The following is a 57,671-nucleotide window of genomic DNA, read 5'->3' on the forward strand; positions in this document are numbered from 1 at the left end:
TTTGTTTGTCACTCCGTTCTTGTCTTTTCCAAACGATACCAGGCTTACGCCAGACTTGTTTATTGTAGCACAGCTGTTTGGAAATCGTCCACGACGCGCTACATCGCAATGCTTATGGCAAAAACGATAACATTTCCCTTCTGTAATCTTGCCCTCAATGGCACATCCTACAATAGAGTCAAAATCCGGATTTCAGCATGAAAGCAGAAAGGGGAAAATCATGTCACATTTTACTAACGAACAGCTACAATTTCTACGTTCCCAACTGATGTCCGATAAGCGCGATATTGAACATAGACTTTCGGAAAACGAGCATTATGGCCTTGGAGATTCCCTTAAACTACAGACAGGTGAATTATCACCAATTGATAATCATCCTGGAGACATAGCTACGGAGGTGTATGAACGCGAGAAAGATATTTCCCTACTGGAACATGATGAATTCCAATTGGAACGAATCGATTCTGCACTGCACTCCATCGAAGAAGGACATTACGGTACATGTGCGGTCTGCCAGCAACCCATCCCTTATGAACGCATGGAAGCTGTCCCCTACACCAAATACTGCAAAAAACATCAACCAGAAACCGTTGTCTCTGAGAACCGCCCTGTAGAGGAAGAATTCCTTGCCCCGGCATTTGGTCGAACCAGTCTGGACGAGCATGATGATCAAAATGGCTTCGATGGTGAAGACACCTGGCAGATTGTTGAAAGCTGGGGCACATCGAACTCACCAGCCATGGCTGAAGGACGCGATATCGACAGCTATGATGTTATGGCGATTGAAGCCACCGATGAAGTGGAAGGCTGCGTTGAAGCGTACGAAAGCTTTGTTGCCACGGACATCTATGGTCATGACGTCTCCATCGTGCGCAATCGGCAATATCGCCAGTACCTGGAGAACCGTGAGGGCGAGGGTCTGTTAGAACCGGATATGGAGACGGATGACACGTATTAATTGCATTTTGATATCATTTGCTTTTTTCGCTTAATCGCTTAGTATGTGTTCATATCAAGTTGGCGCTGGACAATGCGCACAATATCAGCGATGTAATCTCCAACAATGGGAAGATTGAGCGCCCCAAGTAGCTGCAAAACGTAAATGATCGTTGCTGCGAAAAAGGTAAACCCAATCGCAATCCCCACACCTCGTGCGGCTCCAGACAACAGGTTAAGTCCAATCAATTTCCATGGTCTGTTCAGCAATTCTGTGTATTGCGCTATTCGTGAACGTTCCAGTTCATTCGCCAGACGGTTCGTCAGGGTATGTAACTCTTCAATTTTGTCATGGGAATTGAAATTATCTGATGTTGATTGTTGTGAAGTGGATGCGGTTTGCTTGTCATGTTCGCTCATGTTTTGGTCAGTTCCTTTGATCAATATAGATTGACTGCACTATAGAATCATTGCCTTATTACCTAAAAAACAAACGAGCCCAGAACCAGGGAATATGTCCCTGCCTCTGCGGCTCGTTTGTTTATACTCTATATTCTGTCCTAATTGAATGGGACATGCTCCGAATTACGCTTCGATGTAAATACCGATCGATTTGCCTCCGGCTTCAACGCGTTCCATGGACTCATTCGAGCCAAATGTAACTTCGGTTACGAGAACATTTTCACGCAACACATCATCAAACGCCTGAATAGCTTCCTGAAGGGATGCATCCACATCCAGTGTCAAACGTACTCTTTTCTCAATCGGCAGGTCCAGACGTTTCCGGGTATCCTGCACAGCACGAACCACTTCACGGACCCAACCTTCCTGTTCCAAGGCTACCGTGATTTCGGTATTCAGCGCAACCGTCAGACCGTAACCTGATGCTGAAGCAAAACCTGATTTGGCCTGTTTATCAACCAATAATTCTTCACTCGTTACTTGCAGCTCTTCGCCTTCCGGTGAAACGATGTTCAGTACACCTTCCGAAACCACTTTACGCGTCTCATCGGCTGACATTCCCTTGAAGAAGTTTTGCAGGAACCCTACGTTTTTACCGTATTTCTTACCTGCAACTTTCAGGTTCAGCTTCAATGTAAAGTCAACGAATTCCGCATCATTATGCTCCGTACGGATTCCTTTTACATTGATCTCTTCTTTGATGATCTCTTCATAACTTGTCAGGTCAAAGCCTTTATCCAGGGAAACGATCAATTCAGACAGCGGCTGACGTGTCTTGATGCCTGTTTCGTTACGAACGTTACGGGCAAGTTCAACCACGCGGCGAGCCGTCTCCATATCCTGTTCCAGTCCTGCATCAATCAGCGCTTCGTTAGCTACCGGATAGTCTTCCATGTGCACACTCTCACCTGTTGCAAGGTTCAAATAGATGTCTTCTGCCAGCATCGGTGTGAACGGAGCAACCAACTTCGCGGTAGTCACCAGTACCTCAGTCAATGTACGGTAAGCGTCCAGTTTATCCTCTGTCAGCCCACTTCCCCAGAACCGGTCACGGGAACGACGGATGTACCAGTTACTCAACTCATCAACAAATGCTTCAATCGCTTTGGAGGAGTTCAGATAATCGTTAACCAGCAATGCTTTTTCTACAACCAGGATCAGACTGTTCAGTCTCGACAGAATCCAGCGATCCAGCTTGTGTGCGGACAGTTGGAACGGGTGCTCCTGTGGATCAAATCCATCAATGGTAGCATAAAGCGTCAGGAATGCATGGGTGTTGACCAGCGTATCCACCATTTTGGATTTTGCTTCGCCTACGATACCTTTGGAGAAACGTTTGCTGTTCCACGGTGCACTGTCAGACAACAAAGCCCAGCGGAATGCATCTGTACCGTATTCTTCAATTACTTCCCAAGGATCGATAACGTTACCTTTGGATTTGGACATCTTCTGTCCGTTCTCGTCAAGAACGTGTCCTGTAGCCATAACCGCTTTGTAAGGCGCTTTGCCTGTCAAAAGGGTGGAAACCGCCAGCAAGCTGTAGAACCAGCCACGTGTCTGGTCAATCCCTTCACAGATCATATCCGCAGGGTACTGCTGTTCGAATACTTCTTTATTTTCAAATGGATAGTGCTGCTGGGCAAACGGCATGGAGCCGCTGTCGAACCAGACATCGATCACTTCCGGTGTACGTTTCATCTCATATTTGCCACAAGAGCTCATGACTTTAACGTCATCCACATATGGTTTATGCAATTCAAGATTCTCTGGCACATCACCTACCGCACGAGCACGCAATTCTGCAATGCTGTGTGGAGCAAATTGTTCGCCAGTCTCCTCGCACACCCAGATGTTCAGCGGAGTTCCCCAATAACGATCACGGCTGATGTTCCAATCCACCAGATCTTCAAGGAATTTCCCAAAGCGACCTTCACGAACGTGACCTGGGTACCAATCCACTTCACTGTTGTTGGCAATCAATTGGTCCTTGATGGCTGTTGTTTGGATAAACCAGCTGTCCATCGCATAGTACAGAAGCGGTGTATCACAACGCCAGCAGAATGGATAGCTGTGCTCATATTTTTCTTTGCTGAACAACCGTCCATGCTCAGACAGATATCGCACGATATCAATATCACAATCCTTCACGAAACGTCCCGCAAAGTCAGTAACCTCAGCGACAAATTTGCCTTCCAAGTCCACCATGTTCACAAAGCTGATCCCATTCTCACGGCATACACGATAGTCATCTTCACCATGGGCAGGAGCCATGTGTACGATACCCGTACCACTTGCATCCGTTACAAAGCCTGCACCCAGAATGATGTTGGCTTTCTCAGCCTGTACGTAGTTGAACGGAGGATCATACGTTTTGCCAACCAGATTGGCACCTTTCAGTGCACCGATGATCTCATACTCACCCTTGGTATCTTTCATCACTTTTTCAACCAGATTGGTTGCCATGATGTACACTTCATCACCTTGACGAACACGGGAGTAGTCCATATCCGGATTCACGGCAAGTGCAACGTGTGAAGGCAGTGTCCAAGGTGTTGTCGTCCAAGCCAGTACAAATTCTCCGCTGTCATTCAGTTTGAATTTCGCTGTAGCACTCAGATCTTTGACGTCTTTGTACCCTTGTGCAACTTCATGGGAACTCAGTGTTGTCTGACAAGAAGGACAATACGGGCTCACACGGTGACCACGATACAACAGGCCTTTCTCATGGATTGTCGCCAGGATGTTCCATACACTCTCGATGTAGTTGTTATCAAGGGTGATATACGGGTTATTCATATCCGTCCAATATCCGATACCTTCTGTCAGATCACGCCATTGTTGCTCGTATTCGAATACGCTCGCTTTACATTCGTTAATGAATTTCTCCACGCCGTAATCTTCGATTTCCCACTTGTGGGAGATACCAAGCTTTTTCTGTACACCCAGTTCTACAGGCAGACCATGTGTATCCCAACCCGCTTTACGAACGACACGGTAACCTTTCATCGTGTTATACCGTCCAACAAAATCCTTGATTACCCGTCCCAGTACGTGACCGATATGCGGTTTTCCGTTCGCTGTAGGCGGCCCTTCATAAAATACGAAGTTTGGTTTTCCCTCCCGGTTTTCGATGGACCTTTTGAATGTATTCTCCGTTTTCCATTTATCTAACACGCGTAATTCTCTGGCACGTGCCTTCTCTTTGACGTCAACTCGTTGCATGATGATTATCTTCCCTTTCTTTGGTTGGATTGTGGACCGTCCACAAAAAGCGTTTCAATCCCCCTAAATCCCCCTTGCCAAGGGGGACCCCATAGGCGCTCCGCCCTCTGGACACCCGGGATGGGTTGTCGTTGGCGGATCGGTGGCGGTTATGGGCGAGGGTTAATGTGCGTAGTGGCGGCCATTTTGGGGCTGTTCCCTGCGTGAACGCCGCATGGCCTTACTGCGAGGCGGGTGTTGCCGGGTGCTTCGCTCTCCCGGCGGGCGGCTCTCTCCTTGAGGTCCCTTCGGGCCTCATGGACGTTCGCCTTTTTTGGACACAAAAAAGCCCCGTCCCTGGAAAGGGACGAGGCTATACTCGCGTTACCACCCTAATTCTGTTCATCACAAACCACATCCAGGCAAGCCTGGGTATGCTCTGTCATCAACAGCGCTTATGCCCCGCTAAACTACTGCAGGGTGCCGTTATAACGTACGGCTTACGGTTCGGCTTACACACGGCAATCATAATCACCGCTTCAGCGTCACTTCTCCGGGGAGATATTCGGCTATAACTCATCCATTGGTTTGCACCAACCACCAACTCTCTGAGGGATGAGATCATAACGTACTGAACCCGTCATGGAATCACTATTCATTATGAATATAGTTATAGCCTCTTTGCAGACAAAAGTCAACCAGGCGACAGACTAATAAATTTCTTTCATCTCCCGCTCACGGTCACGCACTTCCTGCTCCCGGCTCTCCAGCACTTCCCAACCATCCTGAGTCAACAGTTCAAGCTGCGCTTCAACAAGCGTGCGGAAACGGGCACGATAAATCGAGGCCTGCTTTTTCAGTTCTTCCACTTCCAAAGCAATTTTGCGAGATTTGCCCAACGATTCGTTCACGATCCGGTCTGCATTTTTCTCTGCTTCCTTCACGATCAACTGCGCTTCTTTCTTCGCATTACCCTTCACATCATCAGCAGCTTCCTGCGCAATGATAATCGTTTTGCTAAGCGTCTCTTCAATTGTAGAAAAATGATCCAGTTTCTCCTGAACGGACAGCAACTGATTGCTCAGCTCTTTGTTCTCGCGAATGACGCCTTCGTAATCTTTGATGACTTGATCCAGGAATTCATTGACTTCATCCTCGTCATACCCGCGCAAACGTCGGGAAAATTCCTTGTTGTGTATGTCCAGCGGCGTTAATGGCATGCTGTCCACCTCCTGTTAAAGTTCCTTCCCGTCCAGAGAAGGTTTGCAGCATATGGGTACCACCCAAGGGGCCGTATCGTTGATGCCTAACCTTGGCAACGTATACGGAATGCAGGATCAGAATTGCATCCTCCAACGTTCATGCAAAGCTTTGACTTAATGTTTATCGGATACACCGCGTATTTTCTACACCTTTATGATAAACATTTCGACAAGAAAGCGGATTTTCCTGCAACAGACTCAGGCAAATTTGCCGATTTTCACTCGGCAGCGCCCTTTTTTGGTCATCCCATCCTGTTCCATAACCTTGAAACGGCCAAATCCCTGAATGGATACGACATCACCCGCTTTTAGCGATTTGGAGGGATCTTCCTCAACCTTCCAGTTCACACGGCAGCGACCAGCTTTGATTGGCACCAGCACTTTACTGCGACTAAGCCGATACACATCTGCGCAGATTCCATCCAAACGAAGCGAAGCGACCGTAATGTCCATCGTCTCCAGTTTACTCTCTGACCATCGCATCTGATCCAAAGGAAGTAACTCTGTGAACACATGTAACCGATGCACCTGATTCAGTTGAAGCGATAAAAAAGCGCCGGTTTCCGCCGCCACCACTGTATGGCAACCGTCCTCCAGCACTTGGATATCTCCGATCTTTCCACGTTTCATCCCAAGCCCGAGCAGGGAACCCATATAGTCCCCATGCTCCAGCTCCGAGATTTTCTGATCATCAGACGTGATGCTGAGCACCTGCATTCCCATATCCTCATCATCCAGATACATATAATCAGGTGCAACCAGCGCACGCTTGCGTTCAGCAGCCTCGTAACCACCATCCAGACGAATCTGAACGTCGTTACGGCGATTGGCAAGAGTCTGTAATATAAAAACCTGTCTTGGATCAAGAAAGTCAGTTAGCTTCATGTCATGATACTTACCCGCCTGCTCAACCCAATCCGAAGCCTTATCTACAAAATCTCGCTCATCATGGCTAAAATGTTCGTAAATTTCACCGCTCATCTATGTCACCCTACCCTAATAGTCCGTGTTCAAAAAGACCGGTTTTCAGTACCGAGAAGATGGGATAAAGCTAGAGATGGAGTAGCGGAGCGTAGAAAAAACTACGTGAGCAACTACAATGTTTCCGAAGGAAACATACTTCGTAAGCCTCCCGCTTATTTCGGCTGAATTCCATATTCGATGCTGACGATGCCACTAGGCACCCTTCGTAATCAAAAGCGGACTTTTTGAACAACCTCTAATATGCAAAATACCGGAGTATGGAGATTAGCCCATTAAGCGCAAGTTGCAGAACGATCAGCGCCACAATCGGGGAAATATCCAGCACACCGAACAAAGGCGGTATAAATCGGCGAAACGGACTTAGATATGGTTCCACTAATTTGCCCAGCCATTCACCGATAAAGCTTTCCCGTGCGTTGGGAAGCCATGACATCAATATGTAGACGATGACCATGTAAAAGTAAATTTGATATGCAAAACCCAAAATATTAACTAACGACTCCAAAAACGGCTCACCTCATTCTGTTATAATCTTGCTCGCTGTCAGCCAGTATTTCCGTAATTGATCCCTGAATTTCAACCGTATCTGGCGTACAGAGAAAAATGTTTCCGCCGATTTTGGAAATACCGCCACCCAATGCATATACCGTGCCACTCAAAAAATCAATAACACGCAGCGCTTGGTCCTGGCGAATTCGTTGCAGATTCACCACAACGGTACGATGCGAACGCAGATGGTCGGCAATTTCCTGAGCCTCGTCATAAGAACGCGGTTCATACAGGACAACTTTAACATTTTTCTGGGAATGAATGCTCACCACATTATTCCCCCTTTGGTTTCTACGTTTATCGAGACTGGAGGTTTCAGCTTCCTGATGTTCAGCCTCATTTTCCTCCTGCGCAGCCATTCGTTCACGTTCCACAATCTCTTCCTCTTCCTGAAGTCCGAGGAAATTCATAAATTTATTCATTACGCCCATCGTGAACCCTCCTCTTTTCCTACGAGAATCGATCCTAGCCGTACCCAGGTTGCACCTTCTTCAATGGCCACTTCAAAATCATTGGACATCCCCATCGACAGCTCAGTCAATGGCTCTGCTGTAAGGGCTTGTCCATTTAATTGATCTCTCAGCTCACGCAATCCACGAAATACGGGACGCGTCAGCTCCGGATCTTCCTCATGAGGTGCCATAGTCATCAGGCCAACGACCTTGAGATTGTTGAACGAACGAATATCACGCAAAAAAGAACTTGCCTGTTCAGGCTGTAATCCATACTTGCTCTCTTCACCCGAAATATTCACCTGCAAAAACGTTTCCACTTGGATGCCAAGTGAAGCAGCTTTTTTATCCAACTCCTTCGCCAATGACAAACGATCCAGTGAATGGATGTAACGAAACTTGCCAATCACGTCTTTCACCTTGTTTGTCTGCAAATGACCGATAAAATGCCAGGTACCCTGCTGACCAAAAGCTTCCCATTTGGCCTGTGCATCCTGCCACCGATTTTCTCCAATATGCTCAAGACCATGATCCAGCACCGATCCCGTTGTTTCAAGTGAGACATATTTCGTGACCGCAATCACATTCACATCATCACGATGACGGTTACTGCGCCGACATGCATCCTCGATCTTCTGATTTACCTGTTGTATACGCTCCTCCAATGACACAGAGGGTCACCTCTCTTCCAGCCCAATCCAGCTCGCCATCCGCCCTGTAACACCATTTTCCTTCCGATAGGAGAAAAATAGTTCGGGATGACAACTTGTACACCATGTTGTACATTCGATATGATCCGGCATTATTCCTGCTTTCATCATAATGTGTCGATTACATTCTTTCAAGTTTAACATCGTTTTACCGTTATTCACGGCTCGATATGCTTGTTTAGAAGCAGAATCCTCGTATTTATCATTAACCGGGGAATCATCAAACCAAACCCGTACATGCTGCATGACCGCCTCATCCACTTCATAACAGCAATCCCCAATCGACGGACCGATTGCAGCTCGAATGTCCTGCCTACGGCTGCCATACTCCCGTTCCATCGTCTCCACCATGGATACAGCGATACCCGCGACTGTGCCTTTCCAGCCGGCATGAGCAAGACCTACCGCCTGCTGCACAGGGTCATAGAAATAAAGCGGAACACAGTCTGCGTAGAAAGAAGTCAACAGCACACCAGGCACATTCGTGACCAATCCATCCGTATCCTGCAACGCAGATTCACGATCAAGTAATCCTCTGCTCCGATCTTCAGCGGTAATTACTGCCACATGTTTGCCATGCACCTGCTCTCCACAGGTCCATGCTTCTGCTGCAAAACCAAGCTTCTCGGTTACAAGCCTGCGGTTGTTAAGTACAACTTCAGGATCATCCCCCACATGATAAGCACAATTAAGCGTAGCATACGGAACTTTTCCAACTCCACCATGTCTCGTCGTAAACCCGACTGACAGCTGTTCAAATTGCTGTGTCCAGGGCTCAACATATAATAATAACGGATCAGGACCGAAATCTGAATTTGGGTTCTTGGTCCGTTCAAGTAATTCTTTATCCAATACAAAGGGTTCCATTATCTCACCTCACCACTTCCAGTGTACCAAATGAGCCACATTCTGTCTCATTTATATCGTTCGACGCTGATTACGTTCTGACCGTTCAATGCGTTCCACTCGCTCTGTGCGGTTATGCTGCTGTTCATCATACAGGCGCGCTTCGCGATCACGCTCGTCATACGTATTTTCCTTCACCTCATCCATCTTCACCAGTATCACATCTGAACCAATCTTCACAATGTTTCTCCAGGGAATCACCAGATCCGTTCCCCCGCCAAAAAGACCCATAAAACGGCTGTACCCTGGCACAACAATCGCTTCAATTCGTCCCTGCTTCAGATCCAGCTCCAAATCACTGATCTGACCGAGGCGTTTACCATCCGTAATGTTAATGACATCCTTTGTCTGAAAGTCTGAGATTTTCATGCCTCGTGCCGCTACTTCGCTCGTATTTACTTTCATTCATTCCCGCCCCCTGTTATTCCTCTTCTGCCCGTTCTTCACGCTTCTATACAATATATGTTTCAGGGGCGAAAAATGTCCTGTTTTTCATCGAATGTGGAAACGGTCCAAAACAAAAAGACGACCAACGGTATACACTGCCCCGATTGATCGTCCTTCTGCCTTTGCATCGTGTTATGACTTTACATGTTTTTGCATCTGCTGTATCGCTGATTTCTCCAGACGTGATACCTGAGCCTGGGAAATGCCAATTTCATCAGCCACTTCCATCTGGGTTTTCCCTTCGAAAAACCGCATCGACAGAATCATTTTTTCCCGCTGACCAAGACGATGCATCGCTTCACGAAGTGCAATTTCCTCGATCCATGACACATCTTTGTTTCTGTCATCGCTGATCTGATCCATAACATAGATCGGATCTCCACCATCATGATAAATCGGTTCGAAGAGCGAGACCGGGTCCTGAATGGCGTCCAATGCAAAAACAACATCTTCCTTCGGCACATTCAGTACTTCCGCAATTTCAAATATCGTCGGTTCCCGGGAATTTTTATTCGTCAGGCTGTCACGGACCTGAAGTGCTTTGTAAGCAATGTCCCTCAAGGAGCGAGATACCCGAATTGGGTTATTATCACGCAGGTATCGACGGATTTCACCGATAATCATCGGCACCGCGTAGGTTGAAAATTTGACATTCTGGGATAAATCAAAATTATCAATGGCTTTCATCAGGCCGATGCAACCAACCTGGAACAGATCATCGACAAACTCCCCCCGATTGTTAAAACGCTGAATGACACTGAGTACCAGACGCAGGTTGCCATTCACTAATTTCTCTCTTGCTGAGCGATCATGGTGTTGCTGAAGGGAATGAAACAATTCCCTCATTTCAGTGTTGGTGAGGACAGGCAATTTTGCGGTGTCCACGCCACAAATCTCGACTTTGTTTCGGGTCATCGTGATTTACCTCCCAAGGAGAAACATTAATGTACATTATCTCCGGGGCAGGCTTTTTTATTCGTACTTGGAACCCTTGCCAGTAATACCCATTCTGACCAAAGATGTATTTCAGACCATTTTATTGAACTCCTTGCGGAGTCTTTTAATGATTCTTTTTTCGAGTCGAGAGATGTAGGATTGGGAGATTCCGAGAAGATCGGCTACATCTTTTTGTGTCTTTTCTTCCCCATCCGTCAGGCCAAAACGAAGCTCCATAATCATTCGCTCGCGCTCCGTTAATTTTTCCAGTGCCTTGTGCAAAAGTTTCCGGTCTACCTGCTCTTCAATATTCCGATAGATTGTATCGTTTTCAGTACCCAATACATCGGATAATAATAGTTCATTTCCATCCCAATCAATGTTGAGCGGTTCATCAAAAGAAACTTCAGTTCGGATCTTACTATTACGTCTCAGGTACATTAAAATTTCATTTTCGATACAACGTGAAGCATAGGTTGCCAGTTTGATTTTCTTTTCCGGGTCAAATGTATTAACTGCCTTGATCAATCCGATCGCTCCAATGGAGACCAAATCCTCAATATTGATTCCTGTGTTTTCAAATTTTCGTGCAATGTACACCACCAGACGCAGGTTGCGCTCAATAAGCATCGCGCGAATGGCCGAGTCTCCCGAGGATAATTTTTGCAGCAAAAATTCTTCCTCTTCCCTTGTCAAAGGCGGCGGAAGTGCCTCACTTCCCCCAATATAATAGATCTCTTCACTTTTGAGTCCCAACAAAAATAACAGACGGTAATATTGCAGCTGCGCCACCAGTTTCCATTTCACAAGCATGTACGTTCCTCCTATACCACATTCAGCGGCTTTTCTGTTGCTCCCGCAGAGAGAGCCGTAGACTGCGCAGAAGCAGCGTCTTGCACAAGTTCAGGATGAATCACGGCCTGGTATTTCCCATCCGACGACAAAACACCTCCATCCAGCCCAATAAGTACCCTTGTCGTCTCATAACATGTTTCCTCCATCGTCACCTTCACCCGGTCCGGCTTCATTGCCAGCATAAACGCAGTCCCTTTGTTAATGCCCCGATAAGGCACCAGCCGCAGTCGATCCTGCCACTGAAAACTTTCCTGATCAAGCTCCAGAATAAGGTTGTCCGGCGCCTCGTCCTTGAGTCTAACCTTCCATGAAGCGGGTAACATGTCTTGCCATAACGAAACCTCCATCACCATGACCGGCATGCGCGATAAGGGATCTGTAAGTTGATTGCCCGTATCCAGAAGGCCTGTACAAGAAATGACTACCTCATCGATGCAGACCTCAACTTTACCCAAATAGGTCGTCATGCGATCCGTTTTCCGTTTTGAGCTCTGCACAGCTTTGAATAAAAACAGGACAGCAAAAAATACGATAAACGTGAACCAGAAAGCAATTTTCAGATCAAATGACATACCGCCAGAAGCCGTGAACCAAATGCCGTTAAACAACTCACCGGAGCTCTGAAGCATGTAATGCACACCCAGAATACCTCCGGCAGCGACAAAATTAATCACATAGAAGGTACCGAGCGTCCTCGCAAAAGCCTGCAGACCTTTAAAACCAAAAGCAATCGTAAGCATGACCAGCGAGAACCCGAACTTGATCAGAAAGGTGAACATAAAATCAAACTCCGGTACAAACATCATGACCACGTATAATGCACCCACAATGGCTGACAGCAACCATCGCCACCAAACCAGCTTTGTCTTGCGCATCCAGGCGGTCATTCCGATGAGTGCACCGTCAATACACAGGTTTGTCAAAAAAATCAGATCCACATAAACAACCAAAGTCTTCACCTGCCTGCGCGCAACATATCGAAATACCGGTACCCGATATCCTGATATTCATGAGCATATTCACAAGTATACGGAGCCCCCTGTTCAAAGTCTGTCTAATCATGGGGGTGTGGTTCCAACTTTTTTTGTCGGAATTGCTCAGGCCCTTTGTTCAGAATTTGTTCATTACTGTATGCTATGATATCTAAATAAACAGAAAAAACCCGGTCGCTCCATAAGGAGTACCGGGTTTCCAATAAATTGATTTGCGTATTAATCGTTGTTATTATTGCGTGAACGATTGCGTAAAAATGTCGGAATGTCCAGCTGATCATTGCTCGGCTGATTTCCGAAAGGACGCAGGTTCGGCGAACGCGTATCTGTCGTCTCCGCTGTTGCTGGAGCTGGCTTACGTCCTGGTGGTGGTGGAGCAGGTTTATCTTCAAAACCAGTTGCGATAACTGTAACCTTAATCTCCTCTTTCAGGTCTTCGTCAATGATGGCACCAAAGATCATATTCACTTCCGGGTCGGAAGCAGAAGTTACGATCTCTGCCGCTTCGTTCACTTCATACAGGGACAGATTAACGCCACCCGTAATATTCATGATTACGCCGCGAGCACCTTCAATAGAAGTTTCCAGCAAAGGACTCATAATGGCTTTCCGTGCTGCTTCTGCGGCACGATTCTCACCAGTTGATTCACCAATCCCCATAAGGGCTGAACCACGTTCGTGCATAATCGTTTTGACGTCAGCAAAGTCAAGGTTGATCAGACCCGGTACAGCGATCAAATCAGAGATACCTTGTACAGCTTGACGAAGTACGTTATCCGCTTGACGGAATGCTTCAAGCATAGGAGTCTTTTTGTCTACGATTTCGAGCAAACGATCATTAGGAATCACGATCAGTGTGTCGACTTTTTCCTTGAGAGCTTCAATACCTTGCTCTGCATGGCTGGAACGCTTGCGTCCTTCAAATGTAAATGGACGAGTTACAACACCAACGGTAAGTGCACCACACTCTTTAGCGATTTCGGCAATAACCGGAGCCGCACCTGTACCTGTACCACCGCCCATACCGGCTGTAACAAATACCATGTCTGCACCTTTCAACGTGTTCATGATCAGATCGCGGGACTCTTCCGCTGCTTTTTTACCTACATCCGGGTTGGCACCAGCACCAAGACCACGAGTCAATTTATCACCGATTTGCAATTTATGCTCGGATTTCGCCAGGTGTAACGCCTGAGCATCCGTATTCACCGTAATAAATTCAACACCTTGTACACCATTTTCAATCATACGGTTGACTGCATTGCTTCCGCCGCCGCCTACACCGATGACTTTAATTTGAGCCAAGCTCTCCATCTCGAAATCAAATTCCAACATATTATTCCATCTCCCCCTCAATGTGCATGGATGGCCCGTCCAATTTTTGATTTGAACCGAATCAATTTCATATATCGACGAACGAAAGCGTTTATTTTAGTACCGGCGCATTCAGACGGCTTCAAGAATGTATGAAATGGATCCAACCTGTTATATAAATTCGCTGAACATATTCTTCAGCCGCTCGAACAGACCGGGTTTTTGCTCCGATTCCTGTGCCGAATTTGGCTTCGGACGGTTGGTCGGTTTCTTGTTGTTATTATTGTTGTTGTTGTTATTTCCACCGCCGTTATTGATCGAGGGACGAATGCGCAAACTGCGAATTACACTGTGCAATATGCCGACTCCACTTGTAAACCCGGGGTCACGCACACCAATATAATCCGGAACTGCAACTCGTACCGAAGCAGCAAGCTCATGCTGAGCGACCTGCAGAACCCCCGGCATAGAGACCGTACCTCCCGTTAGTATATAACCTCCAGGAAGCTCGTTGTAACCAAGACGCTTCACTTCTTGGGATATCATCTGGAATATTTCTTGAACCCTAGGTTCAATAATTGCTGCCAGATCCTCCTGTGAAAACTCCTTGTCTACATTACTGCCAATTCGGGTGACTTTGAACATCACATCCGCAGCAGCATCATCCAACCAGGCGCAACCATATTTCAGTTTCACTTTCTCTGCCTGATCCGTTAACGTGCGTAAGCCATAGGCGATATCATTTGTTACGAATTCCCCACCTATAGGCAACGTTGATGTTGCAACAAGACTGTCTTCTTCAAAAATGGCGATGGTTGTTGCACCTGCTCCAATATCAACAAGCACTGAACCCATCGTTTTTTCATCTTTGGACAAAGCCAGTTGACCCGCTCCAAGCGACATGAGAACCAGATCGCTTACTTTCAGACCCGCTTTTTCCACGCAGCGCAAAAGATTATGTATCGCGGTTTTTGCACCCGTTATGATCGTTGCTTCAACTTCCAAACGAACACCAATCATACCACGGGGGTCCTGTATGCCCTCCAAGCCATCCACAACATATTGCTTGGCGACAACATCAATAATTTCCCGTTCCGGCGGAACTGCAATGACTTCGGCTGCTTTCAACACCCGTTCCATGTCTTCTTCTCCGATTTCACGATCCTCGTTAGACACAGCCACGACGCCGTGACTGCTCATCAGTCCGATATGATTTCCCGAGATTCCAACATACACTTCGGATATTTGAATACCTACCATACGTTCTGCATGATCCACTGCGTTGCGAATCGACTGCACCGTCTGATCGATATCTACGATTACACCTTTGCGAATTCCCTCCGAGTCGGCAGATCCAACTCCTATAATATTAAAGGTTCCATTATTCATTTCCCCAATAATAGCGCGAATTTTGGATGTACCGATGTCCAAACTAACAATGATGTCATTGTTGCTCAAGTCTGTGGCACCTCCTGACTCCAATAGTAAATTACGTTCGAATTTAAACACTCTTAAAACATATTCAACACACTTCAGGCTTTCCCTCTTTTTTCTACAATGTTTTTGGGTGTCAAAATCTGGTTGCCAGACATAAAACATTGAAGAAAAAAGAAGGAGGCAACTCATGTGCCATAAGTTCAAGTGTATCATTTTTTCTTCATCTCAGAAAGAACAAGTTTCATTGCTCTGACGGGGTCAAACCCCGACCTGCCTAGGCTTTCATATTCAGTCCAGCCTCCTAATGGCAAAGATCAGGGGCTTGCTCCTGGTTCAGCATCATCTTCCGGGTCATCCGGGATGAAAGGGACATAGGTATCTGCCTCAAGCATAGTGATTTTCCCAGGCCGTTCGGTCTCAATCACCTGATTCAGATACTCCACTTTATCCGATAAAAGAGAGACGGTTGTAATCACTTCAAACTGCGATTTGGTATACATCCGAATCTGATCCGGAAATGAAGGCGTTGGATTCGGAATAATTTCCGAAATATCCGTCGTCAATTCATTCGGAATTTTAGCCAGTGTCTGGCTCAGTTTGGCTTTGAGTGGATCATCAGCCTTCCATTGGGTCAATATGGGCTTCTCCACAGCAACACCAATTGTTGCCGGAACCGTCAAGCTTGTCCCACTAGCTAATATCGCTTTGAGCGTACCGTCAGAACCAAGCTCATAAGCAACCGTGGCATATTCCTGAACCTTGATATGGATAATCCCAGGAAATTGCTTGTCCACTGTAACGGTGGAAATCGCCTTGATGGTCTTGAGTCGCTCAATAACCTCGGCTGTACTTGTCCCAAAAAATTGTTCGCCTTCTTTCAGTCCGCTTTTCTCCAGCAGTTCTGAAGTTGCTGTATATACATTACCCGTAATTTCAATTGCCGAAATCCGACTCATGGAAGAACGAAAGAATAATACAGCCAGCAATACAATAAATAATAATAAGAGAATAATTACAATTTTGCGGCTTGTGTTTCCTTTTGGCCGATTCTTCTTCAGAACCGGAATTTGACTTTTAGGCATAAGTAGCGCTCCACAAAGCCTCAGGTCCCCTCCCTTCAAGAAGGGGACGCCAAGGACGTTAATTGGCAAAATCCAACTGTTTCGAAACGGGCGACTGTCGCTCAACCGATGCTCCAAGACTTTGGAATAACTTCTCGATCTGATCGTAGCCCCGGTCAATATGATGCACTTGCTCCACAACCGTTTTGCCTTGAGCAGCCAGACCAGCAATTACCAGGGCTGCACCTGCACGAAGATCGGTTGCTTCTACTGTAGCCCCGTACAGACGGGGAACACCACGGATAAATGCTGCGTTCAGATCGACTGAAATATCAGCCCCCATCACATTCAGTTCATCCACATGTTTGAACCGGCCCTCGAATACCGTTTCCTTCATCACACTGAATCCGTCTGCCAAACTGAGCAGCACCATGATTTGCGATTGCAAATCTGTCGGAAACGAAGGATACGGAGAAGTCACAATACGGTCTACTGATTTTGGACGGCTCATACAGCTCACCGTCATTATATCATTGCAGACTGTGATTTGAACACCAGTGCGCTTCAATACATGTATAAGTGAAGTAAGATGAGCAGGATTGCAGTGTGTAAGCGTAACATTGCCTCGTGTTGCTGCTGCTGCAATCATTACGGTTCCGGCCACGATTCGATCCGGTATAATCTCATACGAACAAGGTTTCAGTTTCTCAACGCCATTGATCGTGATTGTATCCGTTCCTGCACCAATAATGCTTGCACCCATAGCATTCAAAAAGTGTTGCAGGTCCTGGATTTCAGGTTCTCTTGCGGCGTTGCAGATGGTTGTCGTCCCTTTAGCCATAACGGCTGCCATCATGATATTCTCGGTCGCTCCCACACTTGGGAAATCCAAATGAATATCTGTACCCACCAGATTGTGCCCATGACAGATAATCTGTTGGTCCTGCTCTTCAATCAAAGCTCCGAGCGCTTCCAGGCCCCGGAGGTGAAGATCAATTTTGCGTTCTCCAATGGCACAGCCTCCTGGCTGATACACTGACACTTGCCCAAACTTAGCCAGCAATGGTCCCATCAAAAAAATGGAAGAGCGCATCTGCTTCATTAGATCTTCTGGCACATCATATGACCGGATAGACGAGGTATTAATCGTCACTGTTCCCTGTTCATGCCGACACGTGCATCCAAGCCGTTCCAGGATATACAGCATCACTTCAATGTCCAGCAAGTGTGGAACGTTATGCAGTGTAACTTCTCCATCTGCCAACAAACTTGCGGCCATAATCGGTAAAGCGGCATTTTTTGCTCCATGGATGCGTATGGATCCTGAGAGGGGTTTCCCGCCTTCAATCACCAATTTGTCCAATGTATCACCTCCGGGGTTTACCGCTCACCCACTACGAAGACTTCCGGTACCAGGTTAATACCGTTTTGAGATGATATAGTGCTCTGTATCTGCTGCATTAGGGTGATAACGTCCTCTGCTGTTGCTTGGTCTGTATTAACAATGAAATTGGCATGCATGGTGGATACCTGTGCGCCTCCCTGGGTCATTCCTTTCAGCCCTGCTGCTTCAATCAGGCGGGCTGCATGATCACCCGGTGGATTTCGGAATACACTACCTGCACATGCCATCTGCAGTGGCTGTGTGCGGCGTCGGCGATCTTTGTAAGCCGCCATCGTTTCCGAAATGACGTTGCGCTCTCCATGCTGGAGTTCAAACGTAGCTTCCAGCACAATGCCTCTCCGATCATGCAGAACAGAGTGGCGGTAGGCAAAATCCATGTCCTCCTTGCTGTAACGCACCAATTCCCCTGTCTCCAGTACAATCTCAGCGAATTTGAATATCCGTGACACATCCGATCCATGCGCGCCTGCATTCATGTATACGGCTCCACCGACAGTGCCGGGGATACCGCTGCCGAATTCCAGACCGGTCCATTCCTTTTTGGCAGCAACCACGCTGAGTTTAACAAAAGAATGCGCCGCTCCGGCGGTTACACCGCCTTCGTGAAATTCGGCATAATCAAAGCCCTCGCCTGGTTTCACCACAACACCACGTATTCCTTTGTCTGACACCAGCATGTTTGAGCCCCGTCCAAGTTGCATCCACGGAATCTGATAAGTGTGAAGCAATTGAACGAGATTCATCATCTGCTCTTTATTCTCGGGAATGACCAGTGCATCCGCAGGACCGCCGATCTTCCATGTGGTGTATTTGGCTAGTGATTCGTTTTCAAGAACTCTGCCAACATTATTCTGGGATAGTAACGATATCCACTGATGCATGTTTGCTTCCTCCTTTGCTTCAAAACCGATGAGCACGGTATGTTCTGTTGTTACAGACCGTGTTCTGGCGCCATGGAACGATGGTCACGATTTATACGGTATCTTATGTCAGCCCCGTCTTGTGTGTGACAATCGCCCACAATCGCACTTTATCGGCGTGTAGCAAGACGCTGAATTTCTTGAACAAGCACTTCAGCTGCATCGGGTTTCCCCAGTTTCCGGGAGGCTTCAGCCATTCGTTTGCGTCCCGATTCATCATTCATAATCTTGGCGATGGCTTCATACAGGACTTTGCCTGTAAGATCCTTCTCCAGCATCGTGAGTGATGCGCCTCCACCTTCAAGCGTGCGAGCATTGGCTTCCTGATGATTATTAGTCACGTTAGGTGACGGAATCAGAATCGAAGGAATACCCAGTGATGTAATCTCCGCAAGGAATGATGCACCTGCGCGGTTTACAATCAAGGATGTGCAGGCAAGCACCTCAGGCATATTATGCACGTAAGGCAGGACATGCAGGTGGTTTGGCATCGTACCCAATGAGCTACGAATGGCTTCACGCGTTTCATCAAAATAGGTATCCCCTGTAACGTAAACTACATGTACATCATCCAGTTGTTCCAGCAATGGAGCCATGTCCACCATGGCCTGATTGATTGCTTTTGCCCCGCGACTGCCACCAACCACAAGAACAACACGGCTGTTCATCGGTACACCTAACGTGGCAAAACCACGATCACGGCTAGCCTGGGCTACCGTAGTCGCTCGCGGATTACCGGTGTACATCACCTTTTTTGCGCCGGAAAACGATTTTTCAGAACCTTCAAAGCTAACGGCAACCGTGTCCACAAAACGCATCAAAAATTTGTTCGTCAGACCAGGGATGGCGTTCTGTTCATGAATTATACTCGGAATCCCCAGTTTTGTTGCTGCATATACCACAGGTCCACATACATATCCACCTGTACCAATCACAACATCCGGTTTGAATTCCTTCAGCATTTTTTTGGACTTGCGTACACCTTGAATGAAACGCATGACCGTTTTCAGGTTGTCGATGGACAATTTCCGCCGAAAGCCCGTAATATCAATGGATTTAAAAGGAATATTTTCTTGGGGAACCAGTTTACTTTCCAGACCTCTGGTTCCTCCGATGTATAGAAATGTAGAGTCCGGGTTCTCCGCCTCGCATTGTCTTGCTATGGCAACGGCCGGATAGATATGTCCACCCGTACCGCCACCGCTTAGAACGACTCGCATCGCATAGTCACCTCGCATAACGGGATAAATTCACTAAAATACCCAGTGCTGTGAGCATGAGGGTCAATGATGATCCGCCGTAACTGATCAGAGGCAATGTAATACCCGTAACAGGCATCATGCCAATGACAACACCAATGTTAATAATTACTTGTACGGCGACCATACCTACGATACCAACACCAAGCAGACTGCCGAAGGCATCCGGAACGGTCATGGCTACACGCATCCCTCTCCACACCAGCACCAGAAACAACAATAATACAATCATTCCACCTATAAAGCCGAGTTCTTCGGCCAAAATACTAAAAATAAAGTCCGTTTGCGGTTCAGGTACATAACTGTACTTCTGCCGGCTCATACCCAGTCCCAATCCCGCCAGTCCTCCAGGACCAATCGCGTATAAGGATTGAATGATCTGATATCCGGCACCCAGCGGATCGGACCACGGGTCCAAAAACGCTGTGATACGCTGCAGCCGATAGGGTGCTGCTGCAATCAAACCTGCAAACCCCGCTATGCCACCAAGAGCAAGCAGGCTTAGATGTTTCATTCGCGCTCCGGCTGTGAAAATAATAAGCATCGCTGCGCCCATCATCACGGTGCCAGTCCCCAAATCAGGTTGCAGCATAATAATCCCAAAAGCCAAACCGATCAATCCCAGCGGTGGCAGAAGCCCCGTTGTGAAGGTTTTGATTTTACCCGGTTCCTTGCTCAGCCAGTGAGCGAGAAACAAAATCATGCCCAGCTTCATGAATTCTGAGGGCTGAATACCAAACGAACCAATGCCCAGCCAACTTCGTGCACCACCGCGAACCACACCGATTCCAGGAATGAGCACCGCAATTAGCATTATAAAACAGGCAATCAATATAGGCTTGGCATATTTCCTCCACACCCGGTAGTCTACATTAGCAGTTACGAACATGGCCACAAGCCCAAGCACCGCAAACAGGGCCTGTCTTTTTACAAAATAAAATGAATCGCCATAGTCATGAAAGGCAAGCACCGAGCCCGCACTATATACCATAATAATGCCGATGGCAAGCAATGCCAAAATACAAATCAGCAACCAAATATCTGGTGCCGGTCGCGTCTGTTTCATCAGGAGGCCACCCCTTGCATGGAAGTAGGGGCTTTTCCACCCCCCTACTTACAAGTTATGCGCCGCCTCTTTAAAAATGCGTCCCCGCTCTTCATAGGAAGCAAACATGTCCCAACTTGCACATGCCGGGGATAACAAAACGACATCACCGGCACTGGCAAGCTTCGATGCTTCCTGCACAGCAACGGTTAACGTCCGGGCAGCGTCCTCCTCATTATCGACGACCTTAATTTGCTTTAATCCGGCAAGTTCCGCGACCTTGGCAATTTTTGTCCGTGTTTCTCCAATTGCAACGACAGCTTTTACCCGTTCCTGGAACAAGGGTAACAACTCCATCATGTCTGACCCGCGATCCAACCCTCCAGCAATTAATACAACCGGTTCCTTGAACGAATTCAGAGCCATAACCGTAGCTTTCGAATTGGTCGCTTTGGAGTTGTTGTAGTATGCAGAGCCGTTATGCTCCAGGACATATTCAAGTCGGTGTTCAACTCCCTTGAAGTCTGCAAGCGGAGCAGCCAGCAACGCAGGATCAGCTCCTGCCGCTACGGCAATAGCCACAGCAGCCAGTGCATTTTCCACATTAAATCGCCCAGGAAGGCCAATGTCCTCAACGTCGATAATGATGTGGTGATCTCCGTTTTCATCCGCGTAGATTACCTGACGCTTCACATCATCCTCTTCTCCATCCACATAAGGAGGATCTGCATACACACCTGTATCCAATTTCTCTGTCACGGAGAAGGGGATCAATCTGCCTTTGATGTAAGGAACCAGACCACGACATACCGCATCATCCCAATTCAGGATGGCTACGTCGTCAGGCTGCTGATTGGCGAATAGTTTGGCTTTGGAAGCCACATAATCATCCATGTTCCCGTGATAATCCAGATGCGTCTCTGCAACGTTAAGCAAGCTGGCAATCTGAGGACGGAAATCAACCGTTCCTTTGAGCTGGAAACTGCTAAGCTCAACAACCATCCAGTTATCTGGAGAAGCTTGCTCTGCCGCTTCACAGAGAGGTGTTCCGATATTACCGGCAACGATCGGCTTGAGGCCAGCATGCTCCAACATTTTACCCACCCAAGTGGTGGTTGTTGTTTTGCCGTTGGATCCCGTAATCCCGATCATGGGTGCAGCACATAGATGATAAGCAACCTCTACTTCGGTCACCACTTCAATGCCCAATGCCAAAGCTTGCTGCACAGGAGCTGCATGGTATGGGATACCGGGGTTTTTGACAACCAGCTTCACACCACTGTGAATCAGATCATCCGGATGCCCTCCGCATACAACAGAAATTCCCAAAGCCTCCAATTCGGAAGCTTCGGGACATTGATCTCTCTCTTTTTTATCATTTACTGTAACCTTCGCTCCGGCGCGATCCAGCACTTTGGCGACCTGTACGCCGCTTTTAGCCAATCCGAGCACAACGACTTGTTGTCCGCGATATGATTCAGGATGGTTCATGATCTACAACCCCTTGTTGAGATAAAGTCCAAGAGCGGCCAAAATTGCGCCTACCGCCCAAAAGGTAATAACAACCCGCCATTCTGACCAACCACTTAATTCAAAGTGATGGTGAATGGGGCTCATTTTGAATACACGCTTGCCACGAGTCTTGAAAGATACCACTTGAATGATGACAGACAGGATCTCGATAACAAAAATACCGCCAATGATGACAAATAGAAGCTCTGTTTTGGTTACAATGGCTACCGCACCAATCGCACCGCCAATCCCCAGAGAACCGGTGTCTCCCATAAACACTTTGGCCGGATGTGCATTGTATACCAAAAAACCGAGTACGGCTCCGATCATCGCTGCTGCACACACTGCTGCCGGCATCGACGTGGCTTGCATCGCCACAATGGCAAACGCGCCAAAGGCAATCGCACTTACCCCTGATAGCAAACCATCCAGACCGTCGGTAAAGTTAACCGCATTGGTAATGGCAAGCATCATGAATACGACAAACGGATAATAGAACCATCCGGTCCAGTCAAACGAGAATGACGTTCCCGGAATAGAGATGGCTGTGCTGTGTCCATTCTGGATCAGCAAGAAACACATCACTGCACTGAAGAACAATTGGCCCAGCATTTTTTGTCTGGCCGTCAGTCCCAGCGAACGTTTGAACACAATTTTGATGTAATCATCCAGGAAGCCAATCAGCCCGAATCCCAGCGTAGCCACGAGCAAGACATAAAAGTCTGTATTCTTGACTGCCGAAAATTTCAAAAAGGCCAATGTGAACGCAACTAAAATGACGACTCCACCCATTGTAGGTGTTCCGCTTTTTTTCAAATGGCTCTGAGGCCCATCTTCCCTAACTTGCTGTCCGAATTTCATCCGGCGTAACAGCGGAATCAGGAGCGGTGCGGCAATCACCGCCAGAATAAATGAAACGCCGATTGTTAACAGTAATACCTGAAAATCCATGGGTTCACCCCTCTAGTCTACTCGATTCTGTAATGGTGCTATTAGTAGTGCTTCGACCACGTCTTCCAGCTTCATGCCTCTTGAGGCTTTGAACAAGACAACGTCTCTGGGATGTAGTTTCTCCAGTAGATAACGGGTCATTTCTTCTTTATCTATAAAAGCATGCACAGCCTCTGTAGGCATATGCTTGCTTGCTCCTTCAGCAATCTTGGCTGATAGCGGACCATATACCAGCACCATGTCCATTTTGGCCGATGTGATATACTCTCCGATTCCGTAATGCAGATCCTGCTCTTGGGGACCGAGTTCAAGCATATCACCAAGCACAGCCACTTTCATGCGGTATCCTTTCAGACCTTCTAGTACATCGATTGCGGCCTTCATGGAGGTTGGACTTGCATTGTATGCATCATTCAGCAGGGTTAGACCACTAACGCCTTGCGTAACCTCAATACGCATGCCTGTCAGTTTCAAGCGAGACAATCCCGCGGCAATCTGTTCCGTCGTCACTTTGAAATGACGGGCTACTGCCAAAGCAGCCAGACAGTTAACGACATTATGCGTTCCTAGCAGAGGTAGCGTAAATGCATGTTCTCCAGACTGTTTGGTGGTGAAAACTACCCCGTTCTGCGCATTCATAAGTCCGGTAGGATAGTCATCATTATCGGTTTGCAGACCAAATGTAAACCGCTGCAATCCATCGGGTTGTTTCGTTGCGGGCTCTTCAAGGACTTGTGCAATTAAAGGCTCGTCTCCGTTGTAGATCAGTAACCCGCCAGGCTTCAATCCCGCTACAATCTCGGCTTTGGCTCTGGCAATCTCCAGTCTGGACCCCAGCTGAAGCAGATGTGATTCACCAATATTGGTAATGACCGCTACATCAGGCTGCGCAATAACCGACAGATCGTTAATTTCCCCGCGACCACTCATACCCATCTCCAAAATGATAATCTCGGTATCCGGGTCCATGCTTAGTACAGTCAGTGGTAAACCAATGTGATTATTGAAGTTGCCTTGCGTCTTATGCACTTTGAACGTCGTTGAGAGAATGGCATCAACGATGTCCTTTGTTGTTGTCTTGCCGTTGCTGCCTGTAATGCCGACTACAGCCGCTTTATTCTCCGTTAGATAAGCAGATGCGAGTGCTTGCAGTGCGACAAGTGTGTCGTCAACAACAATGACAGCTCCTTGTGGCGGAATACCATGATCCTTTTGCCAGATCGCCCCTGCAGCCCCCTTCTCTAAACAGGCTTGCACAAATTCGTGTCCGTCAAACCTTTCACCCACTAGCGGGATAAATAAACTGCCTTCCAGAGGTTTACGCGAATCGGTAAACACCCCTTCGACCATTACATTGCCATGAGCAGCAACGTCACTTAATGTTCCTCCACACATCTCGGCCAATTGTGCCAATGTTCTTTTTATCAATTGGATTTGCCCCTTATCGCTTCTTTGGCTATGATTCGGTCATCAAAATCGGTTTTGGTTGTGCCGATAATCTGATAGGTCTCGTGACCCTTGCCCGCAATCAATACTACATCGGCTGGGCTTGCCATTTCAATAGCTTCATGAATTGCCTGGCGTCGATCCACAATCATCGTATAACGTTCAGCAGGAACGGATTCTTCAATCAGGCCCTGTTCAATGTCTTTGAGAATGAGATCCGGATCTTCTGTCCGTGGATTATCGGAAGTAACCAGTACAAAATCACTATAATTCGCAGCAATTTTCCCCATGAGAGGGCGTTTGGTACGGTCCCTGTCACCACCACAGCCAAACACGCAGATCACACGTCCTTCGGCAAATTCCTTCACCGTCCGCAGCACATTCTCCAGTCCATCCGGTGTATGGGCATAATCGACAATAACAGCAAATGGCTGTCCTTCGTCCACTCCTTCAACACGTCCATCCACGCCCGGTACCGTCTCCAGACTGCGCTTGATCTCTTCCAGCGGAATACCTTCCACCAGCGCTGCAGAGATTGCTGCCATTGCATTGTACACATTGAATTTGCCTACCATGCGCAAGCGAATATCCGCGCTGCCTGCAAATGTATCCACGTGGAAAGCAGTTCCCTGAGACGTGATTGAGATTTGGGATGCGCGTACATCCGCCTTTTCACCCATGCCATATGTAATCACTTCAGCCGCAGTCACAGAGATGAAATAAGCCGCAGCCGGATCATCTGCATTGATAACAGCGAATTTACGCTGTGAAACATCTTCCGTATAACCGTTACCCAGACGTGCAAAGAACAATCCTTTGGCCCCGCGATATTCCTCCATGGAATGGTGGTAGTCCAAATGATCTTGCGTCAGGTTAGTAAATACCGCAGTACGGAAATTTGTTCCCTTTACTCGCCCTTGTTCCAATGCGTGAGAAGAAACTTCCATAACACAGCAGTCCGTACCCTTCTGAACCATATCATGCAGACTACGCTGCAGATCAAGCGCCTCTGGTGTTGTTCCTGACATCGGGTAGGTGCGACCGTCATACCGCATTTGAATAGTACCGATCAATCCCGTCTTGCGTCCGTAATCACTCATGATTTTTTCAATCAAATAGGTGGTCGTTGTTTTTCCGTTCGTTCCCGTTACACCAATCATATTCATCTTCTGGCTTGGCGAGTCAAAAAAGAAATCTGCCAAAACAGCCATCGCAAATCGGCTATCCTTCACCAGCAATTGTGGTACAGGCAGATCCAGCTGCCGTTCAACCACTAATGCAACTGCACCGGCATTTACAGCTTTTTCTGCATAATCATGACCATCTACTGTATGTCCCGGAAGACAGATAAACAGATCACCCGGTTTTACCTGCCGGGAATCTGTCTGAAGGTTTTGGCATTCTGTATTTGATTCGCCCACGAGGCGGGCGGTGGTCAGCATCGATGCAAATTGTTTTAAAAGCACATGAATAACCTCACTTTTCCAATTATACTTCTGTTTTAACATATGTCTGTATTTATTAATATCGTCAATACAACCCTATAATGAAACGCACTTGGATGAATTTTGTTGCGCTAGAGGCCTCAAACTACCCCTAAGCCCTGTTATTCATCCTTTGTGTGATCATGTGCATCGTTCAGTACATTCCCCATATAAATGCGGATGGTTGATCCCTGTTCTACCCTCGCCCCAGGTTTAGGTGCCTGATTAATCACATATTTACCACTGCCAGACTTCGCCAGCATAAAATTCATGTTCAGGTCCTCGTACAGATCTTCAACAGTAGCTCCTGTCAGGTCTGGGACTGTCACGATTTTGGTTTCACCATACTTGTATTCTTTGGCGACCTGATCCTTCCGAACAGGGACATTCATATAATGCAAAGCATCTTCAAGGATGTTCTGCACAATCGGGGCGGCAACCACACCTCCGAACTGAATTCCTTTGGGGTTATCAACTGCGGTATAGACCACAATCTGTGGATCATCTGCTGGTGCAAATCCGATAAAGGATACGATATGCTCGGTCGAGGAATAACGTCCGTTGATAACCTTCTGGGCTGTACCTGTTTTGCCACCGACCCGGTATCCATCAATGAATGCTGGACGTCCGGTACCTTTTGCAACAACACTCTCAAGTGCTTCACGTACTTGTTTGGATGTATTCTCCGAGATCACCTGACGAACCAGTTCCGGCTTGGCTTCTTCCATGACTTCCCCTGTGACCGGATGGACCCACGCTTTCGTAACATAAGGCTTGTAAAGTTTACCCCCATTGATGGCCGCTGACACAGCTGCTACTTGCTGAATGGGCGTTACGGATACACCTTGACCAAAAGCCGTCGTTGCAAGCTCGACAGGTCCCACTCTGGACAGTTTGAACAGAATTCCACTGGCTTCTCCGCTGAGGTCAATCCCTGTCTTGGTACCGAAACCAAAGTCTTTAATATAGGAGAAGAGCGATTCTTTGCCCAGCCTCTGCCCCAAAGCCACAAAGCCCGGGTTACATGAGTTCTCCACAACTTGTAAGAAGGTCTGACTTCCGTGGCCGCCCTTTTTCCAGCAACGTAGACGGGCCCCACCCACCTCAACATATCCGGGATCAAAAAATTGATCCTGTTGCAGATTGACCTTTTTCTCTTCAAGCGCTGCTGCCAAAGTAATGATCTTAAATGTGGAGCCCGGCTCGTAGGTCATCCAGATCGGTAAATTTCGATTGTATATCTCCGCGGGATATTGCTGATAATCGGCAGGTTCGTATCCCGGTCTGCTCGACATCCCCAAAATTTCACCCGTTTTCGGATTCATCGCTATGGCCAATGCTGAGTTCGCCTGGAACTTCACCATGGCCTGATCCAGTTCTCTCTCCATGATGGACTGAATGGATTTATCAATGGTCAGCTTGAGGTTAAGGCCGTCCTTCGGTTCCACATACTTCTCGGATGAGCCCGGCATTAGCCTTCCGGCCGCATCGGACAAGTAGGACACACTGCCATTCAAACCATTCAGCTTATCATCATATTTCTTCTCGACACCCGTTAAGCCCTGATTATCAATGCCCGTAAAACCAAGAATATGGGCAGCCAAATCATCATAAGGATAAAAACGTTTATTGTCTTCAGCAACAACGATACCCGGAAGCTTCAAATCACGGATGCGCTGAGCTTTCTCCATCGTAATTTTGCGGCCGCCGGGTTGTAGTCGTACAATGAGTTCTCGTTTCTTGATGGTTGCGAGCACTTTTTCTTCCGTCATCCCAAGCAATGGGGCCAGCGCTTTAGCCGTCGTTTCAGCTTCTTTAACCTGAGCCGGAATGGCCATAATGGTTGGTGTTGTCACATTATAGGCCAGAGAGGTTCCATTTCGATCCAGGATCTCCCCTCGCTTAGCTGAGTAAGGAATATTACGCCGCCAGGATTCTTCTGCTTTTGCTGACAATTCAGGGCCTTCCCCGAGCTGTACATAAGCAAGCCTGATCATCAGGGCCGAAAATAACAAAACTAAAATCATTAAACTCCATAGCAACCTGCGTCGCAGATTTACGCTTGATCCCTTCACGAAAAGATCCCCCCACTCGTCCCAAAATCATGACATTCGTTCCATTCATGAATATTCAGGACAACCGGGGGTTAGAACAAGCTGTCAGAGCTCTCTAAGGAAGCGTAGCTCCGTTTGTTGCTGGATCGTCAGAGGATTCGGATTCATTGGCAGGAGTCTTGTTGTTATCTGTTTCGTCTGTTTCGTCTGTTCCGTCGGTTTTACCTTCTCCGCCCGAAGGCTCTTGTTCCTTCACTTCAGCTTCTGACGACGGATCAGAAGAGATTGGAGCCTCATCGGCTATACCTGTCACTGCAGCTTTGGCAGTTTGCAAGTTCAACTGCACAGTTCTCTGCTCACCTGCGACCTGCTCGGTTTGCTTCACGACATAGCCCTCACCCTTGACTGTAACCCCGACCTTCATGAGAGAAAGTACTTCAAGGGCATCACGGAGAGATTCACCTGTTAGATCGGGAATCTTCATCTTGCTGCTTTCTTCCGTTAGCAGATAGATTCGTTGGCCTGGATTCATAGAGGCACCAGCAACCGGATACTGCCGAATTACATTATCACCTTGACCAAGTGTCACATAAGCAATACCTGCGCTTAGAAGCTGGCTTCTGGCCTGTTTGGCTGTCTTGCCACTCAAGTCAGGCGCCTTGGCTTGCACGACAGAGACTTCTTTTGACTTTTTGTCAGGAGTTTTGGCTGTATCTTTGGGTATCCCCATGTATTGAAGAGTCTGGCTGACAATCTTTTTGAATACCGGCGCAGCTGCGGTTCCTCCCCCAATGTTGGTTCCATCCGGTTGGTCAATGACAACAAGTATAGCAATCTTCGGATTATTCACAGGCGCGAATCCAATAAACGATACAACGTCTTTTGACTTGCTGTATGCTCCGTTAACAACCTTTCTTGCTGTACCTGTCTTACCAGCTACACGGTAACCTTCAATATAGGCGTTACGACCGGTACCAATCGTCTGATCTGCAACCACTTGTTCCAGATAACCGCTCACCAGTTTGGAAGATTCCTTGGAAATCACCTGACGGACAACTTTAGTTTTGATGACTTCCGTTGTTCCATCATTCGGGTTCTTGATCTCCTTCACCAGATGTGGCTCCAGCAATTTGCCGCCGTTGGCAATCGCAGAGATGGCTGCGACCTGTTGAATTGGTGTTACCTGTACAAGACCGTGACCGTAAGCAGCAGTAGCAATCTCGGATTTGTAAACCAGTGGCTTGATCGGGGACGCTGCCTCATTTGGCAGATCAATACCCGTCTTTTTGCCGAAGCCGAATTCGTCTATGTAATGACGCAGACGTTCTCCGCCAAGCATGTTGTAACCCAAGTTAACAAAAGCAATGTTACTTGACCGTTTGACACCTTCGAGATACGAGATCCAACCATAGGAATGACCATTATCACTAATCGGGAAACCACCGATATACATGCGTTTGGATTCAAAACTTGCATTGGGATCGAAGAGTTTTTCTTCAACAGCCCCTGCTAGCGTAACTATTTTGAATGTACTACCTGGCTCATAGATGGATTGAGTAGCATGGTTGATAAAATTCTTTTGATCAGGTGTACTCCCATACGTATTCGGGTTAAAGGTTGGCCAGTTCGCCATCCCTAGAATCTCCATCGTGTTTGGGTCCGCGGCAATGACCGTCATGCTCAGTGGATTATACTTGGCAACGGCTTCTTTCATTGCATCCTCAATGTAGAACTGGATCGTATCATCGATGGTCAGCGTAAGGTTCTTACCGTTCTGAGGTGGCAGATAGTTATCCTGTGAATCCGGAAGTTTAATGCCTTTGGCATCCTTCTGATAATTCAAATATCCATCTGTACCTGTCAGTGCTTCATCATATGAGACTTCAAGTCCATTGACAGCTTTCCCATCACGGCTCATATATCCCAAGAGGTGAGAAGCAAGTGTTTCTTCAGGGTAAAAACGCTTCGACTCCTGAGCCATCACAATTGCATTACGCGCCTTATATTCATCTTGCAGTTCTTCACGCAATTCGTTGACTTGTGCCGCAAGTTCAGGACTTATTTTATAACCTTCACTGCGTACTTCACGTTGCTGATAGAAAATTCCATCTTTATTTTTGGCTGTTACCAGAGCACGCATCTCACTCTCATTTTTCCCTAGAAGGGTAGAGAGTTTCTCCGTGACAACATCCTGTATGCCAAGTTCATCGATCAAGAGGGGATTGACCGAGACCGTGTATGCAGGCGCATCGGTAGCCAAAATATTACCATTTCGATCCGTAATCGTTCCACGTGCAGCCTTAATCGTCTGTTCCCGCTCTACCAAACCGGCTGCCCGTTCCTGCCATACACCGCCATTCACAACCTGAATGAAAAAGATTCGGGTTACGAGTACAAGAAAAAAGAGGGTAATACATCCCCCTATAAGCAACGTGCGCATCTTTATTCTTTTTATCATCGGAACACCTCTTTACTTACTGCTTGCTGTATTCGAGGACGACTCAGTGCCAGTTGTTTTCGTACTTGTTGAGCGAGGTACATAAATGACATCCTTACCGGAAGCTTCAACGTAACCAAGTTGTTTTGCATTTTCGATGACCTGGTTGTTCAATGTTTCTTTTTCCACCTGCAGGTCTGCAATCGTCTTTTCATACCCCTTAATATCCGAAATAGTGGACTGCGCCTGCTTGTTCAGATCATAGATATGAGCATAACGAGACATCAACGCTCCTCCAACAAGGATAACTGCAACCAGGGTAATCAGATACAAAATCTTCTCGCGTGCCGGAAGACCCGTACGACGGGTCACCACTTTGGTGGTTTCTTTGTATCGTTGCTGGGTCACACGTTCCTGGGACGCTTTTTCTTTTACAGCGAGATTACCACGTGTATATGCCATACTCCGATTCTCTCCTCCACTCTTGATCTACAATTTCTCGGCTACGCGCAGCTTGGCTGAACGAGCACGTGAATTTTCGGTCAATTCCGTTTCCGTTGGAATCAACGGTTTTCTGTTAACTAAACGCAGGGTCCCCTTGCCGCCGCATACACACAACGGAAAATCGGGTGGACATGTACATTTTTCCAGATAACTGCTGAAAATCTGTTTACATATCCGATCCTCAAGGGAGTGGAAGGTAATAACAGATACACGTCCTCCTGGTGCCAGACAACGAACAGCCTGATGTAAGCCTTCTTCAAACGCACCCAACTCATCGTTGACGGCAATGCGTAATGCCTGGAAGCTGCGTTTGGCAGGATGTCCACCTGTACGGCGAGCTGCCGCCGGGATGCCTTCCTTGATCAGTTCCACGAGTTCACCTGTCGTCTCAATGGTAGATTGCGCTCGTTTTCCCACGATAACACGGGCAATTCTTCTCGAAAACTTCTCTTCACCATAGCGATACAAAATTCGAGCAATCTCTTCTTCTGGCCACTCATTCACAATCTCTTTGGCCGTCAGCATTGCATCCTGGTCCATTCGCATATCGAGCGGAGCATCGTGATTGTAGCTGAATCCACGTTCTCCTTCATCAAATTGCGGGGATGACACACCCAAGTCGTACAAAATACCGTCGACCTGTGGTACACCATCCTTCATTGGTACATCCAGATCCTTGAGTACCTGTTCGAGATCCCGAAAATTGGTTTTCACCAATGTTACACGTTCTCCATAAGCTGCGAGCTTCTCGCGAGCATTATCCAAAGCCCAATCATCCTGATCAAGTGCGATCAGACGTCCCCCTGGACCGAGCTTGGAAGCAATCACGGAGCTATGTCCGCCACCGCCTAAAGTGCAGTCCACGTATATACCGTCCTGCTTGATGTTTAATCCCTCTGTTGCCTCTTCTTTGAGTACGGTTATGTGGTGAAACAACCTGCACCCCTCCTGACTTTATAAATCAAAATTAAAATCGACCAGCTTTTCGGCAATGTCGTTGAATGCTTCTTCGGATTGATTGAAATAACTCTCCCATATGCCTTTGCTCCAAATCTCCACCCGGTTCGACACGCCAAGAACAACACAATCCTTGTCCAGCTTGGCATACTCTCTTAAATTGCCCGGCAGATTTACCCTGCCCTGTTTGTCCAGTTCACATTCGGTTGCACCCGAGAAAAAAAACCGGGTAAACGCACGTGCATCAGATTTCATCAATGGCAGTGCTTTGAGCTTCTGTTCCATGACCCCCCACTCCTCCATGGGGTACACGAAAAGACACTGGTCCAAACCCCGTGTGACAACGAAAGACGGTCCCAGAGATTCGCGGAATTTAGCCGGAATGATAACCCGACCCTTATCATCAATGCTATGTTGGAACTCCCCCATAAACATTGGCCCACTCACTCCTCACCCGTTTCTCCCACTTTGCCCCACTTTCCACCACCTAAGCATAATAGATTCGCACAAAAAAATCAAAACCCTTCTTGCATGACTTGATTTTTTAATTTTTCAGCATAAAAAAACGTCCTTGATCCTGTAACTCAGGATCAAAGACGCTTCCCTTAAACGGGCAATCGTATGTCTACCCGCACATGAGCCATATCATCAATAAACCATTCTATACCTATTGAATCATTTCATCAGCTTGTAATTATTGGATAGTGCTTAAAATTTCCAGCTATCCAGATATTTCTCTTGCTCAGCTGACAAGGAGTCGATGCCAATATTCAGGCTTTCAAGTTTATAGCTGGCAACCTGCTGGTCAATATCATAAGGTACATTAACAACGTTTTTACCCAAGTCTTTATAATTCTCACTTACATAACGCAGACCAAGTGCCTGCAGAGCAAACGTCGTATCCATGATTTCGGCAGGGTGACCATCTGCTGCACCCAGGTTCACAAGACGACCTTCAGCAAGAAGGTACATTTTACGACCATCTTTGAAACGATATTCCTCAATGTTGCGACGAACTGTGCGAATCGATTCGGAACGTTTAGCCAGTTCAGGTTTATTCACTTCAACATCAAAGTGACCCGCATTACTCAGGATCGCTCCATCCTTCATCACATCGTAATGCTCCCCTGTGATAACATCCTTATTGCCTGTAACTGCAATAAAGAAATCGCCCAATTTGGCGGCTTCCACCATCGTCATGACCCGGAACCCGTCCATGTGTGCTTCTACCGCTTTGATTGGATCGATCTCGGTTACGATCACATTTGCACCAAGACCTTTGGCGCGCATCGCTACACCTTTACCACACCAGCCATAACCTGCTACCACTACGTTTTTACCAGCGATAACCAAGTTAGTTGTACGAATAATCCCGTCGAATGCAGATTGTCCAGTACCGTAGCGATTGTCAAACAGATACTTGCAGTATGCGTCATTAACCGCAACCATCGGAAACTTCAATTGGCCTTCTTTCGCCAATGCTTTCAAACGGATAATACCCGTTGTCGTTTCTTCTGCTCCTCCGCGAATGGTTGTTGCGAGGTCAGGGCGCTCGGATGCAATAATGGTTGCAAAGTCTCCACCATCATCAATAATGAGATCAGGCTTCACCTCAAGCGCACGCAGTTGCAGTGATTTGAATTCCGCAGGCTCCGGATTGTACTTCGCATACACCGTAACGCCGTCTTCCACCAATGCTGCGCAAACATCATCTTGTGTAGACAATGGATTGCTATGCGTAATCGTCACTTCTGCTCCACCGGCTTGGATCACTTTTGCCAAGTAAGCTGTTTTCGCTTCCAGATGAAGACAAATAGCAACCTTCAAACCTTTGAAGGGCAGATCCTGTTCGAACTGGCGACGAATGCGGTTCAGTACCGGCATATGCGCTTCTACCCAATCAATTTTCAGGTGACCCTCTGAAGCGAGTCCCATATCTTTAACAATACTGTTTTGCAATGCAGGTGTAGTCATTTCACGTCCTCCTCGTTTATGTGTTTCTTCTATTATAAAGGGCTCTACAGTGCAATAACCTTATGCTCTCCAAGGAATTCACTTGAGGCCTTAATCAGTTCATCGATCCACTCGGTGCCATAACGATTCAGGTAAAAGAGTGCATTATGTACTCGTTCCTGTGGTTTGCCCGTTGGGAATAAGGAGTTCTGAATGCCGTTCCAGTGCCTTAGACTCACATTGTGTTTATCTTCGATAGCTTTGTGAGTCTGTTGTTTCAGATACTGCATTTGCTCGTTGATTTTACTCAAATTGGTGTCGCCAATTCGTTCCAGCCCCGGATGAATCTCCGCGATCTCATCTAGCAACGGTCCATACAGATCAAGAAACGCTTCCTGAACCTTGTCAAACTGTTCATCTACCTGGAACGTCTCCTGCTGTGCGAGCCATTGCTCCTTCTTTTCTTCCATATGATATTGAACATCCTGAAAAGAAAGTCCATATTGTTTCATATGTTTGTGATGAATATCTTCCATAATGGTGAAAGACAACCGCGGCAACAAAATGGGCATTTGCAGGCCGAACTGACGGAATGCTTCCCGAGTCAAACCCCAATATGCAATTTCACCTTGCCCCAAAATAACAGCGGCTACAGGCAACACGGAATCTTGCATTAATGGTCGTGTCAATACGTTGTTACTGAAGCGCTCCGGATGTTCTCCCAGTTCCTGAAGCAAACGTTCCTCTGTGAAAGAAACCAAACCTTTGCGATCACTATATAAACCGTCCTTCAACAACAAGAGTAGACGCGTCCCTTCATGAATGTAGAACAGATTGGCTCCATCCTCCGCTACTTCGGCAGGCATAGCATAACCAGCTTGTTGTACCAACGAAGCACCTTGTGTGTATGCGCTGTGCAGCACTTCATTTTTTCGTATCAACCGCTCAAACACGGGCTGTTCCAACCTGCGTAAATCTGGATCCGATGCATCCATTAGAACAAGTCCACTACTCGCAAACAAGGCAGATATCATGCGGGCAAATGCATCACTCAGATTTGAACTGGATTGATGGATCTCTGTGATGCATTTCATCAGTCCTGGTTTATGTATCGTATCAGGTAAAAGATGTTCCACCTGTTCGAGTACATTCATCCACTGCTGCGTATCCACATGAACATTACTCACAGAATCCCTTCCTGCAAATCGTCCTTGTAACTTGACCTTCTTCATGTCTCCCTGATGATCAGGTAGATATGTGTGGTTAACCTCATCCCAGTCATGGTCTTCACCGGCAATCCAAAATACTGGGACTACCGGGCGTTGAAGTCTTTCTTCCGCTTCACGCGCAGCTGCCACTACGCTGGCGGCTTTGTATATGACGAACAGTGGTCCGGTGAGCAGACCGCTCTGCTGTCCTCCTGTAACCACTAGTGCATCTTGTTCTGCAAGACGTGTGATGGACGCATGAACCTCTCCATGGTCGTTCACCCGCTTATTATATATACGTAAATACTCTGCCAGATCACGACGATCAATACGTGTGTTTTCCGATTGGTCCAGCCACTCGGCACGCGCCTGAAGTCCTGATTCCCAGCGAATGTCATACTCGTAAAGGCCACGCGCAGCATCTCTTGAACAGATATAATCTTCTGCAAGTCTTGATCCGCTGCGGAGTGCCTCGGTAATACCGTTCATGAGGTCTGCCTCCTATTCTGCTTCAAAGAGCCTTTCTTGATTGTACCGAATTCAAGGCCGCTTCGTCAAAAGAAAGTGATTAAAATACGAAAAAAACCGCCGAACGAGTCGGCGGCATTTAATACATCAATAATAGCATATCGCATTAATATTCCTATTATACGTAAGGTTCTGCAACCCAGTGACCTTTGGAAACCTCAATCAATTGAGCATTTTCCAGGTTGTACGGGTCATTTGCAGGACCACCAGATCCATTTTGAATCGGGCTCATATGCTCTTCCGGCAGCAAGATGCGACGTTTGTTCGCTTCCACTTCCGGATCAGGTACAGGGATTGCTGAGAGCAATGTTTTGGTATAAGGGTGGATAGGGTTCGCATACAGTTCTTCACTTTCTGCGAGCTCAACCACTTTACCCATGTACATTACAGCGACACGGTCACTGATATGTTTAACCATCGACAAGTCATGCGCGATAAACAGGTACGTCAAGCCGAGACGTTGCTGAAGTTCTTCAAGCAATTTAACGACCTGTGCCTGAATGGATACATCCAGTGCAGACAATGGCTCATCACAGATGATGAATTTAGGGTCTACAGCAAGTGCACGCGCAATCCCGATCCGTTGTCTTTGACCACCGGAGAATTCATGAGGATAACGAAGAGCATGACTTGGATTCAAACCTACCAGATCAAGCAATTCCTCCACTCGTCTCTTGCGCTCTTTAGAGCTGGAAGCCAGACCATGAATATCGAGGGACTCCCCGATAATATCCATAACATTGAAACGCGGGTTAAGAGATGCATATGGATCTTGGAAAATCATCTGCATATCTTTACGCATTTCTTTCATTTTACGCGGAGACAACTTGTAGATATCCGTTCCGTTGAAGTTAACATTTCCGCCAGTTGGCTCATAAAGACGCAGAATGGTACGACCTGTTGTGGACTTACCACAGCCAGACTCGCCTACAACGCCAAGTGTTTCACCTTCAAAGATATCAAAGCTTACGTCATTGACCGCTTTGAGAATGTTACCTTTACCCAAATTAAAGTACTGTTTCAAGTTTTTCACTTGTACCAGAGGCTTATTGCTGCCTTTGATAATACCAGCCGGAGCTGGTTTTTCCTTTTTGGGCTCGTCCAGACGAGGCAAAGCATTCAGCAATTTAATGGTGTATGGATGTTGAGGGTTACTAAAGATTTCTGCAGTTGTTCCTGTTTCAACAACTTCGCCTTCCTTCATAACAACGACACGGTCACACATACCCGCTACGACACCAAGGTCATGCGTAATCAGCATGATCGATGTTCCCAGCTTTTGCTGCATGTCTTTCATGACATCCAGAATTTGAGCCTGAATTGTAACGTCAAGTGCAGTTGTCGGTTCATCCGCAATCAGAAGGGATGGACGACATGCAAGCGCGATCGCAATCATGGCACGCTGACGCATACCACCAGAGAATTGGTGAGGATAATGATTCATGCGAATAGCCGCATTTTTAATACCTACAAGTTCAAGCATCTCCAAAGCCGCTTTATTCGCCGCTTGTTTGGACATGTTCTGATGCTTGCGCAATACTTCAGTAATTTGTTTACCAATTTTAATGGTAGGATTCAATGAAGTCATTGGATCTTGGAAGATCATACCGATATCTTTACCACGAATCGCTTCCATTTGTTTGTCTGTCTTATTCAGCAGGTCTTGCCCGTGAAAAGTAATTTCTCCGCTTTTGACCTTCGAAGGCGGGGAGGGAATCAATTTCATGATGGTTTGGGCGGTAACACTCTTACCACTACCCGATTCACCTACGATCCCCAGCGTCTCTCCTTTGCCAAGTTCAAAACTCACATGTTTAACGGCATCAAATTCACCAGAACGTGTTGAGAACGACACACTCAGGTCTTTGACTGTTAAAATCGGCTCCATAATCCCACCTCCTATTTCTATTTACGTAATTTCGGATCGAGTGCGTCACGCAGACCGTCTCCGAGCAAGTTAAATGCAAGCATTGTAAGAATCATCAGACCTGCTGGGAACCACATCCGCCACGGGAATAGCGTCCAGCCTGTAAGTGCATCATTGATCATAGAACCAAGTGAAGATTTTGGTGCTGACACACCCAATCCAAGGAAGCTCAGGAACGCTTCGGCAAAGATTGCACTTGGAATGGACAACGTCAATGTTACAAGAATCGGTCCTATTGCATTGGGCAACAAATGACGGAACAATTGACGCCCTGTGCTTGCTCCCATGGACCTTGCAGCAAGAATAAAGTCTCTGTTTTTGAGTTGCATAATTTCACCTCGTACAATCCATGACATGCTGATCCAGCCTGTGATGGTGAGGGCAATGATAATCGTTGTCAGACTTGGTTCCAGTACAACCAGCAACAAAATTACAACAAGCATGTACGGCAAGGAGTAGAGGATTTCGGAAAACTTGTTCATAATTCCATCTACACGTCCACCGTAGAAACCCATGATCGCTCCATAAATAACCCCGATAACCAGGTCAATCAAGGCTGCGGCCAAACCTACAGTAAGGGATACACGTGCCCCTACCCAAGTTCTTACCCACACGTCACGACCAAGCTCGTCCGTACCGAACCAGTGCTCCGCACTCGGTGCTGCATTGGCATTCAACAAATCATTGGAATAATAATTATAACTAGTAAACAAAGAAGTTGGACCAATCAAAGAGAAAATCACGACAAGAACCAACACACTCAGACTGATCATTGCAGCCTTATTGGTTGCAAGTCTGTACATGGCATCTTTAAAAAGGGATACACTTTCTTGCGGTTTAACCGCTGCCTGACTAGTCAGGTTTGTGTTCGCCGTTTCATTCTTTTTATTATTCGTGCCAGACAACGTTATGCCCCCTTCCGGCTTTCCAGCTTAATTCTAGGATCAATCAGCACGTAAGCGATATCCGTTAAGAAACGAGCCAACATCAGGAGGATACCATAGAAAATCGTAATCCCCATGATCATAGTGTAATCACGGTTTGTGATACTCTCTACGAATACTTTACCAATTCCCCCGATGTTAAAGATCTGTTCAATTACAACGGAACCTGTGATGATATTCGCTGTCATTGGACCAACATAAGTTACTACCGGTAAAATACCATTTCGTACAACATGTTTAAACATAATAGCAGGCCATTTCAAACCCTTTGCTTTAGCTGTTTTGATATAATCTGCATGTAAAACTTCCAACATGCTGGAACGAGTCAAACGTGCGATAAAAGCAATTGGTGATGCCGACAATGCCGCAACTGGGAGCACATAGTCAAGCGGTCCGTCGAAACCCATAACGTTGAACCATCCCAGTTTCGACGCAAAAACAAACTGTATCAGAGAGGCAAGCAAAAAGCTCGGAACAGCAATACCTATGACAGCAAGAATCATGGTTACATCGTCAATCAGTTTGCGGTGATACACTGCTGCAAGAAGCCCGAGCAACACACCTACAATAACTGAAATAATAATCGCGAATATACCTATTTTCAAGGATGCTGTAAAAGTATTCACAATCATTTCAGAGACGCTTTGGTTCAAATATTTCATTGAAACACCGAAATCTCCTTGAATGATTCCTCCCATATACTTCAGGTATTGTTCATACATCGGCTTGTCCAGTCCATACTTGATTTCCAAGAGTGCACGGATCTCAGGTGAAACTTTTTTCTCAGATGTAAAAGGGTCACCAGGAATGGCCTTCATCAGGAAGAAAGTCATTGATGCGAGTATGAAAAGCGATAGCAGCATAAATAGTAGTTTTTTCAAAACGTACTTAACCAACCCTTGCACACCTCCACTAACAATATTTTGTATACAAATCGATTGTAGAATTAGACAGAAATAAAGTCCAATCCATTTATCGGAAATTTCAAGAATTATAAGGAAAATCGGTGCACATACAAAAAATCGGGATATATATGGAATTCCACATATATATCCCGAAGTATTCATATTAGACTTCAGAACAACTTATTTCTCTTCCAGATATGCACGAGTGTAGTCAATAGCTCCACTGAAATCAAGTTGTACGCCTTTCAGGTAAGGCTTAGTCAAAGATACGTTAGTGTAATAATAGATTGGCATAACGCCCATTTCATCTTGAATCAGGATTTTCTCAGCGTCAGCAAATGCAGCCATACGTGTAGCTGGATCAGCAGATTTTACAGTTTCTTTAACATCTTTGTCATACTGTTCGTTGCTGAATTTGGAATCATTGTTTGTGTTTCCAGTAGTCCACATTTCCAAGAAGTTGTATGGATCGTTGTAGTCAGCAGACCAACCTGCACGAGCTACTTGGAAGTTTTGGTTTTGACGGTTCTCAAGAAATACGCCCCACTCTTGGTTTTCAGTTTTCACATCAACACCAAGATTTTTTTTCCACATGTCAGCAACCGCCAAAGCAATTTTTGCGTGACCATCACTAGTGTTGTAGATCAACGTAACGGCTGGCAATGTTGTGTAACCTTCTTCTTTCATACCTTCAGCAAGCAATGCTTTAGCTTCTTCCACATTTTCTGTGAAGTAATCGTCTTTGTGCTCATCACGGAATTCGCCGTTTTCACCACGGATACCTGGAGGTACAAAGCCGAATGCTGGAATTTGTCCACCTTGTGTAACTTTGTCAACAATCAGCTGACGCTGAATTGACATTGCAAATGCTTTACGGATTTTAACGTTGTTAAATGGTGCTTCGTTTACGTTAAACTGATAGTAGTACGTACTTGCGATACCCGTTGCTTTGAACTCATTCGGCAATTCAGCTTTAAGGGAAGGAATCTGGTCTGTTGGGATCTCACCATTCGGATGACCAGTGTAGTCCAATTGTCCTGATTTGTAAGCTTGCAGCTCGGAAGCACTACTGCTTGTCAGAGACATATCGATTTCAGCCAATTTAATATCGGCAGCTGCATGGTAACCATCGTTTTTCTTCACAACAATTTTTTGACCTTTAGCGAACTGGTCCATTACGAACGGTCCGTTAACAATCATGTTTTTGTAGTCGGTGAAGAACTTGTCATTCGTGTCAGCAGACTGATGTACCGGGTAGTACGTATAGAATGCTGTCAGACCCAAGAAGTAAGGTGTTGGATTCTCCAACGTCACTTCAAGTGTGTGCTCATCCGTAGCTTTAACGCCTACTTGAGAGAAATCTGTGATTTTAGTACCCTTGTATGTTTCGTCTTTGCTGAGGTTGTAACCTTCAGCACCTTTGATATAGTACAATTGGTAAGCATATGGAGAAGCTGTTTCCGGTTTCAAAGCACGTTCCCAAGAACGAACAAAGTCTTCGGCAGTGATTGCATCACCGTTGCTCCATTTAGCTTCCGGATTCAGGTTGAAAACATATTTCAAACCATCTTCGGAGATTGTCCAGTCTTTAGCTACGCCAGCGGCTTCTTTACCGTTTTCATCGATGCGTACAAGACCTTCATACAAAAATTTCAGAACTGTGTTGGTTTGGCTGTCTTTTGCTTGAGCCGGGTCCAACGTAGGAGGTTCAGCAGTCAGGTTAATTTTCAGGATTTGATCTTTAGCAAGACCCTTTCCTTCGTTTGCAGAACCAGTATCGGTGTTACCTGTGCCTTCGTTTTTCGATCCGCACGCTGCAAGTACGGTACCGAACGCCAAAATCAGCGTCAAAAGGACTAATAGACTTTTCCTTTTCATCTAACACGTTCCCCCTAAATTGATATGGTTTATATGTTTATAGATTATACAACCACCGGTCAAAAAAATCTACATTACTTTTTCAGAAAGTAATGTTTTTTTCAGTTTTCGACAAAATCGACACATTTTTTGCCTCTTTTGCGTTATGTAACCTCACATCTGTTTCATGAAGTATCTAAATAATCCAAATAAAGTAAACAAAACATACCCGAAACTCATAATGATGAAGGCCATGCGCCATACGGCCCGGAACATTCTCCCCCTATCGACCTTCCCTTTTAGTCGATTTTGCGCACCCCCGATGAATCCAAGTGCTACTAGTATGAGTATTAATGTCAGATAAAAACCAAAATCCGAATCAAATGTTAAGTTGAATAACGCTGAAACTGAAAATACAAGAAAAAAAGTGGTTACATCCATTGCCATTCGCAATGCTTTACGTTTGTCTTTTTTCCATACGTACATTCCCCAATAAACAAGAAAGAACGGAAAAAAGGGCAATATGCTCAACACAATAAAAAGTCCCATTAATTCACTCCTTCCGGTTGCATTCCTTCAATCAGATGAAGCAGTATTTCATGTGTAGGTGCAACAAGGTCCAACTTCTGTGCCATCTTTACAATATGACCGTTTATTGACCTCACTTCTGTACCACGTCCAGCGAGAACATCTGCAAGCATGGAGGAAATATTCGTGGCAGTAGAACGACAGACCGATATCAGTTGATCCCACATATCCTGATCCAAACATATTCCACTTGCAGAGTAGATTAACAATACTTCATCATATAACTGGCGCATTAGCCTCTTTCGTTCTTCCTTGACGATCAATTCTCCATTAGGGATTCGCCATAGTGCCGTAAGCGGGTTAATGACTGAATTAATCAATAGTTTCCTGTATATCAGCTTATCGATTTCATTCGACACTGTACAGTCAAATCCTGCCTGCTGCAACGATCCCGACAGAGTAAATGTTCTCTTCTCCTCTATAGAGGTAGAAGCTCCTATATGTATCTTGTACCTCCCCAGCCTGGTTTCACCTGTACCTGCACGAGTCACCTGACTTTGTGTTCGCTTCGCACCTTCTGTTGTAACCGCACTACACAGAAGCGACTTTGGCAAAGCTGCTTGAAGTTTTGTAAGATGGCCCATCCCATTCTGAAAACAAGCGACATTCAGCACATGATCTTGTAATGGACTAATCTCATGAATGAAATCATCAATGCTTGTCTGTTTAACCATGAGCATTAACCATTCTCCTGGTGTGTTCTTCCATGTGTCAGTCAGCTTACTTATTGGTTTAGCCTGTAATTGATCCGGTAGAATATGTATTTCCTCGTCTTGTTCCACAATGATTATTCCATAATGGCTGAGGAGGTCTGCCTGAGCTGCTGTTCTCGTCCAAAATCTGACCTGGTTACCTGACGCCAGCAGTTTCCCGCCATACAAAAGACCAAGTGCTCCCGCTCCTACGATGTCAATGATCATATGATGCGCTCCTCTCCGCTTCAGTAGTTTCTCTTCTAATATCTATAATAGAACAAAAACACCAAACTAAAAACCCGTCATACCTGCCGTTGTGTAACGGAGGTGTGGCGGGTTCATACCTGACTTTCACAAAACAAACTTCTGAACTTCTTATTCAATTCGTTCCAGATTCCCGTTGGCATCCATCTTGAAACGTGTCTTAAGTTCCTCTTCTTCTTCGGACAAAAATGCGAGTCTGCGAGCCCGATCCATAATCTGAATCAAAGCTTTGTAGTCGTCATTCACCACACGGTAATCCGTCTGTACTTCATTCACTTCCTTGGAGAGACGGTCATTCTCAATACGTAGTTCAAGCAATTCATCTTCTTTCTCCCGAAGCTCCTTCTCCAGCATCTTGAGTTGACGATTACTCTCCTGCACTGTTCCCTTCCATTGTCGCAGGAAGCGGATTACTGCATCCATCGATAATGAATCGTCTGAGATCCCATCTGATTTGTACAGATGTTCTTCAGTGTCCAGTGTAGACAATGCTGCAACCTGTGGTCCGAGCATAGCTGGCTGCTTTCTGAGATAACTTCGTTTTTGTCGTTGTGCCTTGGCGTTACTGATGGCAGAATCATACTTTTTACGTACACAACTGTTCCAGCGAAAACCGCATGCGGCAGATGTTCTGCCTATTTTTTCGCCCACCTCTTCAAAAGCGGCCAATTGTGTACTGCCTTCCCGAATATGACGCAAAGTAACCTCAGCCAATATCAAATCGTCCTCTGTACTCCAAGCATCCTGTCTCACTGCAGTCATGCTATAATACCCTCCTAACAACATCCTAAAATAACCGTCCGCATTACCGGAAGCCCGGTATGTGAATTAGGTATAAAAGCTGCTTCATTCATTCTTATGCCTCTCATAGAGTTCATAGAATTGATTTCATACTAAAATGTATTTCCACATTCAGGCTTGCTCATACGTGACATACGTAAAACATATCCCTCTATACTTACTTTGAGCAAAAAAAGAATTCGCTTTCATATCCAAATTTGTTTACACGTTTTTCCTTTCCCGGTATAATGTTGTGTAGACAATCTATGAACGTACTTAGGAGAGGAGGATTTACCGTGGCACGCATGTTTCGGGTACTCGGGTTCTTCACGCTTGCAATTGGCCTGATGGCTTTTGCGGGAGATCTGGTCGAAATGGCTTTGCTTTTTTTCCTGCAGACTGCGTTTTTTGTCATTTTGGGATACTTGAAATTTACCGAGCGAACGTACATATTGCTCTTCTGGGGTTATATGATCGTAACATTCACGGGGTTCAGCTACTGGACCGTATTCGAAATGGGTTTGCCGCTCTAATCCACCTGCAGCATCAAAGTGATCCGATATCTGTCGGGTTGCTTTTTTGTTGTGTTCAGATTAAATGAATGTTCATGGTGTTATGTAACCACTAAGGATATTTCACGTATTTGTTTCATATATTGTCTGGAAGACAACAAGCCTGTACGATTGTCATTTAAGGAGTGGAAAGGAGAATGGATCGGTGAAACGTCAACACGGCATTTCCGCCTTTATATTATGCATCATTTTATTCCTCCAGCTACCTTTAGCCTATGCCTATGGAGAGTCTTCACCTGAGGATACACGTGAGATATTACAAAAAAGTCTATCCATCGTTGAAATCGATCACGAAATCGAACGCATCACCGAAAGGCAGAAGCAGCTGGGTCAACAACACGAGACATTATCCGTCCAGCTGCAGGAACAGGAAGAGCAGATACATATTCAGCAAGATCGGGCCGGAGCTGTAGTGAGGTCCTACTACACAGGAGAACGCGACAGCCTCCTCATGACGGTCCTGGGAGCCAGATCATTCAAAGACCTGTTTGTACTGTATGATTATTACCAGATTATTATCGGACGGGATCAGGCTGTGCTGGACAAGTATCAGGACCGTTATCGCAATCTGCAACAGACTTCTACTCAGATTCGTCAGACTACAACAGAATTAACCGAAATGAAGACTAATCTTCAAAACCAGCGGGAACGTGTAGTCGCCTTGCAAAAAGAAGTGGATGACCAAATAGCCACCAGGGGAGATGCGGCAGCGATTCAGAAACTGATGGATGAATTAACCCTTTATTGGGAGAATATCGGCATCTATGAGGTGAAACGATATTTCAAAGCATTGGCATCTGCCATGCAGAACCTGCCTGATTTTATCCAAAAACAAAACGGAGGTATATCCACGACTGGAACAACGTATACGATTCGAATTGGGCAGGATGAGCTTAATGCATTTCTACGTTCCCAAAATCCAATCTTTGAAGACTTTGCCTTTCAGTTTAACCAGGATAAGATTATAGCTTCCGGTCAGCGGGATCAGTTGCAATTAAGCATTGAAGGACATTATACGGTTGAAAATGAACCTCAAAACTCCATTCGTTTTCATGTGGACAAACTTGTATTCAACCAGCTTGAATTACCAGACACCACTCGCCGAATGCTGGAAAGAGAATTTGACCTTGGGTTCTATCCACAGAAAATCCTCTCGTTTGTGAAAGCAACCGATGTTTCGACAAGTGAAGGCATACTGGAAGTAAAACTAGCTATATCCTTTTAAAGAGGTTGTTCAAAAAGTCCGCTTTTGATTACGAAGGATGCCTTGTGGCATCATCAGCATCAAAGTTGAAATTCAGACTTTTTGAACACGAACTCAAAATTAATTCGTCGTTCTAATACTGTTTACGTATTGATTCGCTGTAATTTCTCCCTTTAAGAATAGTTGTACTTTTTTATGAAAACGAGTTATTAGAGTATGACTTTCGGTCGTTGCAGCAGGGACATCTTGGGTGGTCGGGAACCAGGATTGTCCTTTTGTCATGTCATAAGGTCCAACGAGTTTCTCAGACGCCAAATCCAGCTCCTGTTGCTTTGCGGGCAACCGGTTAACCTGTTGGTACCATTTCAGCTGTGTCGTAGCGGACGTCATTCCTTCAATCCATCTACTGGCCTCCTCAGCCTCAACCGAACCCGCAGTAATGACAAGACTTCTGGATTTTACAGTTTCCAAGGTTTCTAAAGAAATCCGCTTCAAAGATTCTTTATCAACTGTACTCCCTTGATCCGCATCCAATAATTGAGATAACAATGATACAACCATTGGTATGTCGTTTTGGTCAGCAGTTGGAGAGAACCCTGGATTGGTAGACTCCAGCTTAATAAGGGGCTGAATCTGATTCATCAACTGAATCCCTTGCTGAAGATCCCTTGTTTGCGAATCTAATTGTGTTCGTTTAACTTGATCTGGTGCCATTCTCGGTTCCAAATGATTCAGCCACGCATTTGTCCCGTACATATCATTGATGTTCATTGTAATTAAAGGGGTGCCTTCCGCAATGGCTTGTTGAGTAAGTTTGACCCACTGATCTTTATTGCGAGGTAATGACTCCAGACCAGCTCTCTTCAGAAATGAAGATTGGGTAGCCAGAATGTACGGATCAAAATCAAAAGGCATTCCCCACTGATAACCATTCCACTCTGTCATTCCCCGTAACCCAACTACCGTATCTCCTAGCGACTTCGATAATGTGGTTCCGTTTAACGGATACAGGTACCCTTTTTGGGCATAGTATTGCACTTCCTCACTATCAAGCAGAACAACATCACCGTTCTCTCCTAGTGAAAATTCAAGATCCAAAACATGCTTATATGTATCCGGCTTCTCATTCCGAAGATTAATCTCTACCAGCTGGGAAGCAGCAACTTCTTTAGCTATTTTTTGAAAGGCTTGGAACTCTTCATCCGACATGGCCACTACAATCTCCAGCGGAGCTTGAGCATCTTCATTACGGGACGAAGACCCAGGAAAAGCATCCTTCTCCTGATCGCGTTCCTGATTGAGCTGCGAACCTCTAAAGTCAAAACTCGGTGACAAGATCGTTAACGAAAGCAGCAATACCGCGAATAAAACAACCTGATGTCTACGCTTCATTAACTTCCCTCCCTGTTCACCTAGTTTTTTCCTGCAGCAATTATTGTAACAAATAAGTAGTACTCTTGTCCTACCCTGCCGAAAAACACTTTTTCGGATTTTTGCATAATACGAGCATATCGAGTTCTGTGTAATAACGCTTACTTATTTTTTCAGCAAAAAGCCGGCTCTAGGAGCCGGCTTCAATAACAACATTTTCCGGGAAATAAATCCCCTAAATATTACAATAAATCAGCTGCAAGCTGTGCCAGCTTGGACCGTTCTCCTTTTTCGAGCATAATGTGTCCGCTGATTCCCTCTTGTTTGAACCGTTCCACGATATACGTCAGGCCATTACTGGCCGAGTCGAGATACGGATGGTCTATCTGTTCGGGGTCTCCCATCAAAATAATCTTACTGCCTTCACCGACCCTTGATACAATGGTCTTCACTTCGTGACGCGACAGATTCTGGGCTTCATCAATAATGATAAACTGTCCTGGTATCGATCTTCCACGAATATACGTTAAGGCCTCCACCTGAATACTGCCAAGCCCCATTAGGATTTTATCGATATCTCCGGCTTTTTTGGTGTCAAACAAAAACTCCAGATTATCATATATCGGCTGCATCCATGGACGAAGTTTTTCTTCCTTCTCACCAGGCAAATAACCGATATCTTTCCCCATCGGAACGACAGGACGAGCGATCAACAGTTTTTTGTATTTATGATCATCCTCTACCTTAAGCAGACCTGCTGCAAGTGCCAGCAAGGTTTTTCCTGTTCCGGCTTTACCGGTGATAGTAACAAGCGGGATGTCATCATTCAAAAGCAGTTCCAGTGCCATGCGTTGTTGTGCGTTACGTGCACTAATACCCCAGACATTATCATTACTGAGGAAAAGCGGCTCCAGCTTTGTTCCCTCTGTGTTCACTTTAAGCAAAGCCGATTTATTGGTTCCCATCTCATCCTTGAGAATGACAAATTCATTCGGATACAACGAATAAGACAACTGCAATGGTTTGATTGGTAAAAAACGATATGTGTAAAACTCATCAATCACTGACGGATGAACTTTTAGGGCCGTATAACCTGGATATAACTCACTGAGTCCTGCCGTCCGATCTGATAAGTAATCCTGTGTGAACAGACCAAGTACATCCGCTTTGATACGCACAAGTACATCTTTACTGACAAGCACGACCTGACGTTCAACTACTTCCTTTTCATTCTCCTCAATCTGATAATTCAGTGCGACAGCCAAAATGCGATTATCGTTGGACACTTCGCCAAACATTTCCTGAACTTTCACGAAACTCCGATGATTCAGCTCTACTTTCAGGTTACCTCCATTAGCCAAAGGTACCCCACTGTGCAAGTGACCCAGCTCTCGTAATCCATCTAACAGTCTGGATACATTACGGGCATTACGCCCAATTTCATCGGCATTTCTTTTTTTGGAGTCGATCTCCTCCAGTACAACCGCGGGAATGATTACCTCATGTTCCTCAAAGGCAAATATGGCATTGGGGTCATGCAGAAGCACGTTGGTATCCAATACAAAAATCTTTTTCATTCAATCCCCTCCAAAGCGGCGTCGTTAAAGGCATGAATAGTGTGATCTTTCAGCAGCGGCATGGACAATCATGATCCCATACATAAATGTATTCGACTAGGGCAAAATAATTGTCAACCATTCTGAAAAACTCCAAGAAAGGATGAACATTTATGAAAATATGGGTTTGCACGCTGCTTCTGATCTTTATACTTACAGGTTGCAACAGTTCCACACGCAGCGCTTCGCCGAATCAAGGTACACATGCGAAAGGTTACGGAGGAAATGTAACAACTCAGCAAGATCAAGGGAAAGGATCTCACATGCTCAATGCACAGGAAGATCGGATGAATCCTTCACGTTTGGACCGTCTCAATGAGAATACAGGTGAAGTCCATGATACCAACATTGCAGATGATGCAAAGAGTGGCCGGATGCCAAATGAAAAACGAATCAATCACCTTAAAGCCCTTGCCAAGCAAGTAGAAGGTGTTGAAGATGCGAACTGCGTCATACTCGGTAATACAGCTGTAGTTGGCATCGATGTTGATGGTGAACTGGAACGTGCTCGGGTGGGTACCATTAAGTACGCTGTTGCCGAAGCACTTCGCAAAGACCCCGAAGGTATAGATTCCATCGTTACTGCTGATGCAGATGTCACTGAACGAATTAAAGAGATTGGTGAACATATTCGTCAAGGGCACCCAATTTCGGGTTTTGCTTCAGAACTCGCTGACATGGTGGGACGAATTATCCCTCAACTCCCGAAAGACGTCAAAGTCCGTCAAAATCCGGATGAACACATGAATCAAAAACAACAAATGCAGCAACTGCATTCATCGGACAAAAGACAACAAAAAGCCCAGTGATCTCTCACTAGGCTTTTTTCATGGCAGCAAAAACCTGCTCATCTAATTTCTCAGCAGCACGCTGATCATATATTTTGACATATTGAGGCACAGAGGACAATTGAGCGCCGTAAAACAGAGCATTCCTCACCGCTTCAATTGTAATGTCGAAACAGCACATATTAAATGGAACGTCCAGCAGCGGATCTTGTCGTACCGCAGCACGTCCGTTCACTGCGTACACCGTCTCTTCTCCAAAGACAGTTACCGTAATAAGCGGATTAGTAGTCATGTTATTCACTAAACGTGAACGATGATCGATCGCTACACGAAAAGTAGAAGCATTCTCCGCATAAATCCAGGAGATGGCTGTTGAAGTCGGACCTCCGGATTCTACATCCACTGTGCTCAGAAGCACAAAGGTCTCATTCTTGAATTGCTGTAAAAGAGATTCAGTTAATTGTGTGACGGCTTCGGACATTCAACCAGCCCCCTAACCTTCTTTATGCAATTCTTGTACTTGGTTTATGTTATTATAGCATACCGATTAACGTGCTTCCAATCCCAAAAGAATGAAGGTTATTCGCCTGAAGGTGAAGCCGTTACTTTACCTGAAAGTGTATCTTGTAATGCCTGCTTGGCATTGGCGAGTTCCGTCTCATTAATATACACATATGGACTTCTCCACTCTCCGGTAACCGGAGTATAATGCACATCCGAAGTGGAAATGTTCCAATACGTTGAGATAAAGTTTTTCATTTGTTCCGATTCCACATCTGTCGTCATATTCTTGTCAACTGCACCAATCACTTTGCTGATCTTTGTAATGCCCCCAAGAGATTTCATCTGATCCAGCATAGAGTTCAGCACTTGGTTTTGACGTTTGTTACGATCAAAGTCATTGGATTCAGCAGTCTTTGGATCACAATTGGATTTACGGTAACGCACAAAATCTAGTGCTGCTTTACCATCGAGATGTTGTGCGCCTGCGACCAGATTGATATCTGTACCATCGGCTGTATCTCTATAACACATATTTTTATCCACAGTCACATCCACGCCACCCACGGCATTGACAGCATCACGGAATGCCTGGAAATTCAGGACGGTTGTATAATTAATATCTACATCCAAATACTTGCCCATCATTTCTTTCATCTGATCCTCTGCATTTTTGCCAGTGGTTTTTTCCTGTGCTTTGAATCTTGGATAATAGGAATTCAGCTTGTTGGATTTGTACCCATCCAATTGAATACGCGTGTCTCGAGGCAAAGATACAATGGTTGCCGTCTTGGTCTTCGGATTCAACGAAGCCACCATAACAACATCCGAGAGATATGTGCCAGTTTCAGGACGGTTATCTGTGCCTAATAACAGCATCGTGATCGGTTTGGTTGTGGCTGACATCCCGGGAGGTACCGGTTTATCGATGCCTGTATCCACGACTTGATTGTATACCCAGTACGCATATCCACCGCCTACCACAATGGCAATAACCAATAGACTTAAAAGGATTCTGCCAAAAGCATTCATTCTCTTTTTCTGCTTAGGCTGCTTGCCCTTGCCATTCTTCGATCCAGAAGCACCGGATTGCGTTGGTGCCTGTCTCCGTGGAGGCAGTCCGTTCGAATTTGAGTTCATATCTTCAACACCTTTATCACATCTGTTTTTGTCTAAATAAAAGACAACCGCTTTCCCTAAGGAAAACGGATGGTCTGTACAAGACAGGATTTATGAGTTTCGAGCGGCAGCTTCCGCCTTTTTCTTTTGACGACCTTCAATAAAATAACGCACTCTCACTAACAACATCAAACCAACCGCGACCAACAAACATTGAATGATGGGCAACTTGTCGATCTGAAAAATAAGAAGCATGAATGTGCCCATCGCCATCAAAATATAGAGAACGATTTCCTTACCAAGTGGCAATTTCTGACGTACCCGAAACACCTTGTTATATACGTAAGTAATCAATACAAAGATGACGATGTAGGCTACGATCGGGTGTGATGCGAACCATGCTTGCATGCACAGCCAGCTCCTTTCGTGTTCATGCTAGAGTATAAGTTAACTGGTTGATGGAGTTCCCTTTAGCAACTTAGAGAGCCAGTACGTGCATCGTGACCGTTTCGGTCTCAGCTCGTTCTTCTGATCGCTGTTATCCCCAGATTTTTTTGATCCATTTTCTTAATGGTAAAATCCGGGGATAAAGGCGAGCGCTTCGCTTCTTCAGAATCGATTCTGATCCCTACACTACTTTAGCTGTACAACCCTCTCGTTACTTGCCGGGCCCATCAAATGCTAACTTATATAGCTTATTTTGTTGTTATTAGGCTTTTGAAGCCATTTTGCGTTGTTTTTCTGCACGCTCACGCTCGGATTTGTTCAGGATCTTTTTACGAAGACGAATAGATTTTGGTGTAATCTCACAATATTCATCTTCATTCAGATATTCAAGCGCCTGTTCCAATGAGAAGATAATCGGAGTTTTAATTTTAACCGTATCATCTTTACCGGAAGAACGAACGTTAGTCAGTTGTTTTTCTTTGCAGATGTTAACAACGATATCATTGTCACGTGTATGTTCACCAACAATCATACCTTCGTAGATTTCAGTACCCGGCTCCAAGAAGAGCGTACCGCGATCCTCAACGCCCATCATGCCATAGAACGTAGATGTACCCGTTTCAGTTGAGATCAACACGCCTTGGTGACGTCCACCCACTTGACCGGATACTACTGGAGCGTAGCTGTCAAATGCATGGTTCATTACACCGTAACCACGAGTCAATGTCAGGAAGTTTGTGCTGTATCCGATCAAACCACGTGCTGGAATTAGGAACTCCAGACGAACTTGACCACTACCTGTGTTAACCATGTTAACCATCTCTGCTTTACGTGCGCCCAGGCTCTCCATTACGGAACCCATGCTCTCTTCAGGGATATCAATCAACAAGCGCTCAACAGGTTCCATTTTCTTACCGTCAACTTCTCTTACGATAACTTCTGGTTTGGATACTTGAAGCTCATATCCTTCACGACGCATATTTTCAATCAGGATACCCAAGTGAAGCTCACCACGTCCGGAAACGATAAATGCATCAGGGCTATCCGTTTCGTCAACACGAAGGGAAACATCTGTTTCCAACTCTTTCAACAAACGCTCACGAAGTTTACGGGAAGTTACCCATTTACCTTCACGACCTGCGAATGGACTGTTGTTCACGAGGAACGTCATTTGCAGTGTTGGCTCATCAATTTTCAGAACTGGCAAAGCTTCCGGGTTGTTAGGGTCGGCAATGGTTTCACCAATGTTGATGTCCTTGATCCCTGCAATGGCAACGATGTCGCCTGCTCCTGCTTCTTCCGTCTCAATACGTTTGAGACCTTGGAAACCAAACAGTTTCTCGATACGTGCAGTTTTACTCTTACCATCACGCATAATAACCGTTACCGATTGTCCTTGACGGATCACACCGCGGTTAACACGACCAATGGCAATACGGCCAAGGTATTCATTGTAGTCCATCAAAGTAACGAGGAATTGAAGTGGTTCTTCAACATTTTCGGTAGGGTGTGGGATATGACTAACGATGGTATTGTAGATCGCCATCATGTTGTCATCTTGTTTGGCAGGATCATTATCCATGCTGGATGTTCCGTTCAATGCGGAAGCATATACAACAGGGAATTCGAGTTGTTGATCGTTGGCACCCAGTTCAATGAACAGGTCCAATACTTCATCAATAACCTCAGTCGGACGAGCCGCTGGACGGTCAATTTTGTTTACAACAACGATTGGTGTCAGATTATGCTCGAGTGCTTTACGAAGTACAAACTTCGTTTGTGGCATACAGCCTTCATAAGCATCAACAACGAGCAATACACCGTCAACCATTTTCATGATACGTTCAACTTCACCACCGAAGTCGGCGTGTCCTGGTGTATCCACAATATTAATCAAGTAATCTTTATAAGTTATAGCCGTGTTTTTGGCCAAAATCGTAATACCGCGTTCACGCTCCAAATCGTTGGAGTCCATTACGCGCTCCTGTACCGTTTCGTGATCTCGGTAAGTACCGGATTGCTGGAGCAACTTGTCAACGAGTGTTGTTTTTCCGTGGTCGACGTGGGCAATAATCGCAATATTGCGAATGTGTTCTCTTGAATGCATGTTTTGTATCCATATCCTTTCCAATTTCAAATCATATCTACTTAAACTTCCCGCAATTTCGCAGGTTACTCACAAAATAAGCGTCGGTGATATCCCGACGCATGTCTATATCCCTTATATTATAGTTTATTATAGGTAAAAATCAAGATATTTCGCACGAAAAGACCACTGGGAATGTTACCAGCCTCTCCCTTGACGTCCTCGTCCAAGTAATAACCAGACTCCACCCAAGATCAAAAGGACAGCAAGTACATAGATTATTCCCGTTTGCAGCAAGGTAAATCCGAATAATATGATGGACACCGCACCAAGGATCAAAGCTGCAGGTAACACATATTCCGGTCTTCGCCGTTCAGCCATTCCATATTCGAGTAACCCTATGGCGATCCCAAGCAAGAATGCTGGCCACAGCCTGCTCATAAGTCCAGCGCCCCAGGTATTCGTTATACTAAATAAAACACCATACACCGTTAGTATGCCGGCAGGAACGAGTGACCACGATGGTGAAATACGCGCATAATATAACGCATGAAGGGCGATGCCTGGCAGCAGGATCAGCAAAGGCCAGAAATTACGACCAATAAATCCAAACACGCCAAACTTGCCAAGCAGAATAATAATTCCCGCAGCTGCAATAAATAGTCCAATCGCTTTTTCATTTCTCATCCTCATCTAAAATCACCTCTTATACTATGGCTATGTACTTTATTTCTTCATAAACGATACGCATTCCATGCTGACTGTTGATAATCAAACCTTTAATCATGCTTCTAGTGTATCCGATGTTTCGGCAAAAAACTATACTTTATGTCGCACTTTGCGTGCGTCCTTTACCTGTATTACCCTAAAATGTGCAACTTATGACCAGCCCAATGATTGTTGTATTGACAAGCGTATTATCTCACCACAAAACCGCCTAAACCGGACGGTTCAGACGGTCATATGTTCAAGCTTTTATCCAAAATTAAACTATGCGTTCTTCCGCACAAATTTATGTGCGCCTCCAATCGCAACCACAAGACAAGCCATGGCTACGGGTAGCAGCGTATGAACCTCTGATGCCATACCTCCCAGCCATTCTCCTAACTTGGGGTCTTTCATCACCATCTCACCTGCTGTGAAGGCCAGGATGCCTGATCCAACGAATACAAGAATCGGAAATCGCTTCAACAAACCAACAATTAAGCCGCTCCCCCATACGACGATGGGGATACTGATTGCAATACCAATGACGATCAGAGCCAAATCTCCATCTGCCAAAGCCGCTATGGCCAAAACATTATCCAAGCTCATTACAAAATCGGCAATCAGAATGGTTTGAATGGCTTTCCAGGTCGTAGAAGCTTCTCGAATATGTACTTCATCCTCATTTTGAAGCAGCAGCTTTAGTGCAATCCAGAGTAGCAACAGCCCACCTGCCGCTTGGATAAAGGGAATCCCCAGCAATAATACCGCTACAAAGGTTAACACACAACGCAGCAGCACCGCGCCAAAAGCTCCCCACCATACCGCTTTTTTGCGTTGTATTGGTGGCAGATCCTTGCTGGCAAGCGCAATAACAACCGCATTATCTCCACTTAATACCAGATTGATCATCAAAATTTCAGTTAACAGCCATAGTGTATCCATGTCCTCATCCCCCCACATTAACTTGTATGTCGGAGTTGTCCATGCTATTCTTAATGATTGAACCGTATATAAGGAGTGACATATATCATGGAGCTATTTAGTCCCACATTCTGGCTGGCTTTGCTGAACGTTGTCTTTATTGATCTAATTCTGGCTGGGGATAATGCCATCGTCATTGGTCTCGCAGCTCGAAATTTGCACCCTTCCGTGCAGAAAAAGGCGATTCTATATGGAACTGGCGGCGCACTTTTGATTCGAATTTTAGCAACAGTTGTTGTTTTATGGTTGCTTAAAGTTCCGTGGCTCTTGCTTGTGGGAGGCATACTTCTGATCTGGATTGCCTATAAATTATTGGCGGATCAGGGAGATGAACACAATAATGTCCAGGCGGGAACTTCCTTGTGGACCGCTATTCGTACCATTGTGATCGCGGATGCAGCCATGGGATTAGATAACGTGATTGCAGTTGCTGGAGCAGCGCAGCAGCATCTCGTGCTTGTCATCCTTGGACTCCTGATTAGTGTACCTATTATCGTCTGGGGCAGTACCCTGTTTATCAAGCTAATTAATCACTTTCCATGGATCATCTATGTCGGAGCCATTGTTCTCGGGTATACGGCTTCCAATATGATCACTGAGGAACAGCGACTCTTGCCTTACTTTACTGAACATCCGGCATTGCGCATTCTCTTCATCGTTGTGGTTATTGCAGGTGTAGTCTTTGCAGGTTATCGCAAACGCTCCAGCAGTTCCAGCCACAAGGGATCTGGCGGGGAACAGCAGCGCTCCTATTCGTAGTCTTATTGCGGAGAAAATTTTCAAGATATACATCCAAAATAAAACCCAAAAAAATGAAAACTATAAGATGGTCAAGACCCCATTTAATAGACATTGAAAAAAGACCCTAGGCTATAAACTGCTTCCGGAACTCTACCGGAGGCAGTTTATTTAATTTTCGTTGTGGTCGATGTTGGTTGTAAAAATGGATATACGCTTCAATTCGATCTTTTGAGACGTTGTCTGTCTTTCATGCCAAACTTCTCCATGATTCTGCGATACGTCCAGCCTTCCACCAAGTGAAGAATGTATCGCTTCCATCTTTATCTCCAAGGAATACTGTTTAAACTTCTGACCTTTAACTGCTGGCATATAAAATGCACCCCTTAGAACTTCATCGGATAAACCAAGGGTTTATTCCAATTTCTATTCTAAGGAGTGCGCTTCAAGAAAGGTCATCAGTTTTTGGGTTTAACAACCTCAACTTATGAACCGATCGAATATTTCGTCCGGGTTAGTTGTGTCGAAATTAGAAATATACTGAGTATAGTTACCCTGAAATATAATCTCTCCTTTATGCAGAAATATAATTTTGCATTTAATATCCTTGAGCTCGTGTAGATGATGTGTCGAAAAAATAATCGTAGAATCATCATTTTCCGTAAGTTTTTCCATTCTTTTGTAAATCTTGATTCTTGACGATGGATCTACCCCAGCAGTGGGTTCGTCAAAAATATATAACTTTTTCTTAATTTGAGTTAGCGTCATAATATAAAGCCATTTTCGTTCACCTACAGACATTTGCCCTATGCGTTTATTCCAAAGTTGACTAAATAAAGTGAGTTCCCTTTCACTCCTCAAGTCTATTTCACTTATGATTGCATTTATATCATCAACAAATTTTTTTCCTGAAATTGAGAAAATTAGACGAACATAATCTTTACCTGTTACTAGATAGGAAATATAGGCTCCTTGTAGATGATACAGAATATCTTCATATTTGGGGAGATTTATGATCTGACCTTCAGAAGGCCTGTATTGTCCAATTAACAAATCAAAAAGCGTGGTTTTCCCTGCACCATTTAGTCCTATAAGTACATTAACAAGGTTCTTTTCAAAATTTATGTTTACTCCATTGATAACATTAAATTCTGTTTTAGGGTATTTGAAAGATATATTATTTAAACTGATCATGATTATCTCCGATCTAAGTTCTAACGATTTTAGAGTTAACTTTTAGAAATTTAAACGATATTATTCCTATAATCAAATAAACTAAAGTAATAATAAATAAAAGAAATATGTTCTCTTGAGTTTGACCATAAAAAAAGAAATCTGATGTCATACGACACATTCTTGATACATACTCAACTGGACTGAGTAAAAATAAGTCATTTAATTGAGTATAATTAT

53 protein-coding genes and 1 other annotated feature (1 of these 54 only partly in view) are annotated in these 57,671 nt (G+C 45.6%); of the genes, 5 read left to right on the plus strand and 48 right to left on the minus strand.

The window, feature by feature from the left end; genetic code table 11:
* The first annotated feature begins 220 nt into the window (after positions 1 to 220).
* A complete protein-coding gene (locus MKY01_RS21730) occupies positions 221 to 958 on the plus strand; it encodes a TraR/DksA C4-type zinc finger protein (protein ID WP_339283481.1) in 738 nt (245 codons plus the stop codon).
* Positions 959 to 996: 38 nt separating this feature from the next.
* On the opposite strand, the gene MKY01_RS21735 is transcribed toward MKY01_RS21730, so the two are convergent.
* From MKY01_RS21735 to MKY01_RS21915, 37 genes are all read right to left on the minus strand, one after another.
* On the minus strand, positions 997 to 1,356 hold the full coding sequence (locus tag MKY01_RS21735) for a DUF5665 domain-containing protein (RefSeq protein ID WP_339283483.1): 360 nt from the start codon (positions 1,354 to 1,356) through the stop codon (positions 997 to 999).
* A 165-nt stretch (positions 1,357 to 1,521) separates the two neighbouring features.
* A complete protein-coding gene (ileS, locus tag MKY01_RS21740) occupies positions 1,522 to 4,620 on the minus strand; it encodes an isoleucine--tRNA ligase (RefSeq protein ID WP_282320765.1) in 3,099 nt (1,032 codons plus the stop codon).
* A gap of 339 nt (positions 4,621 to 4,959) precedes the next feature.
* Positions 4,960 to 5,252: a binding site (T-box leader), on the minus strand.
* A 57-nt stretch (positions 5,253 to 5,309) separates the two neighbouring features.
* Positions 5,310 to 5,819 carry a DivIVA domain-containing protein gene (locus MKY01_RS21745; protein ID WP_017687316.1) on the minus strand — a complete coding sequence of 170 codons (510 nt, stop codon included), beginning with the start codon at positions 5,817 to 5,819 and terminating at the stop codon, positions 5,310 to 5,312.
* A 240-nt stretch (positions 5,820 to 6,059) separates the two neighbouring features.
* The gene (locus MKY01_RS21750; RefSeq protein ID WP_307416744.1) at positions 6,060 to 6,842 is read right to left on the minus strand and encodes a YlmH/Sll1252 family protein; all 783 of its coding nucleotides are present in this window, start codon (positions 6,840 to 6,842) and stop codon (positions 6,060 to 6,062) included.
* A gap of 238 nt (positions 6,843 to 7,080) precedes the next feature.
* Positions 7,081 to 7,350, minus strand: a complete 270-nt coding sequence (locus MKY01_RS21755; protein ID WP_017687314.1) for a YggT family protein — start codon at positions 7,348 to 7,350, stop codon at positions 7,081 to 7,083.
* Positions 7,351 to 7,357: 7 nt separating this feature from the next.
* Complete coding sequence (locus MKY01_RS21760) at positions 7,358 to 7,825, minus strand: cell division protein SepF (RefSeq protein WP_036614853.1); 468 nt, start codon at positions 7,823 to 7,825, stop codon at positions 7,358 to 7,360.
* On the minus strand, positions 7,816 to 8,517 hold the full coding sequence (locus MKY01_RS21765) for a YggS family pyridoxal phosphate-dependent enzyme (protein WP_036614854.1): 702 nt from the start codon (positions 8,515 to 8,517) through the stop codon (positions 7,816 to 7,818). The genes MKY01_RS21760 and MKY01_RS21765 overlap by 10 nt, the downstream gene beginning before the upstream one ends.
* Positions 8,518 to 8,523: 6 nt before the next feature.
* Entirely contained in the window at positions 8,524 to 9,423 is a 900-nt protein-coding gene (gene pgeF, locus MKY01_RS21770) for a peptidoglycan editing factor PgeF (RefSeq protein ID WP_339283486.1), read from the minus strand.
* Between the two features lie 51 nt (positions 9,424 to 9,474).
* Positions 9,475 to 9,867 carry a YlmC/YmxH family sporulation protein gene (locus MKY01_RS21775; RefSeq protein WP_017687310.1) on the minus strand — a complete coding sequence of 131 codons (393 nt, stop codon included), beginning with the start codon at positions 9,865 to 9,867 and terminating at the stop codon, positions 9,475 to 9,477.
* Positions 9,868 to 10,041: 174 nt separating this feature from the next.
* Positions 10,042 to 10,824 (minus strand): RNA polymerase sporulation sigma factor SigG, encoded by a 783-nt coding sequence (sigG, locus tag MKY01_RS21780; RefSeq protein WP_017687309.1) that lies wholly within the window; start codon positions 10,822 to 10,824, stop codon positions 10,042 to 10,044.
* 111 nt (positions 10,825 to 10,935) lie between these two features.
* Complete coding sequence (gene sigE / locus MKY01_RS21785) at positions 10,936 to 11,658, minus strand: RNA polymerase sporulation sigma factor SigE (RefSeq protein WP_017687308.1); 723 nt, start codon at positions 11,656 to 11,658, stop codon at positions 10,936 to 10,938.
* Between the two features lie 11 nt (positions 11,659 to 11,669).
* Complete coding sequence (gene spoIIGA / locus MKY01_RS21790) at positions 11,670 to 12,650, minus strand: sigma-E processing peptidase SpoIIGA (protein WP_339283487.1); 981 nt, start codon at positions 12,648 to 12,650, stop codon at positions 11,670 to 11,672.
* Positions 12,651 to 12,911: 261 nt separating this feature from the next.
* Positions 12,912 to 14,027, minus strand: a complete 1,116-nt coding sequence (gene ftsZ / locus MKY01_RS21795; protein ID WP_017687306.1) for a cell division protein FtsZ — start codon at positions 14,025 to 14,027, stop codon at positions 12,912 to 12,914.
* Positions 14,028 to 14,177: 150 nt separating this feature from the next.
* The gene (ftsA, locus tag MKY01_RS21800; RefSeq protein WP_127545343.1) at positions 14,178 to 15,464 is read right to left on the minus strand and encodes a cell division protein FtsA; all 1,287 of its coding nucleotides are present in this window, start codon (positions 15,462 to 15,464) and stop codon (positions 14,178 to 14,180) included.
* Positions 15,465 to 15,757: 293 nt separating this feature from the next.
* Entirely contained in the window at positions 15,758 to 16,525 is a 768-nt protein-coding gene (locus tag MKY01_RS21805; protein WP_017687304.1) for an FtsQ-type POTRA domain-containing protein, read from the minus strand.
* 58 nt (positions 16,526 to 16,583) lie between these two features.
* The gene (gene murA / locus MKY01_RS21810; RefSeq protein ID WP_036614867.1) at positions 16,584 to 17,867 is read right to left on the minus strand and encodes a UDP-N-acetylglucosamine 1-carboxyvinyltransferase; all 1,284 of its coding nucleotides are present in this window, start codon (positions 17,865 to 17,867) and stop codon (positions 16,584 to 16,586) included.
* 17 nt (positions 17,868 to 17,884) lie between these two features.
* Positions 17,885 to 18,790 (minus strand): UDP-N-acetylmuramate dehydrogenase, encoded by a 906-nt coding sequence (gene murB, locus MKY01_RS21815; protein WP_127545339.1) that lies wholly within the window; start codon positions 18,788 to 18,790, stop codon positions 17,885 to 17,887.
* A gap of 149 nt (positions 18,791 to 18,939) precedes the next feature.
* Positions 18,940 to 20,049 (minus strand): undecaprenyldiphospho-muramoylpentapeptide beta-N-acetylglucosaminyltransferase, encoded by a 1,110-nt coding sequence (gene murG, locus MKY01_RS21820; RefSeq protein WP_127545336.1) that lies wholly within the window; start codon positions 20,047 to 20,049, stop codon positions 18,940 to 18,942.
* Between the two features lie 7 nt (positions 20,050 to 20,056).
* The gene (spoVE, locus tag MKY01_RS21825; protein ID WP_127545333.1) at positions 20,057 to 21,154 is read right to left on the minus strand and encodes a stage V sporulation protein E; all 1,098 of its coding nucleotides are present in this window, start codon (positions 21,152 to 21,154) and stop codon (positions 20,057 to 20,059) included.
* A 48-nt stretch (positions 21,155 to 21,202) separates the two neighbouring features.
* Positions 21,203 to 22,624: a UDP-N-acetylmuramoyl-L-alanine--D-glutamate ligase gene (gene murD, locus MKY01_RS21830; protein ID WP_127545330.1), complete on the minus strand. Its 1,422-nt coding sequence runs from the start codon at positions 22,622 to 22,624 to the stop codon at positions 21,203 to 21,205.
* Between the two features lie 3 nt (positions 22,625 to 22,627).
* The gene (gene mraY / locus MKY01_RS21835; protein WP_047843751.1) at positions 22,628 to 23,596 is read right to left on the minus strand and encodes a phospho-N-acetylmuramoyl-pentapeptide-transferase; all 969 of its coding nucleotides are present in this window, start codon (positions 23,594 to 23,596) and stop codon (positions 22,628 to 22,630) included.
* 12 nt (positions 23,597 to 23,608) lie between these two features.
* A complete protein-coding gene (gene murF, locus MKY01_RS21840; RefSeq protein WP_127545388.1) occupies positions 23,609 to 25,021 on the minus strand; it encodes a UDP-N-acetylmuramoyl-tripeptide--D-alanyl-D-alanine ligase in 1,413 nt (470 codons plus the stop codon).
* On the minus strand, positions 25,021 to 26,508 hold the full coding sequence (locus MKY01_RS21845) for a UDP-N-acetylmuramoyl-L-alanyl-D-glutamate--2,6-diaminopimelate ligase (RefSeq protein ID WP_127545327.1): 1,488 nt from the start codon (positions 26,506 to 26,508) through the stop codon (positions 25,021 to 25,023). The genes murF and MKY01_RS21845 overlap by 1 nt, the downstream gene beginning before the upstream one ends.
* Positions 26,509 to 26,648: 140 nt before the next feature.
* Positions 26,649 to 28,601 carry a stage V sporulation protein D gene (locus MKY01_RS21850; protein ID WP_282320756.1) on the minus strand — a complete coding sequence of 651 codons (1,953 nt, stop codon included), beginning with the start codon at positions 28,599 to 28,601 and terminating at the stop codon, positions 26,649 to 26,651.
* Positions 28,602 to 28,695: 94 nt separating this feature from the next.
* A complete protein-coding gene (locus tag MKY01_RS21855; protein WP_127545324.1) occupies positions 28,696 to 31,038 on the minus strand; it encodes a penicillin-binding transpeptidase domain-containing protein in 2,343 nt (780 codons plus the stop codon).
* A gap of 12 nt (positions 31,039 to 31,050) precedes the next feature.
* Positions 31,051 to 31,479 (minus strand): hypothetical protein, encoded by a 429-nt coding sequence (locus MKY01_RS21860; RefSeq protein ID WP_127545321.1) that lies wholly within the window; start codon positions 31,477 to 31,479, stop codon positions 31,051 to 31,053.
* A gap of 27 nt (positions 31,480 to 31,506) precedes the next feature.
* Positions 31,507 to 32,457 (minus strand): 16S rRNA (cytosine(1402)-N(4))-methyltransferase RsmH, encoded by a 951-nt coding sequence (gene rsmH / locus MKY01_RS21865; RefSeq protein ID WP_036674830.1) that lies wholly within the window; start codon positions 32,455 to 32,457, stop codon positions 31,507 to 31,509.
* Between the two features lie 18 nt (positions 32,458 to 32,475).
* Positions 32,476 to 32,913 (minus strand): division/cell wall cluster transcriptional repressor MraZ, encoded by a 438-nt coding sequence (gene mraZ, locus MKY01_RS21870; protein ID WP_017687291.1) that lies wholly within the window; start codon positions 32,911 to 32,913, stop codon positions 32,476 to 32,478.
* A gap of 273 nt (positions 32,914 to 33,186) precedes the next feature.
* Positions 33,187 to 34,452: an adenosylhomocysteinase gene (locus tag MKY01_RS21875; RefSeq protein WP_100527055.1), complete on the minus strand. Its 1,266-nt coding sequence runs from the start codon at positions 34,450 to 34,452 to the stop codon at positions 33,187 to 33,189.
* 44 nt (positions 34,453 to 34,496) lie between these two features.
* A complete protein-coding gene (gene bshC, locus MKY01_RS21880) occupies positions 34,497 to 36,128 on the minus strand; it encodes a bacillithiol biosynthesis cysteine-adding enzyme BshC (protein WP_127545318.1) in 1,632 nt (543 codons plus the stop codon).
* A gap of 157 nt (positions 36,129 to 36,285) precedes the next feature.
* On the minus strand, positions 36,286 to 38,055 hold the full coding sequence (locus MKY01_RS21885; RefSeq protein WP_091028470.1) for an ABC transporter ATP-binding protein: 1,770 nt from the start codon (positions 38,053 to 38,055) through the stop codon (positions 36,286 to 36,288).
* A gap of 17 nt (positions 38,056 to 38,072) precedes the next feature.
* Positions 38,073 to 38,999 carry an ABC transporter permease gene (locus MKY01_RS21890; RefSeq protein ID WP_124116012.1) on the minus strand — a complete coding sequence of 309 codons (927 nt, stop codon included), beginning with the start codon at positions 38,997 to 38,999 and terminating at the stop codon, positions 38,073 to 38,075.
* Between the two features lie 2 nt (positions 39,000 to 39,001).
* Positions 39,002 to 39,934, minus strand: a complete 933-nt coding sequence (locus tag MKY01_RS21895; RefSeq protein ID WP_127545315.1) for an ABC transporter permease — start codon at positions 39,932 to 39,934, stop codon at positions 39,002 to 39,004.
* A gap of 189 nt (positions 39,935 to 40,123) precedes the next feature.
* Positions 40,124 to 41,821 (minus strand): peptide ABC transporter substrate-binding protein, encoded by a 1,698-nt coding sequence (locus MKY01_RS21900; RefSeq protein WP_127545312.1) that lies wholly within the window; start codon positions 41,819 to 41,821, stop codon positions 40,124 to 40,126.
* 153 nt (positions 41,822 to 41,974) lie between these two features.
* The gene (locus MKY01_RS21905; RefSeq protein ID WP_127545309.1) at positions 41,975 to 42,349 is read right to left on the minus strand and encodes a DUF3397 domain-containing protein; all 375 of its coding nucleotides are present in this window, start codon (positions 42,347 to 42,349) and stop codon (positions 41,975 to 41,977) included.
* The gene (locus MKY01_RS21910; RefSeq protein ID WP_282320747.1) at positions 42,349 to 43,308 is read right to left on the minus strand and encodes a 2-dehydropantoate 2-reductase; all 960 of its coding nucleotides are present in this window, start codon (positions 43,306 to 43,308) and stop codon (positions 42,349 to 42,351) included. Before MKY01_RS21910 ends, MKY01_RS21905 begins: the two co-directional genes overlap by 1 nt.
* A gap of 150 nt (positions 43,309 to 43,458) precedes the next feature.
* Positions 43,459 to 44,109 carry an RsfA family transcriptional regulator gene (locus MKY01_RS21915; RefSeq protein ID WP_127545303.1) on the minus strand — a complete coding sequence of 217 codons (651 nt, stop codon included), beginning with the start codon at positions 44,107 to 44,109 and terminating at the stop codon, positions 43,459 to 43,461.
* A gap of 314 nt (positions 44,110 to 44,423) precedes the next feature.
* Here MKY01_RS21915 and MKY01_RS21920 point away from each other — a divergent pair, with 314 nt between their 5' ends.
* Together MKY01_RS21920 and MKY01_RS21925 are read left to right on the plus strand one after the other, a co-directional pair.
* On the plus strand, positions 44,424 to 44,660 hold the full coding sequence (locus tag MKY01_RS21920) for a DUF2626 domain-containing protein (protein ID WP_017687281.1): 237 nt from the start codon (positions 44,424 to 44,426) through the stop codon (positions 44,658 to 44,660).
* Between the two features lie 184 nt (positions 44,661 to 44,844).
* Positions 44,845 to 45,924 (plus strand): hypothetical protein, encoded by a 1,080-nt coding sequence (locus MKY01_RS21925; protein ID WP_339283498.1) that lies wholly within the window; start codon positions 44,845 to 44,847, stop codon positions 45,922 to 45,924.
* 99 nt (positions 45,925 to 46,023) lie between these two features.
* On the opposite strand, the gene MKY01_RS21930 is transcribed toward MKY01_RS21925, so the two are convergent.
* Both MKY01_RS21930 and MKY01_RS21935 read right to left on the minus strand, forming a co-directional pair.
* Positions 46,024 to 47,295, minus strand: a complete 1,272-nt coding sequence (locus MKY01_RS21930; protein WP_339283500.1) for an extracellular solute-binding protein — start codon at positions 47,293 to 47,295, stop codon at positions 46,024 to 46,026.
* A 221-nt stretch (positions 47,296 to 47,516) separates the two neighbouring features.
* Positions 47,517 to 48,851: a PhoH family protein gene (locus tag MKY01_RS21935; RefSeq protein ID WP_024628438.1), complete on the minus strand. Its 1,335-nt coding sequence runs from the start codon at positions 48,849 to 48,851 to the stop codon at positions 47,517 to 47,519.
* A gap of 152 nt (positions 48,852 to 49,003) precedes the next feature.
* On the opposite strand from MKY01_RS21935, the gene MKY01_RS21940 reads away from it, so the two are divergent.
* The gene (locus MKY01_RS21940) at positions 49,004 to 49,699 is read left to right on the plus strand and encodes a YhcN/YlaJ family sporulation lipoprotein (protein WP_127545293.1); all 696 of its coding nucleotides are present in this window, start codon (positions 49,004 to 49,006) and stop codon (positions 49,697 to 49,699) included.
* A gap of 7 nt (positions 49,700 to 49,706) precedes the next feature.
* Here the strand turns inward: MKY01_RS21940 and MKY01_RS21945 are convergent, their stop codons facing one another.
* The 6 genes from MKY01_RS21945 to MKY01_RS21970 all read right to left on the minus strand — a co-directional run bounded on the left by MKY01_RS21945 (position 49,707) and on the right by MKY01_RS21970 (position 55,481).
* Positions 49,707 to 50,159 (minus strand): pyridoxamine 5'-phosphate oxidase family protein, encoded by a 453-nt coding sequence (locus tag MKY01_RS21945; RefSeq protein ID WP_339283501.1) that lies wholly within the window; start codon positions 50,157 to 50,159, stop codon positions 49,707 to 49,709.
* Positions 50,160 to 50,257: 98 nt separating this feature from the next.
* The gene (locus tag MKY01_RS21950) at positions 50,258 to 51,319 is read right to left on the minus strand and encodes an LCP family protein (protein ID WP_339283503.1); all 1,062 of its coding nucleotides are present in this window, start codon (positions 51,317 to 51,319) and stop codon (positions 50,258 to 50,260) included.
* Positions 51,320 to 51,409: 90 nt separating this feature from the next.
* On the minus strand, positions 51,410 to 51,706 hold the full coding sequence (locus tag MKY01_RS21955) for a YlaH-like family protein (protein ID WP_036614990.1): 297 nt from the start codon (positions 51,704 to 51,706) through the stop codon (positions 51,410 to 51,412).
* 301 nt (positions 51,707 to 52,007) lie between these two features.
* Entirely contained in the window at positions 52,008 to 53,852 is a 1,845-nt protein-coding gene (typA, locus tag MKY01_RS21960) for a translational GTPase TypA (RefSeq protein WP_036614992.1), read from the minus strand.
* 177 nt (positions 53,853 to 54,029) lie between these two features.
* Positions 54,030 to 54,524, minus strand: coding sequence for a hypothetical protein (locus MKY01_RS21965; RefSeq protein ID WP_036614997.1), 495 nt, complete (start codon positions 54,522 to 54,524; stop codon positions 54,030 to 54,032).
* A gap of 297 nt (positions 54,525 to 54,821) precedes the next feature.
* Entirely contained in the window at positions 54,822 to 55,481 is a 660-nt protein-coding gene (locus tag MKY01_RS21970) for a TerC family protein (protein WP_339283505.1), read from the minus strand.
* A gap of 87 nt (positions 55,482 to 55,568) precedes the next feature.
* Here MKY01_RS21970 and MKY01_RS21975 point away from each other — a divergent pair, with 87 nt between their 5' ends.
* A complete protein-coding gene (locus MKY01_RS21975) occupies positions 55,569 to 56,279 on the plus strand; it encodes a TerC family protein (protein WP_036674816.1) in 711 nt (236 codons plus the stop codon).
* A gap of 150 nt (positions 56,280 to 56,429) precedes the next feature.
* Here the strand turns inward: MKY01_RS21975 and MKY01_RS21980 are convergent, their stop codons facing one another.
* The 3 genes from MKY01_RS21980 to MKY01_RS21990 form a co-directional block, all read right to left on the minus strand.
* On the minus strand, positions 56,430 to 56,630 hold the full coding sequence (locus tag MKY01_RS21980; protein WP_339283507.1) for a hypothetical protein: 201 nt from the start codon (positions 56,628 to 56,630) through the stop codon (positions 56,430 to 56,432).
* Positions 56,631 to 56,738: 108 nt separating this feature from the next.
* Complete coding sequence (locus MKY01_RS21985; RefSeq protein ID WP_124115997.1) at positions 56,739 to 57,452, minus strand: ABC transporter ATP-binding protein; 714 nt, start codon at positions 57,450 to 57,452, stop codon at positions 56,739 to 56,741.
* Between the two features lie 13 nt (positions 57,453 to 57,465).
* A protein-coding gene (locus MKY01_RS21990; protein WP_127545281.1) for a hypothetical protein crosses the window boundary here: on the minus strand, positions 57,466 to 57,671 show its end. 550 nt of this gene lie beyond the right edge of the window; 206 of the gene's 756 nt are visible here — the last part of the coding sequence; its start codon lies off the right edge, out of view — the gene reads right to left on this strand; the stop codon is at positions 57,466 to 57,468.

The sequence above is a fragment of the Paenibacillus sp. FSL R5-0486 genome (genome assembly GCF_037975155.1).
GTDB lineage: Bacteria > Bacillota > Bacilli > Paenibacillales > Paenibacillaceae > Paenibacillus > Paenibacillus amylolyticus.

Coding starts and splice junctions, on each gene's coding strand:
- spoVE (WP_127545333.1), bottom strand. CDS start 21,154: ATGAAACAGACGCGACCGGCACCAGATATTTGGTTGCTGATTTGTATT.
- ftsZ (WP_017687306.1), bottom strand. CDS start 14,027: ATGTTGGAATTTGATTTCGAGATGGAGAGCTTGGCTCAAATTAAAGTC.
- sigE (WP_017687308.1), bottom strand. CDS start 11,658: ATGCTTGTGAAATGGAAACTGGTGGCGCAGCTGCAATATTACCGTCTG.
- MKY01_RS21745 (WP_017687316.1), bottom strand. CDS start 5,819: ATGCCATTAACGCCGCTGGACATACACAACAAGGAATTTTCCCGACGT.
- MKY01_RS21965 (WP_036614997.1), bottom strand. CDS start 54,524: ATGAGGATGAGAAATGAAAAAGCGATTGGACTATTTATTGCAGCTGCG.
- MKY01_RS21905 (WP_127545309.1), bottom strand. CDS start 42,349: ATGGGACTTTTTATTGTGTTGAGCATATTGCCCTTTTTTCCGTTCTTT.
- MKY01_RS21930 (WP_339283500.1), bottom strand. CDS start 47,295: ATGAAGCGTAGACATCAGGTTGTTTTATTCGCGGTATTGCTGCTTTCG.
- bshC (WP_127545318.1), bottom strand. CDS start 36,128: ATGAACGGTATTACCGAGGCACTCCGCAGCGGATCAAGACTTGCAGAA.
- MKY01_RS21750 (WP_307416744.1), bottom strand. CDS start 6,842: ATGAGCGGTGAAATTTACGAACATTTTAGCCATGATGAGCGAGATTTT.
- MKY01_RS21955 (WP_036614990.1), bottom strand. CDS start 51,706: ATGCAAGCATGGTTCGCATCACACCCGATCGTAGCCTACATCGTCATC.
- MKY01_RS21950 (WP_339283503.1), bottom strand. CDS start 51,319: ATGAACTCAAATTCGAACGGACTGCCTCCACGGAGACAGGCACCAACG.
- MKY01_RS21805 (WP_017687304.1), bottom strand. CDS start 16,525: ATGCCTAAAAGTCAAATTCCGGTTCTGAAGAAGAATCGGCCAAAAGGA.
- murD (WP_127545330.1), bottom strand. CDS start 22,624: ATGAACCATCCTGAATCATATCGCGGACAACAAGTCGTTGTGCTCGGA.
- MKY01_RS21760 (WP_036614853.1), bottom strand. CDS start 7,825: ATGGGCGTAATGAATAAATTTATGAATTTCCTCGGACTTCAGGAAGAG.
- mraY (WP_047843751.1), bottom strand. CDS start 23,596: ATGGATTTTCAGGTATTACTGTTAACAATCGGCGTTTCATTTATTCTG.
- murB (WP_127545339.1), bottom strand. CDS start 18,790: ATGCATCAGTGGATATCGTTACTATCCCAGAATAATGTTGGCAGAGTT.
- MKY01_RS21855 (WP_127545324.1), bottom strand. CDS start 31,038: ATGATAAAAAGAATAAAGATGCGCACGTTGCTTATAGGGGGATGTATT.
- MKY01_RS21935 (WP_024628438.1), bottom strand. CDS start 48,851: ATGAAAAAGATTTTTGTATTGGATACCAACGTGCTTCTGCATGACCCC.
- MKY01_RS21730 (WP_339283481.1), top strand. CDS start 221: ATGTCACATTTTACTAACGAACAGCTACAATTTCTACGTTCCCAACTG.
- mraZ (WP_017687291.1), bottom strand. CDS start 32,913: ATGTTTATGGGGGAGTTCCAACATAGCATTGATGATAAGGGTCGGGTT.
- murG (WP_127545336.1), bottom strand. CDS start 20,049: ATGCGAGTCGTTCTAAGCGGTGGCGGTACGGGTGGACATATCTATCCG.
- MKY01_RS21735 (WP_339283483.1), bottom strand. CDS start 1,356: ATGAGCGAACATGACAAGCAAACCGCATCCACTTCACAACAATCAACA.
- MKY01_RS21980 (WP_339283507.1), bottom strand. CDS start 56,630: ATGCCAGCAGTTAAAGGTCAGAAGTTTAAACAGTATTCCTTGGAGATA.
- pgeF (WP_339283486.1), bottom strand. CDS start 9,423: ATGGAACCCTTTGTATTGGATAAAGAATTACTTGAACGGACCAAGAAC.
- MKY01_RS21860 (WP_127545321.1), bottom strand. CDS start 31,479: ATGGCATATACACGTGGTAATCTCGCTGTAAAAGAAAAAGCGTCCCAG.
- MKY01_RS21945 (WP_339283501.1), bottom strand. CDS start 50,159: ATGTCCGAAGCCGTCACACAATTAACTGAATCTCTTTTACAGCAATTC.
- MKY01_RS21940 (WP_127545293.1), top strand. CDS start 49,004: ATGAAAATATGGGTTTGCACGCTGCTTCTGATCTTTATACTTACAGGT.
- MKY01_RS21910 (WP_282320747.1), bottom strand. CDS start 43,308: ATGATCATTGACATCGTAGGAGCGGGAGCACTTGGTCTTTTGTATGGC.
- MKY01_RS21885 (WP_091028470.1), bottom strand. CDS start 38,055: ATGGAGCCGATTTTAACAGTCAAAGACCTGAGTGTGTCGTTCTCAACA.
- MKY01_RS21915 (WP_127545303.1), bottom strand. CDS start 44,109: ATGACTGCAGTGAGACAGGATGCTTGGAGTACAGAGGACGATTTGATA.
- MKY01_RS21875 (WP_100527055.1), bottom strand. CDS start 34,452: ATGACTACACCTGCATTGCAAAACAGTATTGTTAAAGATATGGGACTC.
- MKY01_RS21985 (WP_124115997.1), bottom strand. CDS start 57,452: ATGATCAGTTTAAATAATATATCTTTCAAATACCCTAAAACAGAATTT.
- typA (WP_036614992.1), bottom strand. CDS start 53,852: ATGCATTCAAGAGAACACATTCGCAATATTGCGATTATTGCCCACGTC.
- MKY01_RS21975 (WP_036674816.1), top strand. CDS start 55,569: ATGGAGCTATTTAGTCCCACATTCTGGCTGGCTTTGCTGAACGTTGTC.
- MKY01_RS21970 (WP_339283505.1), bottom strand. CDS start 55,481: ATGGATACACTATGGCTGTTAACTGAAATTTTGATGATCAATCTGGTA.
- MKY01_RS21775 (WP_017687310.1), bottom strand. CDS start 9,867: ATGAAAGTAAATACGAGCGAAGTAGCGGCACGAGGCATGAAAATCTCA.
- sigG (WP_017687309.1), bottom strand. CDS start 10,824: ATGACCCGAAACAAAGTCGAGATTTGTGGCGTGGACACCGCAAAATTG.
- MKY01_RS21900 (WP_127545312.1), bottom strand. CDS start 41,821: ATGAAAAGGAAAAGTCTATTAGTCCTTTTGACGCTGATTTTGGCGTTC.
- ileS (WP_282320765.1), bottom strand. CDS start 4,620: ATGCAACGAGTTGACGTCAAAGAGAAGGCACGTGCCAGAGAATTACGC.